The following is a 57,671-nucleotide window of genomic DNA, read 5'->3' as shown; positions in this document are numbered from 1 at the left end:
TACGGCAGTCAGCCAAGAGCGGATAACCACGCCAGGCAGGTGTTGAACTTGTACAGCCCACTGCATTTGGTAGGCGCCCACTATCCGCCCCCCGGAAAAAAGGAGCTCTCTTATGCAACAACCCGATACCCTGGTCCGTCACCCAATCGGCAACCCTGTCGTCGCCCGCGTCAGCGTGAAGGCCGATGCACGCAGTGTGTGGAATGTGGTCGGCGATTTCGCCGGTTTCGCGAAGTTTATTCCCGCCTTGTCCCATATCGAGATGACCGGCGAGGGCGTGCGTTCGGTACGCAAGAAACTGTTCAAGGACGGCAATGTGGTGATTGAGCAACTCAACAGCCATGACGACCACGCCATGACCATGACCTGGTCACTGATTTACACCTCGCTGAACATCGGCAACCTGTGGGCGCTGATGGAGGTGGTGCCACAAGGCCCGAACCAGAGCCTGGCGACCTGGACCATCATTGGCCAGCCCTACACGGGCGGCAAGGAAGACGTACCGGCGTTCGAAGCCTTCCTGCAAGGCTTTGCCGATGACGCGATGAAGAACGTACAGGCACTCTTCAACGGACTGGCACGCTGAGAATCTGCCTATGTAAGAGCGAGCTTGCTCGCGAAAAACCTGAGGGCGCCGCGTACTCCAAGCATGCCAGCGTCATCGTTAACGTTCTTCGCGAGCAAGCTCGCTCCTACAGAGGGGTGGGCATTACCCTTTAGTTGATGGCCTGATCAATCCCCGCCTGCAAGGCCTGGCTCTCACTGTGCCCACCCGCGCGCAGCGGGCCCAGGTTGAAGGCTTGGTCCTTGCGCGTGGCGTCGTCGTGTTTCTGGGTCAGTTCGTCCTTGGCACCCAGGGCCAGGTTGACCGGTGACTTCGAAACGTTCAGCCCGACATCGGCGCGGTAGTCGCTGCCGGCCAATGTGGTTGCGGTGACCTTGGAGCCACCCAGCTCAACCTTGCCATTGGGCGCACTGATCCGCGCGCCCGTGAGCTGCGTATCACCCTTGACCTGCAGGTTGACGCCGTGGCTTGCGCGAATGCCTGACGCCTGGGCGACGCTGTCCTTGACCACATGGCTGACATCCAGATACAGAGTCGGGGTGTAGCTGGTGTTGCCGCTCTTGTCGCCGAACAACACGCTTTCGGCGGTATTGGCCACCTTGCTGCCGGTGGTGTCTTTGCCACTGACGGTGTAGCTGTCGCTGGTTTTTGGCCAGACCTTATCCTTGAAGCCAGACAGGCGCGTGCCCAGGGCGTCGGTCTTGTCTGCCAGGTAAGCCTTGGCCTTGTCCACGCGAGTACCGAAGGCGCCACGGGGTTGCGGGTTCACGTCGTAGCTGCCACTGCGGGTGAGTTTTTCGCCCAGGCGTTCCTTGGCATTAACCACGCTGTTGACCACGCTGTCCTTGGCCGAGGCCAGGTGCCCGGTGCCTTTGTCGACGACGTTCTCCAGTTTGTCGCGATGCTTGTCGAACACGCCTTCAGCCTTGGCTTGTACCTTGTCCTTCAGTGGGCCGGTGGTTTTGGCCAGCTTATCCACCACCCCCGGCTGGTTTTTTTCGACATCCAGCCTGGCGTCGACATTTACCTGGGTGCTGTTGACGTGGTCCTTGCGGCTTTCGACGACGAGGTCGCCGCCCACCGTGCCGTGCACCTTGTCGGCGTCGATACGCGCTCCGGCCAGATGGGTATCGCCGGCACTGTTGAGGGTGGCGTCACCTGCCGTGATCACGCTGTTGTGCTGCGTGGTGCCTTGCAAGTGATCCACATCGACCTTGGCCCGCGCATTGATGCCGCGCTGGGTCTTGGGTGTCTCATGTTCACCGGCGTCGGCCAAGGTGGTTTTGCCGACGCTGCCCCCTGCACCCAGGGTCACGCCCCAGTTGCCATGGGCCTGGGTCGATTGCGCAGACTCTTGCAGGATGCCGCCGTTTTGCGCATCCAGGCTAACGCTGGCTGCGCTGACCTGAGTGCCCTGCAAGTGGATGGCATCGGTTGCATCAGCGCCGCTGGCGAGGCTGACCTTGCCGCTGCTGTGCAACTGCCCGACGACGGCGCTCTGGTCGTTCTCCGCCACCTTACTGATGTTGAAATTGGCGCTGAGGCTGCCGGTCTTGCTGCTGCTTTCGGTGCTGCTGGTCTTACCGGCGCCGAGTGTCAGGCCACCGCCCAGGTTGCTGCCGTTGCTGACGTGGCTGTCGGTGGCGGCTTGCAGGTCCAGCTTGCCGCCGGCATTGAGGCTAATATCGCCAGCCTTCGCGCCCGTGCTGCCGATCTGCGTGCCTTGCAGGGTCATGTCAGCACCGCTGCTGAGCTGGATGGGGCCGCTGCCTTGAAGGGTCGCGACCTGGGCCTGGCTGTCCTGGGTGTCCAGGCGCTTGTTATCCAACTGCACGCCGGCACCGAGGTTGATGTTGCTGCCATTGGCGCCGGGCGCGGTACCCACCGTCAGTGAGCCGTTGCCGCGCAGCGTGCTGCTGTTTTTGCTCTGGGTGTCGGTGGCCTGGTTGAGCGCCAGCTCACCGCCGGTCTTGAGGTTGACCCCGGCCTGGCCGCCGTCGAACTGGCTGCCTTCATAACGGGCATCGCCCTTGGCCTCGATGCTCACGCCTTGGCTGGCCACATAGCTGCCGACCACTGCTGTGCTGGTGGATTCGCGCACATCGCTGCTGCCACCCAGGCCGCTGCCGCGCACATTCACGTCTTCGCCGGTGGTGGTATAGACACGTACGCCAGCCTTGGCGTCCACGCCTTGCTCGCTGCTGCTGTGGGTGTTGGCCGCTGCCGTGGCAAGGTGCTCGCCCGCCTTGATGTTCAGCCCGCCGTCGGTGGCGCGGTACTGGGTGCCCTCATCCTGCAACGTGCCGGCTGCATTGACCTGCACCGTGGCGCCACTGAACTGGCTGACCACGGCGGTGCTGTCCTGCGTTGTGCCGGATTTGTTCGTGTGCCCGACTTCCACATCCAGGCCGACATTGGGTTGCTCGAACGCGTCCAGCAAACCGGGCTGATGGAACTTGGCCTGGGCCACGCCCTCGACAGCTTTTTCGATCGGGCGGGTAATGCCTTTGTATTCCACATTGGCGCCAACATCGGCGGTCCAGCCGTTTTCCTTATGGGGGCTGGTCTCGGTGGGATGGGGGGCCCGGTTGTCGATCTGGCCAGCGGTGACCAGCAGCTCGGCGCCGGCCTTGGCCTGTGCACCCTCGCTGGTGAAGGTGTTGCCAGCGTTGATGGTCAGCTTGCCGGCCGCGGCCACGGTGCTGGTTTGCGCGGTGGTTTTTTCAGCGGTGTCTTGGCTGCTTTGGTGGCTGAACTGAGCGCCATTGCCAGCCCGATCAATGCCGCCGGTGTAGTAGAAACTGCCGCCGGTGGTGGTTTTGTCGACGGCTTCGGTGCGCTTGTCGTGGGCGGCCAACAGCTCGACGTTTTTGCCGCTCAGGGTGGCATCGCCTGCGGTTGCCTTGAGGTCCGAACCCTGGATGCTCACATCGCCACCGGCCTTTACCACGACACTGCCGCCCTTGAGGCTGGAACCTTGCTGCTGGGTGGTGTCGGTCTTGCGGGTTTGCTGCTGGTCTTCATAGCTCAACCCCGCACGGTACTGGCGGCTGACACCCTCGGTTTCTTTGGCGTAGCCATCGAAGCCACGGGTATGGGTGCCGGTGGTGTCGTGAGTGGTGTTCTCGGCGGACACGACTTGGATATCGCCTTTGGCATCGGCCTGCAGTTCGCCGCCAGCCGACACCTGTGAGCCGCTGACGCGGATGTCCTGGGCGCTTTGCAACTTGAGGTTGCTGTCCGAGCGCAGGTCGCTGGCAACCACGGTGCTGTCCTTGAGGTTCTTGCGGCTTTCGTCCTTGGAGATACCGAAGAACTTGCTGTCATTGCTGTAGCGGTTGTCGTGGGAGGTGTCCTGGACGCCGTCGATCACCAGCGAGCCTTTGTCGCTGATGACGCTGGCCTGCTTGCCGCCACGGGCCTGGCTGCCGCTGATGCGCACGTCGTCGGCCTTGACGATCAGCTTGCCGTCGGCGTTGACCTTGCTGCCGGTGTTCAAGGTCTTGCCCTGGTTACCGTCGCCTTGCTTGCCGAAGAAGCTGCCACCGGTGAGGTCGCCGGAGTAGGCATTGTCGCGGCTGCTCTGGGTGCGGCTGGCGCTGGTGATTTCCACGTGCCGGGCGGCCAGTTGAATATTGCCTGGGGTTTTCAGCTCGGCGCCTTGCAATTGCAGCTTCTGTTGGCTGGTCAGCTCCAGTGTCTGGCCGGCCTTGAGGCTGCTGGTGATGCTGCGTTGTTCGCTGCTGGATTTATCCCAATTGGCTTTCCACAGGTGCTTGCGATGGTTGCCCTGGTCGCGGGTTTCATGGGTTTCGGTGGCGGCGTTCACCTGAAGGTCTGCGCCGCTGTTGACGCGCAGGGTGTTGCCTGCTTCCACATGGCTGGCTTTGATCTCGGTGTTGGCGCCGGAAGACAGCGCCGCATCCTGTTGCGCCACGACCTTGTTGCCGTGCTGGCGCGAGTCTTTGTCGGTGGTGGTGCGGTCGTAGGTTTCGTAGGTGAACAGGAAGTTGCTGTTGTTCCACTGCTCACGCTTTTCCTGGAGCTTGCGGCTTTCCAGGCTGCTGAGGGTCAGGTTGCGGCTGGCGTCGAGTTTGACGTTGCGCCCGCTGACGTCGGTGGCGGCCAGGTTCAGGTCCTTGGCACTGTGCAAGTCGATATCGCCCTGGCGGCTGTGCACGCCAGCGCGGGTGGCGTCGAGGCTGTCGGCACGCACCTGGCCGCTGATGTCGAGGTCGCCGGCCGAACTGATCTTTACTCCGTCAGTGCCTTGCACCTGCACGCCGCCTACACGCACACCGGCGCCGTCGGCGGTGCTGATGATGTTGATGCGCCCGGCCTGCATTGCGCCGAACAGGCGCGCGTCGATGCGTTGGTCCTGGGTCTTGCTGGCCGGGTCGACCTGGCGTACTTGCCCGCTGGCGAAGTCGACCTGATTGCGGCCCACCGTGAGGTTCAGTTGATCGCGGGCGCTGAGGCGACCTTCGCTGTCGATGCGCGGCGCGATCAGGTTGATGGAGCCTTCGCGGTTGTGCAGGCCCTGGCCTTGCACTGTCAGTTGGCCGTTGGCATCGCGGGTGCTCAAGGCTTGCAATTTACCGTCGTTGAGTTCAGGGCGGCCGACCACCAGGTTGGCATTGGGCGTGTTGATGAAGCTGCCGCCATTCACCGAAATGCCGTTAGGGTTGGCCAGCACGTAATCGGCCGCCTGGCCGAAAATCTCTTGGGCACCGTTGAGGGTCGAGGCATTGCGGCTGATCACTTCGTTGAGGATCACGCTCGCCGCCTGGCCCTGGAACTGCGGGTTGGCCGCCAGCTGCCCGGCGAGTTGGGACTGGCCGGCCTGCAAGGCGTTGTTCAACACCAGGCCCTGGCGGTCGACGTTGTAGTCCAAAAACTGGTTATGGGACAGGCCACCGGCGTTCGGCGCGACGATGTTGACGATGGGGACACCGCCCTGGTTTTGCAGTTGTGGCGTGCCGCCAGGGCCTTCGACGACGGTCAAGCCTGCGGCGAGCGCGAGCTGCGGCAGCAGGAACAGGCTGGCGATGGCCCAGCGCAGTTTGCCCTGGGGTGAAAGGTGGAAGCTGTGTGGAGTAGTCGGCATAAATAATCTCGCTCTGTGTTGGCTGATCCACGACGCGCGTTGTTCGTTGCAACGCTGCTGGAGTGGCCAGGTACGGCGGTGACTCAGGCTAAAAATGGGTGTGGGCTCATATCTGCACACTAAGGCGCGTCAGCCAGACCTCCGGCTCCTGGCGAAAGCCTGTGGGGGTGTTGAGGTTGCGTTGGTAGTCGACGTCGAGCTGCACGTTCTTCCAGCTCAGGTTGAGCCCCGCGCTGGCGCCGCTCAGGCGTTGGCTCTGGGCACCGTGTTCGTGCTTGACCCAGCCGTTGTCCAGGCCCAGGCGCGGGGTGAGCTTCACCGGCAAGTCAGTGTTGAGCGGCAGGCGCAAGGTGTTGCGCCATACCGCGCCAATGGCACCGGAAGTACTGTTTTCGCGGTAGCCGCGCACGGCTGAGTCGTCGGTGATCAGCAGCTGTTCGATGGCGGGCAATGCATCCGGGCTGTACTGCACCGACAACTGGCTTTGCCACTGCCACGGCTGCGCTGCCCATTGGCCGTTGCGCCATTGGGTGAGGTTGGCGCGATACTTTTGAAACTGCGCCTTGGGCCGGTTTTTCTGCACCTGGCTGGCATCGCGATCGGCGCCGAACCAGGTCAGGCCCTGGGCGTAGTTGACGTCCAGGTTCCACACCGCGCTGTTGAGCCAGAACAGGTTCAGGCCCGCTTCGGCTACGGTCAGCGTGGGGCTCTGGATGTCCAGGTGTACCTTCTGTAGGTAGCTGTCGACGTCTTTGTAGGCCAGTTGCAGGTTGGCGCTCAGTTGGTGGCCCTGGTCGCGCCACAACACACGGTCGCTACGCAGGCTGACCTGATCGGTGCGGCCACTGTTGTAAAACGTGGTGCGGCTGAGCTTGAACGGCGAGCGGTATTCGGCATGGCTGGCGAACAGGCTGTAGGTCCAGTAACCGTAGGGGATCGAGTAGAACAGGCTGTGGCTGCGGCTGTAGCGCGGCCCATGGTTGAGCGTGTCGCTGAAGCTCAGGTTGAGCGAGTCGTTGATTTGCAGCGGGCTGTCCAGGCTCAAGTTGATCGCATTGCGATCACGCCCGGTGCCGGCGCTGCCAAGGTTATCCACCCCCAGGCCCAGGGCCCAGCGCGAGGCACTGCTGCGCGTGCGCAGGATGATGCGCGAGGCGCCCGCTGTGCTGCCTGGGGCGATGTCGGCGGTGAGGTCGACCGAGCGCAGGCGGTTGAGCTGGTCCAGGCCCTGTTCCAGGTCTCGCAGGTTCAGTGGTTTGCCGAGCATTCCGGGGAATGCCCCGCCCAATGACACCGGCCGGCTCTGGTCGGCCAGTTCGATGGCCTCCAGGTAGCCTTCTTCGACGTGAATATCCAGCGGCTGCCCGGCGGCGGGCGCACTGATCAGGTAGGGGCGGCTGGCGATGTAACCGGCCTCGACATACAGCCGGGTGATTTCGGCCAGCAGGCGGTTGATCTGGGTGACGCCCATGCAAGGCGCCACGTAGGGTTCGATGTGTTTGTCCAACTCGGCACGGCTGAACAGCGTGACCCCGGCCAGGCGCGTACCGCTCAAGGGCCAGCAGCGTTCGTCCTTGGCGATGTCTGTTGGCAAGGCCGGTGTGGCCGCTGGCGTACCGAAACTGCCGCGTTGCATCTGGCGTTGGCGCTGCTCCAGGTGTAACTGCTGCAGGTCGCGTTGCTGTTGCTGCTGCAAGCGCAGGGCTTCCTGGCCTGGCTGCGGCGCCTCGGCGCCAGCCACGGGCAGGGCCCACAGGCAGAGCAGGGCAATGCCCAGGTTACGGGTACAACACAAGTGTCCGGTTGAGAGCTGATTTGGCACTCGACATCCTTAACGTAGAAATACACACGATCCATACCGTCTGAGCCAGCGTTGAACTCAGCGGTAGTTGCCCTACTTGAGTGAGTGGTCGACGGTTTGTTACATCGCTGTAGGATTTATTACACAAGACGTAAGAAAAATCGCGTAATTCAGTGCTCATGTGCACAAAATTAGTGCGCGACAGGGTGTGGGGGCCTGATATTTCTGGTTTTTAAGGAGGGTGAGAGGGGAAAGGGCGGTTTTGATTGTTGTGCGGGCGTCGCCTAATTGGCGTGTCCCGGCCAGGGATTGGGTACTTGCCGGGTCACCAGATTAGGCTTTTGAATCCATTGGATATTCTGTAGCCTTGCGCAGCTTTAAGCTTTACCCGTGCTTGATGAACAAAAACACTTCGTCCGGCGGCGCCCGAAGGGCTCCGGAGCCGGTGGTACACTCGACTTTCGCGCTACTGCGCCTGCAGGTCTTGCGAACATGACGCACATTTCCGAACGCCTATTGGTTCAAGCCCACCTCGACGCCAAGCAGCCCAAAGTGCTCAGCGCTGCCGAAGAGGCGAGCCTGCGAACCGCCATTGCCGCCGAGCTCAAGGCTCAGGACGCGGTGCTGGTTGCCCACTTTTATTGCGACCCGGTGATTCAGGCCCTGGCCGAAGAAACCGGTGGCTGTGTTTCCGACTCCCTGGAAATGGCCCGTTTCGGCGCCGCCCACCCCGCCAAGACCGTACTGGTGGCTGGCGTGCGTTTCATGGGGGAGACCGCCAAGATCCTCACCCCGGAAAAACGCATCCTGATGCCGACCCTGGAAGCCACCTGCTCCCTGGACCTGGGGTGCCCGGTGGATGAGTTTTCTGCGTTCTGCGATCAACACCCCGAGCGCACCGTGGTGGTGTACGCCAACACCTCGGCAGCGGTCAAAGCCCGGGCGGACTGGGTGGTGACTTCCAGCTGCGCGCTGGAAATCGTCGAGAGCCTGATGGACAACGGCGAGACCATTATCTGGGGCCCGGACAAACACCTGGGCACCTACATCCAGCGCCAGACCGGTGCCGACATGCTGCTGTGGGACGGTGCCTGCATCGTCCACGAAGAGTTCAAGTCCAAACAGCTTGAAGACATGAAGGCGCTGTACCCGGATGCGGCGATCCTGGTGCACCCGGAGTCACCGACTTCGGTGATCGAACTGGCGGACGCGGTGGGCTCCACCAGCCAACTGATCGCTGCGGCGCAACGCTTGCCGAACAAGACCTTTATCGTGGCGACTGATCGCGGCATCTTCTACAAGATGCAGCAGTTGTGCCCGGACAAAGTCTTCATCGAAGCGCCTACCGCCGGTAACGGGGCCGCGTGCCGCAGTTGCGCGCACTGCCCGTGGATGGCGATGAATACGCTGGAGCGTACGTTGCAATGCCTGCGCGAGGGCAGCAATGAGATCTTCGTGGAACCGGCGGTGATTCCGCAGGCAGTGCGGCCACTCAAGCGCATGCTCGACTTTACCCAGGCTGCACGCCTCAAACTCGCTGGCAACGCCTGATCAGAGGTGTACGCGGAAAAAAATGTGGGAGCGGGCTTGCTCGCGAAAGCGGTGGATCAGTATCAAAAGTGCTGATTGACACTACGCCTTCGCGGGCAAGCCCGCTCCCACATTTGGATCTGCGCTATTTAGCGATTACTTCTTTTGCTTCGGGATCCGCACCAGCTGCGTATCCGAATAGATGTCATGCCAGCTGCGTTTGTGTTTATCGAACAACGACCAGATAAACCCCAACCCCACACACAACCATGACGCAATCGACACCACAAAACGCAACAATGCCTGCCACAGGCTGATCCGCGAGCCGTCAGCGTTTTGCACGCGCACGCCCCACACCTGCATGCCCAGGGTTTGCCCCGAATGGGTCCAGAACTTGGCGAAGAACCCGAACAGCACAAACAACAGGATCGTCGACAGCAACGGGTCACCGTCCAGCGCGCCGGACTCGGTGAGCGTGCGCATCTTCGCTTCGCCCACGAAGGCGATCCATACCAGCTTGTAGATAAACGCCGTGACGATCAGCAGGGCGGTGCACAGCAGGAAATCGTAGAACATCGCTGCCAGGCGACGGCCCAGGCCAACGGCGGGGAATTCGCCCTGGGGGCTCAACAGGGGTTTGGACATGGCAGGGCTCTCTGGAGAAAGCACGCAGTTTACGCAATGGCGCCCATAAAAAAGCCCCTGATGTCATATCAGGGGCTTTTTGTCGCAGCAAGGATCAGCCTTCTGCTTGTACTTCGTCAGCCTGCAGGCCTTTTTGGCCTTGGACTGAAACGAAGGTGACCTTCTGGCCTTCCTTCAGGCTCTTGAAGCCGTTGCCCTGGATAGCGCGGAAATGCACGAACAGATCCGGCCCGCTTTCAGGCGTGATAAAACCAAACCCTTTCTCGTCGTTGAACCACTTGACGGTACCGCTCTGACGTTTGCTATCCGACATTTTCTTCTTTCCTTTGACGCTAAAAATTAATGACAGCCCCTTTCACACGAAAGAGTACTGGGCTGGGTTGCAGGAAAGTAAGAGACGTCGAACGGGTTGTAGCAAACTACTTGAGCTACTGCCCAGGTCCAGGTTCCAAGCGACCCATGCAAACACAGTGGGCAAACTCTACGCCAACTAATATGAAAAAAACAAGCCCTTGGGCAGGCCTTGATTTTACTGCCTCTCATGACACTTTGTTGAATGTTCTGATGCCGGCTTATTCGATAGAGTTATTCACTTGTTATAGGACGTCAGCTATAAAAAAGCCTATCGTGAGTGCACTGTTTTATGGCGGTTGCGTTACAGTTTAGTGCACATTAACGCAACCGCGTTACTTATAGAAACAGTCAATCAGCCACGGTAGTAACGTTGCGGAACGAATGGCATTTTACTTACACGCAGTGGCACCTTTTTCCCACGTACCATTGCGCTAAGTTCGGTATCCAGTGCGACAAATGCGCTGTCCAGGTAACCCATCGCCAGCGGGCCACCCAAGGTTGGGCCAAAGCCTCCGCTGCAGACGCTGCCGATAACCGTACCTTGTGCATCGACAATTTCAGCGCCTTCACGCACCGGGGTACGCTCCTGCGGCAGCAGGCCTACGCGTTTGCGCGCCACACCGGTTTGCTGTTGGGTGAAGATGCGGTCGGCGCCAGGGAAGCCGCCGGCCCGTGCGCCATCGGCACGCCGAGCCTTGGAAATCGCCCACAACAGGCTGGCTTCGATTGGCGTGGTGTCGGTGTTCATGTCGTGGCCGTACAGGCACAGGCCGGCTTCCAGTCGCAGGGAATCGCGGGCGCCCAGGCCGATGGCCTGTACTTCTGTTTCGGCCAGCAGGCTGCGGGCCAGGCTCTCGGCATTGGCCGCCGGCACGGAGATTTCAAAACCGTCTTCACCGGTGTAGCCGGAGCGGCTGACGTAGCAGTCCACGCCCAGCAAACGCAGGGTGGCGAATTGCATGAAGGTCATCTGGGTGACTTCAGGGGCCAGGCGCGCTAATACTTTCACTGCCGCCGGGCCTTGCAGGGCCAGCAGGGCGCGTTCTTCGAACAGCGGTTCGATGGTGCATTGGTCGCCGATATGTGTGCGCAGGTGCGCCAGGTCCTGGTCCTTGCAGGCGGCGTTGACCACCAGGAACAGTTCGTCGTTGCCCAGGTTGGCGACCATTAGGTCGTCGAGGATGCCGCCTTGCTCGTTGGTGAACATCGCATAGCGCTGCATACCCACCGGCAGGTCGATGATATCGACGGGCACCAGGGTTTCCAGGGCCTTGGCGGCATTCGCGCCGGTGAGGCGGATCTGGCCCATGTGGGACACGTCAAACAACCCGGCCTGTTCACGGGTATGCAGGTGTTCTTTCATCACGCCCAATGGGTACTGCACTGGCATGTCGTAGCCGGCGAAGGGCACCATGCGCGCGCCGAGTTCGAGGTGCAAGGCGTGCAGAGGAGTTTTCAACAGGGTTTCGGTGGACATATTCAGCTCCTGAAAAACGTGCCGACGCGCTTGTGGGCGTCAGCACTCGATAATGTTGACCGCCAAACCGCCACGGGCGGTTTCCTTGTATTTGCTTTTCATGTCGGCGCCGGTCTGGCGCATGGTGCGGATGACCTTGTCGAGGGACACAAAGTGCTGCCCGTCGCCACGCAGGGCCATGCGCACCGCATTGATCGCCTTCACCGAGCCCATGGCATTGCGCTCGATGCACGGCACCTGCACCAGCCCGCCAATCGGGTCGCAGGTCAGGCCGAGGTTATGTTCCATGCCAATCTCGGCGGCGTTCTCCACTTGGGAGACGCTGCCGCCCAGCACTTCGCAGAGCGCGCCTGCGGCCATGGAACAGGCCACGCCGACTTCGCCCTGGCAACCGACTTCGGCGCCTGAGATCGAAGCGTTTTCCTTGTACAAAATGCCGATGGCGGCCGCAGTGAGCAAAAAGCGCACCACGCCGTCTTCGTTCGCGCCGGGGATAAAACGCATGTAGTAATGCAGCACGGCGGGAATGATCCCAGCCGCGCCGTTGGTGGGCGCAGTGACCACGCGCCCGCCATTGGCGTTTTCTTCGTTGACTGCCAGCGCATACAGGTTGACCCAATCGAGCACCGACAGCGGGTCGCGCAGCGCCGACTCCGGGTTCTTGCACAACTGCCGGTGCAAGGCCGCTGCCCGGCGCTTGACCTTCAAGCCACCGGGCAAGATGCCTTCGTTGCGACAGCCGGCATCGACGCAGTCCTGCATGACCTGCCAGATTTTCAACAAACCACTGCGGGTTTCCGCTTCCGGGCGCCAGGCACTTTCATTGGTCAGCATCACCTGGCTGATAGACAGGCCATAGGTGGTGCAATGGCCGAGCAAGTCCTTGGCGTGTTTGAACGGGAAGGTCAGGGGTGTGGCGTCTTCGACGATACGGTCGGCGCCCGCCGCGTCTTCATCCACCACGAAACCGCCACCGACCGAGTAGTACTCGCGGCTGCGGGTCTGGATGCCGGCGGCGTCAAAGGCACGAAAGATCATGCCGTTGGGATGATAGGCAAGGGGCTTGCGGATCATCGCCAGGTGTTCTTTCTCGTTGAACGCAATGCTGTGTTCGCCGAGCAGGTTGAGGCGCCCGTCACTGCGCATCTGCGCCAGGCGTGCAGCCACGGTTTCGGTATTCACGGTGTCCGGGTGTTCGCCTTCCAGGCCCAGCAACACAGCCTTGTCGCTGCCGTGGCCTTTGCCGGTGGCGCCCAGCGATCCATAGAGTTCCACCTTGATGCTGGTGGTGGTGGCCAGCAGGTTGTCACGCTTGAGCCCCTCGACGAATCGAGCGGCGGCACGCATCGGGCCGACGGTGTGGGAACTGGAGGGGCCGATGCCAATCTTGAACAGGTCGAACACGCTAAGGGACATGGTTGTTCTCCGGTTTCTTATTATTTTCTGAGGTGGACTCGGTCAATGTGGGAGCCGGGCTTGCCCGCGATAGCGGTGGGTCAGGCAACATCGCTGTCGGCTGATACACCGCTATCGCAGGCAAGCCAGCTCCCACACTGGCCGCGTATCTCCAGTCAGATCAGGCGTAGCTCTCGATAGAAGGGCACGCGCAGACGAGGTTGCGATCACCAAACACGTTGTCGACCCGGCCAACCGGTGGCCAGTACTTGCCTTCGATCAACGACGCCACCGGGTACACCGCTTGTTCACGGCTGTAAGGGTGGCTCCATTCGCCCACCAGTTCCGCAGCCGTGTGCGGCGCGTTCTTGAGGGGGTTGTCGTCTTTGTCGAGGGTGCCGTTTTCCACTGCGCGAATTTCTTCGCGGATGGCGATCATGGCGTCGCAGAAGCGGTCCAGTTCTTCCTTGGATTCACTTTCGGTCGGCTCGATCATCAAGGTGCCGGCCACCGGGAACGACATGGTCGGTGCATGGAAACCAAAGTCGATCAGGCGCTTGGCCACGTCGTCCACGCTGATGCCGCTGCTGTCTTTCAACGGGCGCAGGTCCAGGATGCATTCGTGGGCCACCAGGCCATTGCTGCCGGTGTACAGCACCGGGTAATGCTCTTCCAGGCGGCGGGAAATGTAGTTGGCATTCAGGATCGCCAACTGCGACGCACGCTTGAGGCCGGCACCGCCCATCATGCTGATGTACATCCAGGTGATCGGCAAAATGCTCGCGCTGCCGAACGGTGCGGCGCATACCGCGCCTTCCTTGCGTTCCATGGCCGCGTGGCCGGGCAGGAACGGCGTGAGGTGCGACTTGACGCCAATCGGGCCAACGCCCGGGCCGCCACCGCCGTGAGGGATGCAGAAGGTTTTGTGCAGGTTCAGGTGGGACACGTCGCCGCCGAACTTGCCCGGTGCGCAAAGGCCGACCATGGCGTTCATGTTGGCGCCATCGATGTACACCTGGCCGCCGTTGTCATGAATGATCCCGCAGATTTCGCGGATACCTTCCTCGAACACGCCGTGGGTGGACGGGTAGGTGATCATCAGTGCGGCGAGGTGCTCGCGGTGTTCGATGGCCTTGGCGCGCAGGTCTTCGATGTCGACGTTGCCGCGTGCATCGCAAGCGGTCACCACGACGCGCATGCCGGCCATGTTGGCGGTCGCAGGGTTGGTGCCGTGGGCTGATGACGGGATCAGGCAGATGTCGCGACGTTCTTCGCCACGGCTCTGGTGATAGGCGCGGATGGCCAAGAGGCCGGCGTACTCACCTTGGGACCCGGCGTTGGGCTGCAGGGAGATCGCGTCGTAACCGGTCGCTGCACACAGCATGGCTTCCAGTTCGCTGGTCAGTTGCTGGTAGCCGGCGCTTTGCGCGGCGGGGGCGAACGGGTGCAGGGCACCGAATTCGGCCCAGGTCACCGGGATCATTTCGCTGGCGGCGTTGAGCTTCATGGTGCACGAGCCCAGCGGGATCATGGTGCGGTCCAGGGCCAGGTCTTTATCGGCCAGCTTGCGCAGGTAGCGCATCAGCTCGGTTTCCGAGTGGTAACGGTTGAACACCGGGTGGCTGAGGATCGGCGACTGGCGCAGCAACGCACTCGGCAGGGTGCTGTCGGTGGTGGTAAAGGCTGGCAGGGTTTTGCCGTCCGCGAAGATGGCCCACAAGGCCTCGATATCGGCCTGGGTGGTGGTTTCGTCGACCGACAGGCCAACGCGCTCGCCATCCACCACGCGCAGGTTGATGCGCTGGGCGCGGGCCTTGTCGTGCAGGGCTGCGGTGTGGGCGCCGGTGTTGAGGGTCAGGGTGTCGAAGAAGTGTGCCTGTTCCACGTTCTGGCCCAGGGCCGTCAAGCCCTTGGCCAGGATCGCGGTCAGCTGGTGAATGCGCTGGGCGATCTGGGTCAGGCCTTTGGGGCCGTGGTACACGGCGTACATGCTGGCGATGTTGGCCAGCAGCACTTGGGCGGTGCAGATGTTGCTGGTGGCTTTCTCGCGGCGGATATGTTGCTCGCGGGTCTGCATGGCCAGGCGCAGGGCCGGCTTGCCGAAGCGGTCGACGGAAACGCCGACCAGACGGCCTGGCATGTCGCGCTTGAACGCATCCTTGGTGGAGAAGTACGCCGCGTGCGGGCCACCGAAGCCCAGTGGCACGCCAAAGCGTTGTGCGCTGCCAATGGCGACGTCGGCGCCGAATTCACCCGGCGGCGTCAGCAGGGTCAGGGCCAGCAGGTCGGCGGCCACGGCGACCAGTGCGTTGGCGGCGTGGAAGCGTTCGGTCAGTTCGCGGTAGTCGAACACATCGCCGTTGCTGGCCGGGTATTGCAGCAGCGCACCGAAGAACGGGGTGACGTCGGTCAGTTCGCGCTCATCGCCCACTACCACATCAATGCCCAGTGGTTCGGCACGGGTGCGTAATACGTCGAGGGTTTGCGGGTGGCTGTGCACCGACGCGAAGAACGCGTGGCTGCCTTTGTTCTTGCTCAGGCGCTTGCAGAAGGTCATGGCTTCAGCGGCGGCGGTGGCTTCGTCAAGCAGGGAGGCGTTGGCGATCGGCAGGCCGGTGAGGTCGCTGATCAAGGTCTGGAAGTTCAGCAGGGCTTCCAGGCGGCCTTGGGAAATCTCGGGTTGATACGGCGTGTAGGCGGTGTACCAGGCCGGATTTTCCAGCAGGTTGCGCAGGATCGGCGACGGCGTGTGGCAGTTGTAGTAGCCCTGGCCGATGTAGGTCTTGAACAGTTGGTTCTGGCTGGCGATGGCCTTGATCTTGGCCAGGGCTTCGGCTTCGCTCAGGCCGTCTTCCAGGCCGAGCACGCTGGTGCCCTTGATGCTTTCCGGGATCACACTGGCGCTCAGGGCTTCGAGGGAATCAAACCCCAGGCTGGCGAGCATTTGCTGCTCATCTTCCTGGCGCGGGCCGATGTGGCGGGCGATGAATTCGTTGTCGGTGGTCAGATTAACGGTCATGGCGCGCTCCTCAAGCTTCTGCGTTGGCTTTGATCAGGCGGTCGTATGCATCCTGATCCAACAGCTTAGCCACTGCACTGGCATCGGCCGGTTTAAAGCGGAAGAACCAGCCTTCGCCCATCGGGTCTTCGTTGACCAGTTCCGGGCTGCCATCGAGCTTGTCGTTGACTTCGAGGACTTCACCGTCCAACGGCATATACACGCCGCTGGCGGCTTTGACCGATTCCACGGTGGAGGCTTCAGCGCCTTTGTCGTAAGCCTGCAACTCCGGCAGTTGCACGAAAACCACGTCACCCAGCGCGTTCTGCGCAAACGCGGTGATACCCACGGTGACGCTGCCATCGGCTTCGGCGCGCAGCCATTCGTGATCTTCAGTGAAACGCAACTCGCTCATGGAAACTCCTCAGGGCCAGAATCGTCTGGTGGACGGGATTGGAATAATGAGGAGTTGCTTAGCAATATCGCGGCCAACGTTATTAAGTCGTTATAGATCAATGACTTAATAAATTTAGCTACAAGCTTCATCGAATGCACTGTAGCGATTTCGCTACAGTCAGGTGCGTGAAAAAAAGCCTATGTGGATCAAAGCCTTGCATGGCGCGCAAAAAGCAGGGTTGTAGCGATATCGTTACGCTGTAGCGCTTTCAGTACACGGAATGTCGTTCTCAGACCAAATCTGGAATGCGCCCCATTGTAGGAGCGAGCTTGCTCGCGAAGATCGTCAACGATGACCCGGGAAGCCTGGATGAACGTAGCGCACTCGCGTTTTTCGCGAGCAAGCTCGCTCCTACAGTGGATGGAACATGGCTCAAGGCTTGTTGGGAATGCCGTATTTGCGCAGGCGATGGGCGATAGCCGTGTGAGAGGTTTGCAGCCGGCTGGCCAGTTGGCGGGTCGAGGGGTAGCGGCTGTAGAGGCTTTCCAGCAGGCTGCGCTCGAAGTCTTCCACGGCCTGTTCCAGGCTGTCGACTTCGCCATCGCTCTGGCGCGCTACAGAGGTGCCGGCGATGTCCAGGTCGCCGATGTCCACCAGGCTGCTTTCGCAGATGGCGGCAGCGCGGAAGATTACGTTTTGCAACTGCCGCACGTTGCCCGGCCAGTGGTTGCCCAGCAGGGCTGGATAGGTACCCGGCGCCAGACGGCAGACCGGGCGCTGGATCTGCGCGCAGGCTTGCTGCATGAAGTAGCGCGCCAGCAGCAGGATGTCCTGGCCGCGTTCACGCAAGGGCGGCACAGCGACGTTGAGCACGTTGAGGCGGTAAAACAGGTCTTCACGAAAGGTGCCTTCGCTGACCATCTTTTCCAGGTCGCGGTGGGTGGCGCTGAGGATGCGCACATTGACCTTCACCTCGCGGTCGCCACCCACGCGGCGAAAGCTGCCGTCGTTGAGAAAGCGCAGCAGTTTGGCTTGCAAGTACGGCGACATCTCACCGATCTCATCGAGAAATACCGTGCCCTGGTTGGCCAGCTCCATCAGCCCCGGTTTGCCACCGCGTTGCGCGCCGGTAAAGGCGCCAGGCGCATAGCCGAACAATTCACTTTCGGCGAGATTTTCCGGCAGTGCCGCGCAGTTCAATGCCAGAAACGGCGCACTGTGACGCGCACTGATGGCGTGGCAGGCGCGGGCCACCAGCTCTTTGCCGGTGCCGGTTTCACCCTGGATCAGCAGCGGTGCATCCAGCGCCGCCACCCGTTGCGCCCGTGCCTTGAGCGTGCGGATCGCCGGGGATTCGCCCAACAGCGCATCAAACCCTTCGGCATGGTCATGGTGCAGCGCCGACAGTTGCTCGCCGATGCGGTTGGGCTGGTAGAGGGTGAGCAGGGCGCCGGCGTCGGTGATCGGCGTGGCGCCCAGCAGCAGGGTCTGGCCGTTCACGCTGATCTCGCGTAGCGGCAAGCGAAAGCCCTGCTCCAGCAGGGTCTCCAGCAAGGCCGGGTCATCGAACAGTTCGGCGATGCTCTCACCGGCCGGTTCGCGCCCGTACAAGGCGATCAACGCCGGGTTGGCCAGCAGGATCTTGCCAGCGCTGTCCAAAGCCAGTACCGGGTCGGTCATGGCCGCCAGCAGGGCGTCGAGTTGCAAGTGGCGGCGCTGGCCCGGAAGGATGTCGACCACCTTCACCGCCTGCACGCCGTGCACGCTGAACAACGCGTCGCGCAGTTCTTCGAGCACTTCGGGGCTGAGGGTCGGCGCGTCGATATAGACGTTGGGCGGCACCATCTCCACCGCATCCAGATTGAGATTGCGCCCACCGAGCAAGGCCAGGACTTCCTGGGTAATGCCGACGCGGTCGATGAAGCTGACGTGGATACGCATGGGGCGGATCTTGATTCTGGAGTGCTGAGGGTGGCCAGTATGCCTTGGAGCCGGTGGAGATCAAAATGTGGGAGCTGGCTTGCCTGCGATGGCGGTGGGTCAGTAGCGAAAATATCGTCTGACAGGTCGCTATCGCAGGCAAGCCAGCTCCCACATTCGACTGGGGGGGCAGGTTATTCCAGGTGTTCGGGTTTGACCGGGTCGCCGGATTTCATATCCAACTGCTGGCGCACATTCTCAAACATCAGATCGTAATGCTTGTGCTGTGAACCGACGCTGCTATGGGTCTTGGGAATACCGTACTTTTCAACAATCTTGGTCACATTGCTGGCGAAGTTGTAGGCCTGGTCCTTGGGCAGGAAAAAGGTTTCTTTCATGTCCTTGCCCTGGATGCTGCCATGCAGGGTGAACTGCATGCCTTTGCCTTCGCGGTCATCCGTGACGACTTCATAGTCCAGGCACAGGTCGTAGCTGACATCGTCCTTGTTCAGCGCGTGTCGCTCGATATGCAGGTGACCGGGTTCAAAGATAGCCATAGGCGTTTCTCCTCAACTTCACAGGTAGGTGATGCCAGGTTTGGCCGTGCTGATGCGGGTGCCGGCGCTGCCCTGGACGATGGCTTCGATGTCCGAGAGTGAACCGATCACCGCGGTTTTGCCAGTCTGGCGGGCGAACTCGCAGGCGGCTTGTACCTTGGGGCCCATGGAGCCGGCGGCGAAGCCGAGTTTTTCCATGTCGTCCGGATGGGCCTGGCCGATGGCCTTCTGGGTGGGCTTGCCGAAGTCGATAAAGGCGGCGTTGACGTCGGTGGCGATCACCAGCAAATCGGCCTCCAGTTGCGTGGCCAGCAAGGAGGAACACAGGTCTTTGTCGATTACGGCTTCAATGCCGCGCAGCTTGCCATCTTCGCCATACAGGGTAGGGATGCCGCCGCCACCGGCGCAGATCACGATGGCGCTTTTTTCCAGCAGCCATTTGATCGGGCGAATTTCAAAGATGCGTTTGGGGCGCGGGCTGGCGACCACGCGGCGGTATTTGTCGCCGTCGGGCGCGATGGCCCAGCCTTTTTCAGCGGCGAGTTTTTCCGCTTCGGCCTTGGCATACACCGGGCCGATGGGCTTGGTGGGGTTCTGGAAGGCCGGGTCCTTGGCGTCCACTTCCACTTGGGTAAGCAGGGTGGCGAATGGCACTTCGAAGTCCAGCAGGTTGCCCAGTTCCTGTTCGATGATGTAGCCGATCATGCCCTCGGTCTCGGCGCCCAGCACGTCCAGCGGGTAAGGCGAGACGCTGGTGTAGGCCGCCGCCTGCAACGACAGCAGGCCCACTTGCGGGCCGTTGCCGTGGGCGATCACCAGCTCGTTGCCGGGGTGGATCTTGGCGATCTGTTCGGTGGCGATACGGATGTTGGCGCGTTGGTTGTCTGCGGTCATGGGTTCACCACGACGCAGGAGGGCGTTGCCGCCCAGGGCTACGACGATGCGCATAATGCAATCCTTCTAGAACTCGCAATCCTGTGTAGGAGCGAGCTTGCTCGCGAAGGTGGTCAACGATAACGCGCCCATTCTGGATGAACGCGGTGCCCTTGAGTTTTTCGCGAGCAAGCTCGCTCCTACAGCGGGATCGCAGCAGGGTTTAGATATCCGCCAACGCCGACACTAGAATCGCCTTGATGGTATGCATGCGGTTTTCCGCCTGCTCAAACGCGATGTTGGCCGGCGACTCGAAGACTTCCTCGGTCACTTCCACGCCATTGGCCAGGTGCGGATAGCGCGCAGCGATGTCCTTGCCGACCTTGGTTTCGCTGTTATGGAACGCCGGCAAACAGTGCATGAATTTCACCCGAGGGTTGCCCGAGGCTTTCATCATCTTGGCGTTGACCTGGTACGGCAGCAGTTGCTCGATGCGCTCGTCCCACGCTTCCACCGGTTCGCCCATGGACACCCAGATATCGGTGTGGATGAAGTCCACACCCTTCACGGCTTCTTTCGGGTCTTCGGTGATGGTGATGCGTGCGCCGCTTTCCTCGGCAAAGGCCTGGCATTGCTTGATGAAATCCTCGTGCGGCCACAGCGCTTTCGGCGCGCCGATGCGCACGTCCATGCCGAGCTTGGCGCCGATCATCAGCAGCGAGTTGCCCATGTTGTAGCGGGCGTCCCCGAGGTAGGCGTAGCTGATGTCATGCAGCGGCTTGTCGCTGTGTTCGCGCATGGTCAGGGTGTCGGCGATCATTTGGGTCGGGTGGAATTCGGCAGTGAGGCCGTTGAACACCGGCACACCGGCGAACTTGGCCAGCTCTTCGACGATTTCCTGTTCAAAGCCACGGTACTCGATGGCATCGAACATCCGGCCCAGGACGCGGGCGGTGTCTTTCATGCTTTCTTTGTGGCCGATCTGCGACGACACCGGATCGATATAGGTGACGTGGGCGCCCTGGTCATGGGCTGCGACCTCGAAGGCGCAACGGGTGCGGGTCGAGGTTTTTTCGAAGATCAGCGCGATGTTCTTGCCTTGCAGGTGCGGACGTTCGGTGCCGGTGTATTTGGCGCGTTTGAGGTCGCGCGACAGGTCCAGCAGGTAATGCAGCTCGCGAGTGGTGTGGTGCATCAGCGACAGCAGGCTGCGGTTGCGCATATTGAAAGCCATGATGAAATCTCCTTAATAGTCGATAGGGTCGCGGATGATCGGGCAGGTCATGCAGTGGCCGCCGCCACGGCCTCGGCCGAGCTCACCGGCGCTGATGGTGATCACTTCTACACCGGCCTTGCGCAGCAGGGTGTTGGTGTAGGTGTTGCGGTCGTAGCCAATCACCACGCCCGGTTCCACGGCCACCACGTTGTTGCCGTCATCCCATTGCTCGCGTTCGGCGGCGAAGCTGTTGCCGCCGGTCTCGACCACGCGCAGGGCCTTGAGGTTGAGCGCTGCGGCCACGGTTTCGAGGAAGTTGGTTTTCTCACGTTGAATATCGATACCGTGGGGCTTGCTCTCGTCAGGGCGCAGGGTGAAAGGCACGATCTGGTTGACCACTTCAGGGAAGACGGTGACCAGGTCGCGGTCGCAGAAGCTGAACACGGTGTCCAGGTGCATCGCGGCGCGGGATTTAGGCAGGCCGGCAACGATGACACGCTCCACGGCTTTGTTCTTGAACAGGTTGCGCGCCAGTTGGCCGATGGCCTGGTGAGACGAGCGCTCGCCCATGCCGATCAACACCACGCCGTTGCCAATCGGCATCACGTCGCCGCCTTCCAGCGTGGCAGCGCCGTGCTCCTGGTCGGGGTCGCCGTACCAGATCTGGAAGTCCGCGTTGGTGAACTCAGGGTGGAATTTGTAAATGGCGCTGGTCAGCAGGGTTTCCTGGCGTCGCGCCGGCCAGTACATCGGGTTGAGCGTTACGCCGCCGTAGATCCAGCAGGTGGTGTCGCGGGTGAACTGGGTGTTGGGCAGCGGCGGCAGGATGAAGCTGGCGTGGCCGAGGAAGTCGCGGAACATCTCGATGGTCTTGCCACCAAAGCTGCTCGGCAGGTCATCGGCCGACACGCCGCCAATCAGGAACTCGCTGATCTTGCGCGGCTCCAGGCTACGCAGCCACGAGCCGACTTCATCGACCAGGCCCAGGCCGACGGTGTTGGCGGTGATCTTGCGTTCCAGAATCCAGTCCAACGCTTCGGGGTTGGCGACGATGTCGGTGAGCAGGTTGTGCATTTCCAGCACATCAATGTCCCGCTCGCGCATCTTGGTGACGAAGTCGAAGTGGTCGCGCTTGGCCTGGGCCACCCACAGCACATCATCGAACAGCAGTTCGTCGCAGTTGTTGGGGGTCAGCCGCTGGTGGGCCAAACCTGGGGAGCACACCATGACTTTGCGCAGTTTGCCGGCTTCGGAATGTACGCCGTACTTCACTTTTTCCGTGGTCATTACAGATCCTCCAGTGAACAACAATTACAGGGTCAGGAAGCCGTCGTAGAGCCCATAGGCCGCCACCAGGGCGCCAATGACCACTGCGGCGAAAATCAGCTTCTCGACGGGGGTGAAAATCGGTTTGCCCAGTTCACGCTTGGCCTTGGCGAACAGGATCGCGCCGGGTGCGTAGAGCAGGGCGGAGAGCAGCAAGTATTTGGTGCCGCCGGCATACAGCAGCCAGATCGCATAGATCAGGGCGATGGCGCCGATGAACAGGTCTTTCTTGCGCTCTTTGAGGGCGTTTTCGTAGGTCTCGCCGCGCACCGCCAGCAGCAGGGCATAGGCCGCCGACCACAGGTAAGGCACCAGGATCATCGAGGTGGCGAGGTAGATCAGTGACAGGTAGGTGCTGGCGGAAAACAGCGTGATCACCAGGAATATCTGCACCATTGCGTTGGTCAGCCACAGTGCGTTGACCGGCACATGGTTGGCGTTTTCCTTGCGCAGGAACGCCGGCATGGTGTGGTCTTTGGCGGCGGCGAACATGATCTCCGCACACAGCAGCACCCAGGACAGCAGCGCGCCGAGCAGCGAGATAATCAAGCCGACGCTGATCAGCACCGCGCCCCAGTGGCCCACCACATGCTCCAGCACGGCGGCCATCGACGGGTTCTGCAGCTTGGCCAGTTCCGGCTGGGTCATGATCCCCAGGGACAGCACGTTCACCAGCATCAGGAACAGCAGCACAGTGATAAAGCCGATCACGGTGGCCTTGCCCACGTCACTGCGTTTCTCGGCACGGGACGAGAAGATGCTCGCGCCTTCGATGCCGATAAACACCCATACGGTGACCAGCATCATGTTGCGCACCTGGTTCATCACACTGCCCAGGTCCGGGTTTTTTACGCCCCAGATGTCTGCGGTGAAGATGTCCAGCTTGAACGCGAACAGCGCGATGAGCACGAACAGCAGCAGCGGCACCACCTTGGCGACGGTGGTCACCAGGTTGATGAACGCCGCTTCCTTGATCCCGCGCAGCACCAGGAAATGCACGGCCCATAACAGCACTGACGCAGCGATCACCGCCGTCGGGGTATTGCCCTCGCCAAAGACCGGGAAGAAGTAGCCCAGGGTGCTGAACAGCAAGACGAAGTAGCCGACGTTGCCCAGCCACGCGCTGATCCAATAACCCCAGGCGGATGAAAAGCCCATGTAGTCGCCGAAACCGGCCTTGGCGTAGGCGTATACCCCGCCGTCGAGGTCAGGCTTGCGGTTGGCGAGGGTCTGGAACACGAATGCGAGGGTCAACATGCCGATGGCGGTAATCACCCAGCCGATCAACACTGCACCGACATCGGCGCTGGCGGCCATGTTTTGTGGCAATGAAAAGATGCCGCCGCCAATCATCGAGCCGACGACAAGTGCGACCAGGGCGCCTAATCGAAGTTTTCCGGGAGTTTCAGACATTGCATGACTCCAATGCAGGAGAAGAGAGACCACAGAATAATTCCGTGCGCTAATCAAACAGCTGACTCAGATCACTTCATTGGCACATTCCATTGTGAATTAACGACTTAGGGTGAGGTTTTGCGGGCGTAAAAAACCCGCAAAGACGCCGAGTAGAGCGCTCTCTGCTTTATGGTTAATCATTTGGTCGGGGCATGGGTGTTGACGCTAGTTCGTATTTTCGAATGTGCAAATTTTTTGTACGCTGTTTGACGAACACTTCATAATTGACGTATTTAAATTCTAAATAAGCCTAAACTTTGTGCCTTTACATATCCTTATGTTATGACACCTTCATTCATTTGAATTACTTGTGTGCGCAGTTGTCGCCCCATCGTTTATTCCGAGGAACCTGCATGTCCCAACCCGCCCAGAAACTTCGGCTCAGTGCCCTTATTGCCCTGGTGGTGGGCTCGATGATTGGCGGCGGCATCTTTTCATTGCCGCAGAACATGGCTGCGCGTGCCGAAGTGGGGGCCATCTTGATCGGCTGGGCAATCACCGCCATCGGCATGCTGACGTTAGCCTTTGTGTTCCAGACGTTGGCGAACCGTAAGCCCGAACTGGATTCCGGGGTGTATGCCTACGCCAAGGCGGGTTTCGGTGACTACATGGGCTTTTCATCCGCCTGGGGTTACTGGATCAGTGCGTGGATGGGCAACGTCGGTTATTTCGTCTTGCTGTTCAGCACCCTCGGCTACTTTTTTCCGGCGTTCGGCCAGGGCAATACACCGCTCGCCATCGGCTGCGCGTCTCTGTTGCTGTGGGCCGTGCATTTTCTGGTGATGCGCGGGATCAAAGAGGCAGCGTTCATCAACCAAGTGACGACGGTGGCGAAGATCGTGCCGCTGCTGATGTTTATCGTGATCGCCGCCGTTGCGTTCAAGGCGGATATCTTCACTCGCGATATCTGGGGCCTGGGCAACCCGCAGATGGGCAGCGTGGTCGAGCAGGTGCGCCATATGATGTTGGTCACGGTGTTCGTATTTATCGGGATCGAAGGCGCCAGTGTGTATTCGGCGCGGGCGCAGAAGCGCTCGGACGTGGGGCGCGCCACGGTGATTGGTTTCGTGGGCGTGCTGGCCTTGTTGGTGTTGGTGAATGTGCTGTCCCTGGGCATCATGAGCCAGCCGGAGCTGGCGCAATTGCAGAACCCGTCCCTGGCCGGTGTGTTGGAGCATATCGTCGGGCCTTGGGGTGCGGTATTGATCAGTATCGGCCTGGCGGTTTCGCTGCTCGGCGCGTTGCTCTCCTGGGCGCTGCTGTGCGCGGAAATCCTCTATGCCACCGCTCAGGACAAGACCATGCCGGCGTTCCTGAAGAAGGAAAACGCCAATCAGGTGCCGGTCAATGCCTTATGGCTGACCAACGTGATGATCCAGGCATTCCTGGTGATCACGCTGTTTTCAGCCAGCACCTACACCACCCTGATCTACCTGGCGTCCTCGATGATCCTGGTGCCTTACCTGTGGTCGGCGGCCTATGCGGTGCTGTTGAGCGCGCGCGGCGAAACCTATGCAGGCTGGCAGCACCGGCGCATGAAAGATCTGCTGGTGGGGCTGGTTGCCCTCGGCTACGCGATCTGGCTGCTGTATGCGGGGGGCTTGAAGTACTTGCTGCTGTCGGCGTTGCTGTACGCACCGGGTGTGATCCTGTTTGCCCTGGCCAAGCGCGAGCAGGGCCAACCCTTGTTTACCACCGTGGAAAAAGGCATTTTCAGCGGCGTGGTCGCGGGCGCCGGGTTAGCCGCGTATGGGTTGTACAGCGGGGTATTGTCACTGTGAGATTGGCGTATCAACCGCCCTACGACTGGGCGGCGATGCTGGGGTTCCTATCGGCGCGGGCGATTACCGGGTTGGAAACTGTGGTCGCCGGGGTGTATCGACGCAGTATCAGTGTGGCTGGGCGACATGGCTGGGTCAGCGTCGAACCGGGAGCGGGGGATTGGCTGGAGGTGACGGTCGACTTTCCTGAGCCTGCCGTTATGCCTGAGATCGAGCGGCGCTTGCGCAGGATGTTTGATCTGGATGCGGTGCCTGAGGTGATCAACGCGCAATTGTCGCAAGATCCCCTAATGGCGCAACTGGTTGCGGCCCGCCCTGGCCTGCGGTTGCCTGGCACCTGGGATGGGTTGGAATTGGCGATTCGTGCGGTGCTGGGCCAGCAGATCACCGTGGTGGCGGCGATTCGCCTGGCGGGCAAGCTGGTGGCGCAGTATGGCCAGACCCTGCAAACCCCGCACGCCGGTATTACCCACTTGTTCCCGACACCTGAAGTGCTGGCGGCCGCAGACCTGGCCACCCTGGGCATGCCCAGGGCGCGAGGCCGTACCTTGTCTGGTGTGGCCCAGGCGCTGTGGGATGATCCTCAGCTTTTCGAACCCAAGGCCAGCCTCAAGGACGGCGTTGCACAGTTGGTGGCGTTGCCGGGGATTGGAGAGTGGACCGCGCAGTACATCGCCATGCGCCAGTTGCGCGAGGTGGATGCGTTTGCGTCGGGGGATATCGGGTTGATCAATGCTTTGGCGGCCTTGGAGGGTGGGCCGGTGTCGGCGCGGCAGTTATTGGCGCGGGCCGAGGCGTGGCGGCCGTTGAGGGCGTATGCGGCGCAGCATTTGTGGACTTCGTTGAACCGCGGGGATTGATAGCGACGGTGATGGCCCCATCGCGGGCAAGCCCGGCTCCCACAGTGGACCGCGTTGTCTGATCCTGTGGGAGCTGGCTTGCCTGCGATAGCGGTGCCCAGGTCACCACTGAGGTCTATGTGACCCTAACTCCACCGCCGGCAAATCCCACTGCAACGGCGTGCCACTGATGCTCAGCGGCGCGAGCAGCCGATGGGCCTGGCCCCAGGCTGTCTGCTCCACGACCAGGCCTTGGTCATTTATGTCTTCTTCGCGCAATGCCGCTTGCTGTGGCACTTGCCCGGCCTCCACCAGCAACTTCGCCGTACGCGCCAACGACAAGCGCGCCGAACCGCCGCGTCCGGAGTCCAGGCGCTCGGCCAACGCCCGGATCGCACTGGCGGCCATCAAATAGCCGGTGGCGTGGTCCAGCGCCTGCACCGGCAGCGGCAGCGGTTTATCCGTCTGTTTCCAGGCCATGCCGGCCTCGGCAATCCCGCTGCTCATCTGCACTAGGCTGTCAAAGCCACGACGATTACGCCATGGGCCGCTCCAGCCGTAGGCGTTGAGGCTGACGTCGATCAGGCCGGGGGCGAGGTGCTGCCGTTCGCCAAGGGTATAACCCAGTTGCTCAAGGGCATCGGCGCGGTAACCGTGAAACAGAATGTCGGCGTCCTTGAGCAACGCTTCAAACACCTGCCGGTCGTCGTGGCGCTTTAGATCAAGGCGAGCGCAGCGTTTACCCAGGGTCATTTCCGGGACGACGCCAGGTTCGTTCCAGGTGGGTGAGTCGATGCGCAGTACGTCGGCACCTAAGCCTGCGAGGAACCGACTGGCCACCGGGCCGGCCAGCACCCGGGTCAAATCCAGCACCTTGATGCCAGCCAGTGGGCGAGCGGCTGAGCCGAGCCAGGGTTTGTCGATGCCGGGTTCGAAGACCTGGCGCTGGATCAACGCCTCGGCGTTTACCGCCAAGCCTTGGGGGTGCTGCTGCCAGGCTTGCCAGCTACGCATCTGAGCCGCACAACCGCCTGCATCGACAATCGCCTGTTCCAGTTCGGCGGCTTTCCAGGTCGCGACTCTACTCGCCATGGCGGCGCGATCAGCGGCGGGCCCCAATACCCGCTCAGCCGCTGCACGATGATGGGGCGCGTTGGTGTGCAGGCGGATCCAGCCATCGACGCTGGCGTAATCACCCGCTACCGGGTCCCACAAAGGCGGCACTTGCCACCCCACGGGGCGAATCGACGAGGAGAACCACAACGAGGCCAACCGCCGATCCACGCTGACGCTGGGCAGGCGCCCGGTTTGTTGCTCAATCAACTGGGCGATAGCCTGGCCCGCGGCGCCGATGCTGGCGGCCGCCAGGTCAGTGACGGCGAAGGTCGAGGGCAGGGCACCGGCCTGGGCCTGGGGCAGTGGGGCGTGCGGTAAAGCGAGTGCGGCTTGGATGGGAGTCAGCAGGTCAGTCATCAAAGGCCCTCCGTAAGAGAAGGGCCACTATAGAAGATCATCCCACCGGTGTGGCAACCCCAGGGATCAAGGGCAGTTCGATGCTGGCGATAAAGCCGCCATCGGGATGGTTGGCCAGGATCAGGTTGCCGCCATGGCGCTCGGCGGCGCGACGGGCAATGGCCAGGCCCAGGCCATGGCCTTGCGCGGTCTGGCCCGGCGCCCGGTAGAACGGCTCGCCCAATTGGCTCAGGTGCTCGGCTTCAACGCCGGGGCCGTGGTCGCGTACGCTGATCAAAATGCGCCCGCCCTGATGCTGGGCCTGCAATTCAATCGGTTCGCCCGCCGGGTTGAAGCGTTGGGCGTTGCGCAGCAGGTTGTCCACGGCGCGTTCGATCATGGTCGGCCAGCCTTTAAGCTGCAAATCATTGGCAGTCGTCAGTTGCACCACTTGCTCGGGGGCACTGAGTTGGGCGTCCTTTTGCAGCGTTTTAAGCAACGGGGTGAGGTCGATGTCTTCGGCGCTGGCGTTGTCGGCGTCGACCCGTGCCAATACCAAAATTTCGCTGATCAAGGCTTCCAGGCGATCGCATTCGCGGGTCAGGCGCGGCCAGAGTTTTTCCCGTTCTTCGGGGCTGGCGCGCTCGGCCAGGGCCAGGGCGATACGCAAGCGCGCCAATGGCGAGCGCAGTTCGTGGGAGACGTCGCGCAGCAACTGGCGCTGGCTGCCGATCAGGCTTTGCAGGCGCGCGCCCATGCGGTTGAAGTCGTTGGCCAGCACGCCGAATTCATCGCGCCTGTTGGCCAGTTGCGCCAGGCTGTTCTGCTGATAGGTGGTTTGCCCCAGGTCATGCACCGCGCCGCGCAGACGGCTGAGCGGGCGGGTGATGGACAAGGTCACCAGCAGGCTGAACAGGGTCAGCACCACCAGGGTAATCGCCAATGCACTGAGCGGCCACAGCAGGCTGCTGCGGTGCCAGGCGTCCAGCTCCGGGTGAGGAATACGGTAGATCAGCAGATAGGTATCGCCGGTTTTGTCGCTGGTGTATTCGGCGGTCAGGCGGCGCCACGGCAGGTGGCCGTCCTGGCTGTCGTTCTGCCGGGCTTCGAACGCGGCGGCGCGGCGCGGGAAGGTGCCGCGCACCACTGGCTCGCCGCTTTCGTTAAGCACTTGCACGTCAATGTGGTACTGGCGTTTGCGTTGTTGCAGCAAGTCCTGGGCGGCGTCTTCGCCCTGGCTTTCGTAGAGCTGCGTCCACTCTTGGGCCAGGTTGTTGAGGCCAGGGTGGCGGCTGAGAATCCAGGCGTCCTGGTTGAGCATGTGCCCAAGCAGGATCGACAAACCGGCAACCAGGGCGATGGCCAGCCAGAAACTCGCCAGGATACGCCAGAACAATGAACGCACAGGAAACCCTCAAACAGGAAAAGCCCAGCGGCGCGAACCACTGGGCTGGGGTGAAGCTAGGCCATTATTGCGCTTTTTGCGCTTGCTGGGCTTTCCAGGCCTGGAACTCTTTCCATTCGGCGCGGCGCTCGGCTTGCTTCTTGACGATCTCGTCGTACTTCTTCTGTTGGTCGGGCTTGAGCACGGCACGGATATCGGCCTGGGTTTTCTGCTTGCCGGCGGCGATTTCGTCCTGCATGGCTTTCTGGTCAGCGGCTGGCAGTTTGTCCAGGTACTTTTGGGTCAGGTCTTTGCGGGCGTGCCATTGGTCACCCATCAGCTTGCGGATCTGCTCGCGCTGCTCCTTGCTCAAGTCCAGTTGGCTGAACGGGCCGCCTTTGCCACGCGGGCCGTGTTCACCGTGGCCTGGGCCACCCATCATTCGGCTTTCAGGTCCACCCATGGGGCCTGGACCTTCCGGCATTGCCATGGCAACGGTGGGCAGGGCGGTGGCGAACATCAAAGCGATAAGGGTCTTGCGCATGGTGATTCTCCTGTCTCTATTCCGGTGAGTCCGGATGTGAGTAGGTTACGCAGAGCAAGGTCAGCGGCGGTCAGGGGAGGGGAAAGCTTCGGGAAAGACGGGGTTGATAGGAACTGACAAAACCCTTGAAGGTGATGAAATCAATGGTGGGAGCTGGCTTGCCTGCGATAGCGGTGGGCCAGTTAGCATAACGGTGGACTGACACACCGCTATCGCAGGCAAGCCAGCTCCCACAGGGTTAAGCGTGGTGTTTAGAGGCTGTAGTAATAGCCACGACTGCGCAACGCCACGATCCGTGGCCGGCCATCGGGGTGTGGGCCGATCTTTTTGCGCAGGTTGCTGACGTGCATGTCCAGGCTGCGGTCATACAGGGTCAGCTTGCGGCCCAGGGCGATCTGCGCCAGTTCCTGTTTGTCCAGGGGCTCGCCGGGTTGACGCAGCAAGGCTTCGAGCAGACGGCTTTCGGAGACGGTCAGGGCGAACTCCTGTTCATCGATGCTGACCACGCCGCGCACCGGGCTGAAGCACAGGTCGCCCAGTTCCAGCTGCGTCGATACCGCGGCCGGGTGGCTGCGGCGTAACACGGCGCGCAGGCGCGCCGTCAGTTCGCGCGGATCGCAAGGCTTGGCCAGGTAGTCATCGGCGCCCAGTTCCAGGCCGAGGATGCGGTCCAGGGGCTCGCCCCGGGCCGAGAGCATCAGCACCGGCAGCTCCGGGTGGTCGTTGCGCAATTGCTTGAGCAGTTCCAGGCCGCTGCCGTCGGGCAGCATCACATCCAGTACGACGGCCGCCGGCGCACTGTCGGCCAAGGCTTTCCGGGCGCTCAAGCCGTCGTGGCAGGCGCGCACCTGGAAACCCTCCTGGCTCAACCAACTGGTCAGCAGCTCACAGAGCTCCTGGTCATCATCTATCAGTAACAGCTCGCTCATGACTCACTCAATTTAGCCATTGTCGGCGGCGAAGGCCCCACCGGTGACCCCGTGAGCCATTAGGAGTACGCCGAAACGATTAGGTTCGACGCAGCCGGGCTCAAGGCAAGACTTGCTTGAACGGCTTGATCACCACATCGGCATAGACGCCTGCTGCAACGTAAGGGTCTGCCTTGGCCCAGGCCTCGGCGTCGGCCAGGGAGGCGAACTCGGCCACGATCAGGCTGCCGGTGAAACCGGCGTCGCCCGGGTCATTGCTGTCGACGGCCGGGTGCGGGCCAGCCAGTACGATGCGGCCTTCGGCTTGCAGCTGTTTGAGGCGCTCGACGTGGGCCGGGCGTACGCTCAGGCGTTTTTCCAGCGAGTTGGCAACGTCGGTGGCAATGATGGCGTAGAGCATGTCAGTCCTCGGTTTTCGGTGTGGTAGCTGCGGTGTCATGCAGGTGGCGCGACAGGTAGATACCCTGGCCGATCAAAAACAATACGGTCATGCCCAGGCTGCCGAACACTTTGAAGTCGACCCAGTAGTCCTGGAAGGTGAAGGCCACGAACAGGTTGGCGGCACCGCAGAACAGGAAAAATACGATCCAGGCCACGTTCAGGCGCACCCACACCGGCTCCGGCAAGGTCAGCGCATGGCCCATGATCCGCTTGATCAGCAGGCGGTCACCAATGAAGTGACTGCCGATGAACACCAGGGCAAACAGCCAGTTCACCACCGGGGCTTTCCATTTAAGGAAGGTTTCGCTGTGGAAGGCCAGTGTCAGGCCACCGAATACCAGGCAGGCGATAAGGGTGAGCCACTGGCTTTTTTCCAGCTTGCGCTGGGAGATGAAGATGGCGCCGTAGACCAGGATGGAGCTGACGATCAGTACGGCCGTGGCGCTGTAGATGCCCCCGAACGACAGCTGCTGGCCGGCGATTTCGATGACCCTGGGGTCGAGTTTGGTAACGATGAAAAACAGCAACAGCGGGATGAAGTCGATGAATTGTTTCACAGTAAGAGCCAGAAGCTGGATGTGGCGGCATAATAACAAACATCCTTGGTTGCGATAGCGCCAGCTGACTTGAGGTTACACACTCCCGTGAATGTTGATTTGCACTGCCACAGCACGGCCTCCGACGGCGCCCTGGCGCCCGCGGTACTGGTTGCGCGTGCGTTTGAAAAAGGCGTGCGAGTTTTGGCATTGACCGACCACGACACCCTCGAGGGTCTCGATGAAGCCCGCCAGGCCGCGCATTCCCTGGGCATGCAGCTGGTCAACGGCGTGGAATTGTCCTGCACCTGGGGCGGCGCCACCATTCATGTACTTGGCTACGGTTTCGATCAGAATGCCCCGCCGTTGGTTGCGGCGATTGCCCAATTGCACGATGGCCGCTGGCTGCGGTCCGAAGAAATAAGCCGCAAGCTCAGCCTTAAAGGCATGCCAGGTGCCCTCGACGGCGCCCGTGCCATCCAGCAAGAGCTGGGCGACAGCGGCAACGCACCGGCCCGTCCGCACTTTGCCGACTGGATGGTACGTGAAGGGTATGTAAAGGATCGCGCCGAAGCCTTTCGCAAATGGCTGGGCGCCGGCAAGTTGGGCGATGTGAAGCTGCATTGGCCGACCCTGGAAGACACCGTCCAGACCCTGCGGGACTCCGGGGCCTGGGTCAGCCTGGCGCATCCCTGGCATTACGATTTCACCCGCAGCAAGCGCCGCAAGCTGATCAGCGACTATATTGGTGCGGGTGGCCACGCGATCGAGGTGGTCAACGGGCATCAACCGGCGGAACAGGTCGGCAGCCTGGCGATCCTTGCCCGCGAATTTGGTCTGCTGGTCAGTGCCGGCAGTGATTTTCATGGCCCAGGCGGCTGGTCCGAAATTGGTGAGTATCGCCAGGTTCCGGAAGATTTGCCGCTGTTGTGGGGGCGATTCAAGCATGACCCCATTATTGCCACCGTCTGAACAGGTAGAGCACGTGAGTCAATTCTTCCAGATTCATCCGGAAAACCCTCAGGCGCGCCTGATTAAACAGGCCGTGGAGATCATCCGCGCCGGTGGTGTAGTCATCTACCCGACGGATTCGTCTTACGCCATTGGCTGCCAGATCGGCGACAAGGGCGCGGTCGAGCGGGTAAGACGCCTGCGCCAGCTGGACGACAAGCACAACTTTGCGCTGATCTGCAGCGACCTGTCCCAGCTCGGGCTGTTCGCCAAGGTCGACACCGGCACGTTCCGTCTGCTCAAGGCCCACACGCCGGGGCCCTACACCTTTATCCTCAACGCCACCCGCGAAGTGCCGCGCCTGTTGCTGCACCCGAAAAAGCGCACCATCGGCCTGCGCGTGCCGGAACACCCGATCGCCCTGGCGCTGCTGGCCGAGCTGGGCGAACCGCTGATGAGCGTGTCGTTGATCCTGCCGGGTGAAACCGAACCGTTGTACGACCCTTACGAAATGCGCCGTTTGCTGGAGAAACACGTCGATCTGATCATCGACGGCGGCTACGGCGGCAACAAGGCCTCCACGGTGATCAACCTGGCCGACGGCGAGCCAGAAGTGGTGCGTGTGGGTTGTGGCGACCCGGCTCCGTTCATGGTCGAGGCCTGAATGTCGGCCGTGGAAACCGCTGATCCCCAGGCCGGCGCCCAGCAGGAACTGCCGTTTGCCATGGTGTACGGCCAGGCGGTCATGGAAATGCCCCTGGACCTGTACATCCCGCCGGACGCCCTGGAGGTGTTCCTTGAAGCCTTCGAAGGCCCGCTGGACTTGCTGCTGTACCTGATCCGCAAGCAGAACATCAACATCCTCGACATCCCGGTGGCAGAAATCACCCGCCAGTACATGGGCTATGTCGAGCTGATGCAGTCGGTGCGCCTGGAACTGGCCGCCGAGTACCTGGTGATGGCGGCCATGCTTGCCGAGATCAAGTCGCGCATGCTGTTGCCGCGTTCGGAGACGGTGGAGGCCGAAGAGGATGACCCGCGCGCCGAGCTGATCCGCCGCCTGCAGGAGTACGAGCGCTTCAAGGCTGCCGCCGAAGGCATCGACGGCCTGAGCCGTGTGGGCCGTGATGTGGTGGTGCCCAAGCTCGACGCCCCCGAGGCGCGCGCGCGCAAGTTGCTGCCAGACGTGAGCCTGGAAGAATTGCTGATGTCCATGGCCGAAGTACTGCGCCGTGGCGATATGTTTGAGAGCCACCAGGTCAGCCGTGAAGCGCTGTCCACCCGTGAGCGCATGAGCGATGTGCTGGAACGTCTCAAGGGCGGTGGGTTTGTGCCCTTTGTCGAGTTGTTCACCGCCGAAGAAGGGCGCCTGGGCGTGGTGGTGACCTTTATGGCGATCCTGGAGCTGGTCAAGGAGTCCTTGGTCGAGCTGGTGCAGAATGAGCCTTTTGCGGCTATCCACGTGCGGGCGCGAGCCGAATAACGAGCTGAATCGATGAATCTGACTGAACCCCGCGAACTGGCCCCTTTGCTGGAGGCCTTTCTCCTGGCCTCGGGCAAACCGCAATCTTTGGAGCGCCTGTTCGAGCTCTTTGAAGAAGCCGAACGCCCGGAGCCGCCGGTCTTCAAGAAGGCCTTGGAGATCCTGCGCAAGTCCTGCGAGGGCCGTGCCTTTGAACTGCGCGAAGTGGCGTCGGGTTACCGCCTGCAGATCCGTGAGAAGTTTTCGCCGTGGGTCGGGCGTTTGTGGGAGGAACGCCCGCAGCGCTACTCCCGGGCGATGCTGGAGACCATGGCGCTGATCGCCTATCGCCAGCCCATCACTCGGGGCGAGATCGAAGACGTGCGTGGTGTGGCGGTCAACAGCCATATCGTCAAGACCCTGCTGGAGCGTGAGTGGATTCGCATCGTCGGCTACCGTGATGTGCCCGGTAAGCCGGCGATGTTCGCCACCACCAAGGTGTTCCTCGACCATTTCAACCTGAAAAACCTCGACGATTTGCCGCCCCTGGCCGAGCTGCGCGAAATGGAGGCCGAGCCAGTGCTCGACTTCGACGACGCGCCGGTGCCGCAAAGCCTGCAGGAACTGGCCGACGCCAGCGCCGAGCCGGAGGAGCCCAAGGACGAGACCAGTTTCCATACGTTGTTGCTGGAACTGGACGACATGGAGCAGGGCATCAAGACTGATTTCGACGATTTGCTGCGTGATGGTGCGGCGCAGCCGCAAACCCAGGTGAACGTTGAATCCGAGCCTGAGGTCGAAGCCGAAGACGATGTGCTTGGCGTGGCCCAGGCCCGGGAAAAGCTCCTGGCCGCCGTCGCCGCCCTCGAACAGCCGCCCCTGAGTGACGAAGAAGACGAAGCCCGGGCGCTGGCCGAGGCCATCGAAAACGAGCGCCGCCAACTCGAAGACTGACCCGTTCTGACTTTGACCGCGCAACCCATGTGGGAGCTGGCTTGCCTGCGATGCGGACCCCTCGGTCTCTCAGATGCAAGGAGGTGATGCCATCGCAGGCAAGCCAGCTCCCACAGAGGATCGACCATGAGTGCTATGAAAGACCCGTGTATCAGCGTCTGCAAATTCAGCGACGACATCTGCGTCGGCTGTGGCCGCAGCAAGCGTGAAATCCGTGCCTGGAAGAAACTCGACAAAACCGACAAACGCACGGTTCTGGCCGAAGCCCAGCTGCGATTGCTGGCCCTGGGCGCCACCGGTCGGCGGAAAAGCAAATGACTTGGGCGTTATCGACTAGTCTGTGATGCGCAACACGCGCCATGCGCGTATGATTCGCGACCCCTTGCCGACCTATTCGGCCAAGGCCCCGCTTTCAATACCCCTCAGGCCACGCCTGAATCGACCCACCGGGAGGTGCTTACGATGAATGACCAAGACCAGAAAGACCAGGAAATCGGCCCAGCAGGCGAAAAACTGCAAAAGGTGCTGGCGCGTATCGGCGTGGGCTCGCGCCGCGACGTCGAAGCCTGGATCACCCAGAAGCGCATCAAGGTCAACGGTGTCGAGGCCACCCTTGGCCAGCGCGTCGACCTGCACGATGCAATCACCATTGATGGCAAGGTCATCAAGCGTGAAGAGGCCGCCGAATCGGTGCGCCGCGTGATCATGTACAACAAGCCCGACGGCGAGATCTGCACCCGTGACGACCCGGAAGGCCGTCCGACCGTGTTCGACAAGATGCCCAAGCCTAAAGAAGGCCGCTGGATCAATATCGGCCGCCTGGACATCAACACCACCGGCTTGCTGATGTTCACCACCGACGGTGAGTTGGCCAACCGCCTGATGCACCCGTCCTACGAGATGGACCGTGAATACGCCGTGCGTGTCCGTGGTGAAGTCGATGATGAGATGATCGAACGTCTCAAGGCGGGCGTGGTGCTCGAAGACGGCCCGGCCAAGTTCACCGACATCAAGCAGGCGCCGGGTGGCGAAGGTTTCAACCACTGGTACCACTGCGTGGTGATGGAAGGCCGTAACCGTGAAGTGCGCCGCCTGTGGGAGTCCCAGGGCCTGGTGGTCAGCCGCCTTAAGCGCGTGCGTTTTGGTCCGGTGTTCCTGAACTCCGACCTGCCGATGGGCCGCTGGCGCGAAATGAGCCAGTACGAAGTCGATATCCTCAGCGCCGAAGTGGGCCTGACGCCCGTCGCTATGCCGCAGATGAACGCCAAGAGCAAAGACAAGCTTGAGCGTATGCAGCGTAAATCGTCGCGCCCGGTGCCACGTACCGAACGTGTTGCCCGCACCGTGCGCCCTGCGCTGGATGCACCGGCCACCGGCGGTCGTATCTCGCGTCAGCCGCACATTGAAGGCGAGCGCCGCCCCACCGCGCCATCGCGTCAAGAAGGCGAGCGTGCGCCACGTACGCCGCGTCCTGCCCCTGCAGGTGGTCGCAGCAACCGTGGTGAGGATCGCCCGGCCGACAACGCCAGCACCAAGCGTCCAGCCAAGCCAGCGGCGAACAAGCGCCCTGGCCCGAAACTGGTCGCGGATGAGCCGTCGGGCAAGCGCCGTGGCGCACCGGCCGGTTCCGGCCAGCGCCCTGGTTTTGGTCGCAAGAAGCCGCAGTGATGCGTTAAGCGCTGCACAAAAACGCCAACCCTAGGGTTGGCGTTTTTTTTACGATCTACATTTGAAATGCAACCAACTGTGGGAGCTGTACACGTCTGACGGTCTTTCAAAAGGCAAAGGCGCCATCAAACACCGGCTTGTCATCCAGCGCCAACACCCCACTGGCAAAGATCAAGTCCAGGTGATGACTGCCTTTCTGCCCGCCACCCAAGCCCAGGTGCAGCCCGCAGTGACGCTCTTCAAACCCGGCATTGCGCGCATACAGGTCCTTGACCCCTTCATTGGTGCCAATCCCCAACTCCTCCACGCGACGGTTGGACGGGTTGGCATTCAGGTACTTGTTGAAGTCATCCGCCAGCCCTGGCACTTCGCTGGCCACGCTGCAAACGGTGGAGTTCTCGATCCATAGCTCCAGCGGCGATTGCAGCACGCCGTATTTGCGTGCAAAGGGGATAGTACCTAGGAAGGTGCCGACAAACCGCACCTGGCCGTTGATGGCTTCGCTGTGGGTGGCGATTTCGCCAGGCGCCAGGTCGTGGTTGCCGACGCCGTTGATATTGGTCCACTTCTTGATGCTGCTCATCGGCGCTTCCAGGCGCGAACCGTGTTTGTCGGTAAAGCTCAGCACGTTGGCCTGGGCCATGCGCCGGATCAGGGTGGCGTTGAGGTCGGCGATGCGTTGGGGCTCGACGCTGAAGGTGTCGTAGAAATAGTCGCCGTAATCCTTGAACAGCAGGGATTTTTTCCAATGCTCGGCCATCACGCCTTGCAGGGCGCGGATAAAGTCCGGGCCTTCGGCGCGTGGGTTGGGCAGCGTGGAGGAATCGTAGAGAAACAGGTACAGGTCGCAGCTTTGAATGGCCTGGGCCAGGGTGTCGCTGGGCGCCAGGTCCAGGCGTTGCAGTTGGAAGTTGAAGCGGGCGGCGCTGCCTTGGGTGATGGCCTGCGCGATGGCGTCGTAGCGCTCGGTATGCCCCAGCAACACGGTGGGGCGATTCAGGCCGCTGAGGGCGGGGTGGTGCGCAAGGTAGTAGAGAAAGTGTTCGACAGCGCGGGCCTTGTCCATGACGGGTGTCCTTCTGTGCCTTGGGTAAGGGGGCAGGCGCCGTGCACAGCGCCTGCCGGATGCCTGCCGGGTATTAGAAAGGCCACATCGCGGTGCCAAAAGGCACAACGGCATCGGCTTGCATCATTTCAACGGCGGCCTCATGGGTCGGCGCTTCAAACCAATCGTCGAGTTGCAGTTCGGTTTCCAGGTCGTTTTCCAGTGCTTGCATGGTGTATCTCCTAGAGGACGTTGATTGAGAACGGCTCACCCACGGGCTTCGCGGGCAAGTGGAAAGAACCTAGAAGAGAGTGTTTCGAAATGCAAAAAATTTATTGACACGGTTTCATTTGGATTTTTTCTTCTGTTTTTTGGTGGGTTTTTTTATTCAGGTAAAACAGTGAATTGGCTGAAGCGATTCTTCAGACATTGCCTACCGACAGAATTCCGTTGAGGGCTGCCAAAGTCTGGCTGTAACGCAGGTTTTCCGGCGTGTAACGATAAGTTTACGCAACTGCCCTGGCTTTGTTGGGGGGCGCGCCGATGTAAGCATTAGCTGACAGAATCGCCTGTGCACTTTCCCGGTGCGTGCCGAAGCTGTCGAGCGGTGTACAATGCGCCGCGTTTTACTGTGACCCCCCTTGCGTACCCACGCAAAAGGCCAAGACCTCAGGGTTTGATCCCCCTGATCACTCCGCCTGGCCACGAGCCGGACGGGTTCGATTTCGTCACAGATAAAAACAAACAGGTGACGCATGACCATTAGAAAGACGCTGTACTCCTGGTGCCTGCGCTGGGGTTTGAGCGGCGCTGCTTGAGTCGGTAATTCAAGGCAGCAACCTGCATTCAACTCTTCAAACCTTGCGTGAGACCCTTTTCATGAGTGGACCCCATTCTTCTTCAGGCGAGCTGAAACGCGGCCTGAAAAACCGGCATATCCAGTTGATCGCCCTTGGTGGCGCCATCGGCACCGGCCTGTTCCTGGGCTCGGCCGGGGTGCTCAAATCCGCCGGCCCTTCGATGATCCTGGGCTATGCCATCTGCGGCTTTATCGCCTTCATGATCATGCGCCAGCTTGGCGAAATGATTGTCGAGGAGCCGGTTGCCGGCTCTTTCAGCCACTTCGCCCACAAGTACTGGGGTGGTTTCGCCGGCTTCTTGTCGGGCTGGAACTGCTGGATCCTGTACATCCTGGTGGGCATGTCGGAGCTGACGGCCGTCGGCAAGTACGTGCACTACTGGTGGCCGGAAATCCCGACCTGGGTCTCGGCGGCAGCGTTTTTCGTGCTGATCAACGCGATCAACCTGGCCAACGTCAAAGTCTTCGGTGAAGCCGAGTTCTGGTTCGCCATCATCAAGGTGGTGGCGATCGTCGGCATGATTGCCCTGGGCAGCTACCTGCTGGTCAGCGGCAGCGGCGGCCCGCAAGCCTCGGTCAGCAACCTGTGGGAGCATGGTGGTTTCTTCCCCCATGGCGTCGGCGGCTTGGTGATGGCCATGGCGATCATCATGTTCTCCTTCGGCGGCTTGGAAATGCTCGGTTTTACCGCCGCTGAAGCCGATCAACCACGCACCGTGATCCCCAAGGCGATCAATCAGGTGATCTACCGCATCCTGATTTTCTATATCGGCGCCCTGGTGGTGCTGCTGTCGCTCACCCCGTGGGACAGCCTCTTGGCGACCCTCAACGCCTCCGGCGATGCCTACAGCGGCAGCCCGTTCGTGCAGGTGTTCTCGATGCTGGGCAGTAACACCGCCGCGCATATCCTCAACTTTGTGGTGCTGACGGCCGCGTTGTCGGTGTACAACAGCGGTACTTACTGCAACAGCCGCATGCTCTTGGGCATGGCCGAGCAGGGCGACGCGCCCAAGGCCCTGGCGAAAATCGACAAGCGCGGCGTGCCGGTGCGTTCGATCCTGGCCTCGGCGGCGATCACCCTGGTGGCGGTGCTGATGAACTACCTGATGCCCCATGACGCGCTGGAACTGCTGATGTCGCTGGTGGTGGCCACATTGGTGATCAACTGGGCGATGATCAGCTTCTCCCACTTCAAGTTCCGCCAGCACATGAACCGCATTGGCCAGGTGCCGCTGTTCAAGGCGTTGTGGTACCCGTATGGCAACATTATCTGCGTAGCGTTCGTGGTGTTTATCCTGGGCACCATGTTGATGATTCCAGGCATTGACCGCTCGGTGTACGCGATCCCGGTGTGGGTGGCGTTCATGGGCGTTTGTTACTGGGTCAAGAACAAGCGGGCGCAGCAGTCGGAGGCGGCGGGCGCCTTGACGGCGGAGTAAGGCCCTATACTGCCTCAAATGTGGGAGTTGGGGTGTGTGGGAGCTGGCTTGCCTGCGATGCAGGCACCGAGGTGTAACAGGTACACCGCGGTGATGCTATCGCAGGCAAGCCAGCTCCCACACAAGCCCGACTCCCACACACGCCAACTCCCACATTTTTTGACCGCGTGCGGCTTGCAGCGCGTATCTTTAAGCCCTTCTACCAAGGCTCGCGCTTTCCATGCTGGTGATTTCCAACAACGTACAGTTGCCCGATGCCGAGATTGAGCTGACCGCCATTCGCGCCCAGGGTGCCGGTGGGCAGAACGTCAATAAAGTGTCGAGTGCGGTGCACCTGCGGTTTGATATTCCGGCGTCGTCGTTGCCGGAGTTCTACAAGGAGCGCCTGCTGGCGCTGCGTGACAGCCGGATCACCAGCGAAGGCGTGCTGGTGCTCAAGGCCCAGCAATATCGCACCCAGGAGCAAAACCGCGCCGATGCGCTGGAGCGCCTGGTGGAGTTGATCCAGAGCGCCACCAAGGTCGAGAAAAAGCGCCGTCCGACCAAGCCCACCCTGGGTTCGAAGAAACGCCGCCTGGAGTCCAAGACCAAGCGCGGCAGCATCAAGGCCGGGCGCGGCAAGGTCGACTTCTAGGCGTCGCGTGTTTCGCGGGCCTTAGGCGCCTGGCGGGACAGGTAGAAGCTCAGCAGTAAACCGGCGAAAGCCGCGGGGGCGGCGAACAGGAAGATCGAGGCAAAGCCAAAACCTGCCGCCACGGCGCCCGCCAGCGGCCCGGTGATGCCCAGGGACAAGTCGATAAACAGCGAATAGGCGCCCACCGCCGAGCCACGGCTGGAAGCCGGCACCAGGTTGACCGCCTCTACCCCCAGCGCGGGGAACACCAGGGAAAAGCCGAAACCGCTCAACGCCGCACCCGCCAACGCCAGTTGGGCATCCGGCGCCAGCCACAGTAACAGCAGGCCGAGCACTTCCACCGACAGGCAGGCGATTGCGACGCGAAAACCGCCAATGCGGTTGATCAAATTGCCAAACAGCAAGCGTGCGCCGATAAAACTGGCACCGAACAGGCTCAAGGCCCACACCGCGTTATCCCAGTGCTGGGTGCTGTAATACAACGTGATAAAAGTGGCGATGGTGCCAAAGCCGATGGAGCCCAGCGCCAGCGCGCAACCATGGGGCAGCACGCGGCCCAGCACATTCATGAACGGCAAACGTACGCCTGGCACAATCGGCGCCGCTTGTTTTTTCCAGGCCAGCAGCACACCCAACACGGCCAACAGAATGATGCTGACGCCCATGCTCCACAGTCCTAAATGGCTGACCAGCAGCCCCCCTAACGGCGCGCCGACCGCCAGCGCGCCGTAGCTGGCGATGCCGTTCCAGGAAATAACCTTGGCCGTGTTCGCCGCGCCGACACGGCCAATGCCCCAGCCAATCGCGCCCGAACCCACCAGGCTTTCAGCGCTGCCCAGCACCAGCCGACCGATCAGCAGGCAGCCAAGGCTGAAGGCCGGCAGGCTGGAAAACCACGCCGCAAACAACATGAACACGCCACTCAAACCGCAGCCCACCAGGCCAATCAGCACGGCGCGCTTGCTGCCCAGGTTATCGATGATCTTTCCGGCATAGGGGCGGCTCAGCAGCGTTGCCAGGTATTGCACGCTGATCACCAGCCCGGCAATGACGGCGCCATAGCCCAGCTGGCTATGCACATAACCCGGCAATACGGCCAGGGGGATGCCGATATTCAAGTAGCCGATGAAGGTAAACAGCACGATGGAAACGACTTGCAGCGTGACCGCCATGGGGCGCTGGGTATCTGGCATGGGAGAGATCCACTGTCGCAGCAGGTAAAGATAGGCTGCTAATGATACCGGCGCGCAGGCCGGGCAGGGCGGCAAAAATGTAAAACGTCAGATCTAAAGAAGATCAAGCTTGCGCGGGGGCCAGCAATTGGGTGGTCACCAGAGCCGCCAGGGCGTTTTCCTGGGTGCCGAAGCGCTTGAGCAGTGCCGCTTGCTTGTCGGCACTGAGGCGGTTCCAGACTTCGACCATCTGCAAGGCAGCGTCGAGTACAGCGGCGTCCGGCGTGTCGGAAGGGGAAGTGGTCATAGTGAAGGTCTCGGATGATTCAGGCAGTGTGGAAAGCGCTCAAAGGTGCGCTTTCCACACGGTCTGGTACGGCGTCAGTCCCGGCTTTCGCGTTCGACTGGTTTTGCTTCTTTGGCCTCAGGCTGCTTGTCGCTGGCCTGCTGCGGTGTTGGCTGCTCAGTTGGGTGCAGGCTTGGGAAGGGGAGATTAGGTATCTCGTGCATCGTGGTCGCTCCTCGCAAGGTCTGTTTTTTCAATCGCAGGTGATTCCGCGCTCTCAAAAAGCCTTGGCAGGATACAGCACCGTAAATGACAAAAAGACTTTTATCTCGACGTATGCACAATTTTTAATGGTTCAGGCGCCAGTGACATGAGGTCACACCCCTAGAACGGCACCTTGCCCAGGATCATGTCGCGGTACATCACAAAATCCCCCAACAAGCTGTAGAACGGGTGTTGAAAGGTGGCTGGGCGGTTCTTTTCGAAGAAGAAGTGGCCAATCCAGGCAAAGCTGTAGCCCGCCAGGGGCAACGCCAGCAGCAGGACCAATGAGCCTCTGCCGATGGCGTACGCGAGAATGCCTATTACCAAGGTGGTGCCGATAAAGTGCAGGCGTCGGCAGGTGCTGTTGCCATGTTCGCTCAGGTAGTACGGGTAGAACTCGGCAAAACTGTTGAATTTCTTGATGTTTTCCACGGTCACCGGCCCTCTGGTTGTTGTGCCGCCAACGGGTGCGCGGCGGGGAGCTTATTTGAGTCTAGAGTGATCAGTGCTAACAGCCAGTGACAATAGATGCCACTTTAGTATCCTTGGCTTCCTGGCTGCCGTTTGAGCCTGCTTTCAATAAGAAGACGCCATGAGCGAACGAACAACTTCTGCAAGCTGGGCGATGGGCATCGTCAAGGCGCTGGAAATGGATGGCCTGGATTGCCGTGCCTTGTTCAAGCAACTGGGCCTGGACTACGCCGCTCTCAGTGACCCCGATGCGCGCTTCCCGCAAGACGCCATGACCCGCCTGTGGCAACGCGCGGTGGAGTTGTCGGGCAACCCGGCGATTGGCCTGAACATGGGCAAGGTGGTACGCCCGGCCTCGTTTCACGTTGCCGGTTATGCGTTGATGTCCAGCAACACCCTGGCCGAAGGTTTTATGCGCTTGGTGCGCTACCAGCGCATCATCGCCGAAAGCGCTGACTTGAGTTTTCGGCTTTTACCCGAAGGCTATGCGCTGATTCTGACGGTGCATGGCGATCACTTGCCGCCCACCCGTCAAAGCGCCGAAGCCTCGCTGGCCAGCGCCCTGGCCCTGTGCGGCTGGCTCACCGGGCGCACACTGCAACCGCGCAAAGTGCTGCTGCAGGGCGACCAGCCAGCGGACCTGGCGCCCTACCAGCGCGCCTTCCATGCGCCTTTGCAATTTAATGCGCCCTATGACGCGCTGATTTTCGAACAGGTCGACATGGAGGCGCCGCTGCCCACGGCCAATGAAGCCATGGCGCTGTTGCATGATCGCTTTGCCGGTGAATACCTGGCGCGTTTTTCCGAAAGCCGCGTGACCCACAAGGCGCGTCAGGTGCTGTGCCGCCTGCTGCCCCAGGGCGAACCCAAGCGTGAAGCGGTGGCCAAGACGTTGCACCTGTCCCAGCGCACCTTGCAGCGGCGTTTGCAGGAGGAGGGCACCAGCTTCCAGGCCTTGCTCGATGACACCCGTCGCGAACTGGCCGAGCAGTACCTGGCACAACCCAGCATGACCTTGCTGGAAATCGCCTACCTGTTGGGGTTTGCCGACCCGAGCAACTTTTTCCGCGCGTTTCGCCGCTGGTTCGATGCCACGCCCGGCGAATACCGGGCGCGGTTGCAGCAAATGTCCAGCATCAGTGGCGCCAGAACGCCGGAATGCACAACACAAACACGGTAATAATCTCCAAGCGGCCCAGCAACATGCCCAGGGACAGGATCCACTTGGCGGCATCCGGCAGGGTGGCAAAGTTGCCGGCCGGACCGATGGTTTCGCCCAGGCCCGGGCCCACACCGGAAACGGTACTGGCGGCGCCGGTCAACGCGGTCATCCAGTCCACGCCCAGCAGTGACAGGGCCAGGGCGATCATGCAGATGGTGATGGCGAAGAAAAACGAAAAAGTCAGAATCGAGCGCACGATCTCCTCATCGAGACGATGGCCGTTGTACTTCTGCTTGATCACCGCGCGGGGATGGATCAACTGATTCAAGTTGGCTTTGAGCAGGATGTAGGCCACCTGGAAACGGAAGATCTTGATACCGCCTGCGGTGGAGCCTGAGCAGCCGCCGATAAAGCCCAGGTAGAAGAACAGCATCAGTGAGAAGTTGCCCCACAGGCTGTAGTCCCCCAGTGCAAAGCCGGTGGTGGTCACCACCGACGTCACGTTCAGCGCCACATGGCGCAAGGCATCGAGCCAATGCAGGTTGGTGGTCCACCAGTACCAGGTGCCGAGTACCAGCCAAGTCACCAGCAACAAGCCGAGCAAGCCTTGCACTTGCTGGTCCTTGATCAGCGCCCGACGGTTGCCGCGCAAGGTGGCCACGTACAGGGCGAACGGCAAGCTGCCAAGGATCATCACCACCACCGCGACCCAATGCACCGCCGGTTGTTTCCAATGGGCCAGGGACTCGTCCGAGGTGGAAAACCCACCGGTGGAGATCGCCGACATTGCATGGTTGATCGCATCGAACACGCCCATCCCGGCCCACCAGAAGGCCAGGCTGCCGAAGATGGTGATGCCCACATAGGCGGCCACGATCAAGCGCGCCACCATGTGTGAGCGAGGCATGACCTTTTCCGAGCGGTCCGAGGATTCGGTCTGGAACAGGCGCATGCCACCAATGCGCAGCAGCGGCAGGATCGCCACCGCCATGCCGATAAAGCCGAAACCGCCGAGCCAGTGCAGCAGCGAACGCCACATCAAAATGCCCGGCGACATGCTGTCCAGGCCGCTCAACACGGTGGAGCCGGTGGCGGTGATGCCGGACATGCTTTCAAAGAACGAGTCGGTGTAGCTGATGTGCTGGGTCAGCAAAAAGGGCAGGGCGGCGAAGATGCACACCACCACCCAACTGCTGACCGTCAGCAGGTACATGTCCCTGGGGCGCAGGTGCACGTGCTCGGGGCGACCAGGGATGACCAGCGCCAACCCGGCGATAAAGGTGATCAGGCTGGCCCACAGGAACGAGGGCAGGTCGCTGGTGCGTTCGAAGATCACCAGGGTCGCCATCGGGATTACCATGGCGACCGCAAGGGTGATCAGGAAGATGCCGATGATGAAACCGATGATGCGCAGGGTCGGCAACGCCATGAAGTTCGCTCGGGTGATTGGGCAGAGGCGCCATTCTACCTGCGGTGCAGGTCTTGTAAACCAAGGGCTGCCGGTTGATGGAGAACCCCTGTGTGTGGCTTGGTGTTTACACAACTTCGCAGCGACGCTGAAGCTGTGGCGAGGGAGCTTGCTCCCGTGACAACCTATCAACCGACGCAGATTTCCCTGACACACCACGATCCAAATGTGGGAGCTGGCTTGCCTGCGAAGACGGCCTGCCAGCCGCCCCATATCTACCTGACACCCCGTGGTCAAAACTGTGGGAGCGGGCTTGCTCGCGAAGGCGGCCTGGCAGTCAACACAGTTGGACCGTGTACATATCCATTGCTGCGGTAACGGCTACTTAGGGTTCCGCCTGACGGCGGCTCACTTTCGAAAAGCCGGAATGCCGGCCCAGGCGAAATTAAGCAAAGCGCTCTTGCCCCACCACTCGGTACCTCGCCTGGGCTCGGTGTGCCCGTAATCCGCCAGTGATTTGGGGGGCCGCCGCCACGCGCCATCCATGGCGCGGGGCGGCTAAACCGGCATCCCTGCCGGTTTACCCCCCAAATCCCTGTCGAATTCCGGCCAGCGTGGTTTGACGGGGCGCCTAAGATCAAGATCACAAGCAGATCAAGATCAAGAGCGGCTCGCTTCGCATCGTAGTTACCGTTGGCGGGTACAGCCTACACATGCTGCGATGGCGGTGTATCAGTGGCAATTAGTCGACTGGCCCACCGCCATCGCAGGCAAGCCAGCCCCCACAGAGAGAGGTGCCGCAATTATTGCGTGCATAAAAAAGGCGACCCGCAGGTCGCCTCTTTCAACTGCGCTTGATCAGAACTCGTGATCAGCGCTGTCCGGGTTCAGGTCGCTGATGCCCAGCTTGCCGGCAGCAGCCTCGATCGAGCCGGTCTGCTTGACCAGGGCGGCAATCGAGTCACGCACGATCTGGTTGCCCTTTTCATTGTCAGCGGCGATCAACTGGTCGTAGTGCTCGCCGTTGTTGGCGTGGTCAACCATCACCTGGATCTTCGCTTCGGTGGCTGCCAGGTCAGCCTTGAGGGCCGCGTCGGCTGCCGGGTCGGCCTTGGCCACCAGGGACGACAGGCTGGCGCCGGTCAGCTTGGTGCCGTCAACACGGGTGTATTCGCCCAGGTAGACGTTACGGATGCCCTTGGCGTCGTAGAAGTGCGAGTAATGGGTGTTGTCGCTGAAGCAGTCTTGCTCGTCTTCCGGCGAGTTGGCTTCCAGGGACACCTTCATGCGCTCCCCAGCGAGTTCGCCCAGGGACAGGCTGCCCATGCCAAACAGCATTTTACGCAGGCCATCGGTGCCTGGTTCCGATTCCAGGGTGGCGCGGTAGTTGTCTTCGACGTTGGGTTTCCAGTTGCCGACCATTTCCTGCAGGTCGCTGACCAGCAGTTGGGTGACGGCACGCAGGTAAGTGCGGCGACGCTCGTTGTGGCCGCCGGTTGCACCGTCACCGGTCATGTAGTCCGACGCCGGACGGTTACCCGCGCCTGGGCCGGTGCCGTTGAGGTCCTGGCCCCACAGCAGGAATTCGATGGCGTGGTAGCCGGTGGCGACGTTCGCTTCGGAACCGCCCAGCTCATTGAGGCTGGCGAGTTTTTCCGGGGTGATCTCCTTGACGTCGACCTTGTCTTCGCCCACCTGGATCTCGTTGTTGGCGATGATATTGGCGTTGGCACCTGGGTTGCCCAGCGCGTGCTCGTAGGACTTGTCGACGTAGTCGATCAGGCCTTCGTCCAGGGGCCAGGCGTTCACCTGGCCTTCCCAGTCGTCGATGATGGTGTTGCCGAAGCGGAATACTTCACTCTGCAGGTAGGGTACGCGCGCGGCGATCCAGGCGGTACGGGCCGCTTTCAGGGTTTCGTCGTTCGGGTTGGCGAGGAAGGTATCGATTGCGGTCTGCAGGGTTTTTGCGGTGGATTCGGCATCGCTGTACACCGCAAACACCATGTCTGCGTAGTGCGCGACCACGGCCTTGGCGGCCGCTTCGTCGACCTGGCCAGCCGGGGCAGCCGCCGGTGCGGTAGTGCTGGCGGCAGCGGGTGCCTGGGGCGCGGCGGCCTTGTCTTTACCTTCGCCGCAACCGGCGAGAGAAATGGCAATGGCCAGCAGACTGGCGGTGGCCAGGGGCATACGAATCATGGCGAACATCCTGCTTCGGTTGTTGAAAGGGCGCGCGGGGAGCGCAAACGCTGCGACATAATGCGAAAGATTTGCATTTTGTGTAAAGGCTTATACGCGGGAAATATTGAGTATCGAAGTGTAAATTCAAAGACTCACGGCGTTATTGCGCTCGGACTGCTTCAGATAAGCCGTCAACTCCCGGGCCTGCAGCGGTTTGCTGTAGTGATAACCCTGCCCTTCATGGCACCCCTCGGAGATGATGTAGGCCTCCTGTTCGGCGGTCTCCACCCCTTCGGCAATCACCTGCATGCCCAGGCTTTTGCCCAGTTGGATAATGGCGCGCACGATGGTTGCGTCATCGTCGTCGTCCTGCAGGTCCTGGACGAAGCTCTTGTCGATCTTGATCTTGTCCAGTGGCAGGCTTTTGAGGTAACTCAGGGATGAGTAGCCGGTGCCGAAGTCATCAATGGCGATGAGCGCCCCGGAGCGGCGCAGGCTCAACAGATGCTGGGCGGCGGTGCTGATGTCTTCCATCAGGCCGGTCTCGGTGACTTCCAGCTCGAGGCTGCGCGGCGGTAGGCGATAGATCTGCATCAGGTTGTTGACCACCCGCGGCAACTCGGTGTGGTGCAGTTGCACAGTGGACAGGTTGACGGCCATGCGCAGCGCCGTGAAACCCTGGTCATGCCATTCGCGCAATTGCCGGCACGCCTGGTCCAGCACCCATTCGCCAATGGGAATGATGGTGCCGTTCTGTTCCGCCAGCGGGATAAACAAGTCCGGCGGTACCAGCCCATGTTCCGGGTGTTGCCAGCGCAGCAGGGCCTCCACGCCGACCACCTTATGGTCGCGATAGCTGATTTGCGGTTGGTACACCAGGTGGAACTGCTCGCGGCTCAGGGCATCGCGCAGGTCTTTCTCCAGTTCACGGCGCCGGCGCATTTCGCTGTCGACGCTGGCGATATAAAACTGATAGCGGTTGCGCGAGCGGCTCTTGGCCAGGGTCATGGTCTGCTCGGCTTTTTGCAGCAACTTCTCGGTGCTGTCACCATCTTCCGGAAACAGCGTGATGCCGATGGTGGCGCGTAGGCGGATCAGGTCATGATCGAGGGCGAATTCGGCCTCCAGGTCATCGAGGATGCTTTGTGCCAGTTCGGCGGCTTCGTAGGGCTGGTCGATATCGGCTTGCACCAGGGCGAACTGGTCGCCGCCCAGGCGGGCGAGCGTGCCCAGGCGGCCACTATGGGCGCGCAGGCGGTCGGCCAGGGCGAGCAAGAGTTTGTCGCCGGCCTGGTAGGGGAATTGCTCGTTGACACTCTTGAAGTCATCCAGCCCCACGCACAACACTGCGACACGACGTTGTCGGCGACCGGCATCCGTGAGGATTTTATCCAACTGCGTCTGCAACTTCTGGCGGTTAGGCAGGCCGGTCAGGAAGTCGTACTGGGCCATGCGCAACAGGCTCGATTCGGCCTCGTGGCGCAGGTGGGTATTGCGCTCAATGGATTCGAGCAATTGGTTGGCGGTGTTTATCCACTGCCCCAGTTCGTTGCGCTCGTGGCCTTTGAGCTGCGGGATCTTGTGCTGGCTGGGGCGGTCCGGGTTGATCGAGGTCAGGTGTTCGAGCATCCGCGACAGCGGTTTGGTCAGCATCCAGTGATACACCAGGTACAGCACCAGCCCCATGGCCAAGGCGCGCAATACGCCCGAGATAAAGATGATGACCGAGCTGACCAGGAAACTTCTGCCATAGATGGCGGTGTCGAGGGTGATGCTCAGGTCGCCGTAATATTCGCTGTAGGGGCCCTTGCCCACCAACGCGGTGGTAAAGGAGCGTTCCTGGCCAAGAATCAGGTCGGTCAGCCAGCGGCTGGGGGACAGCTGTAAAGGGCGGCTTTTTTCCGCCAGCATGGTCTCGTTGGGATGGCCGATAGAGGCCATGCGCACAGCGTCGTCCTGGAACAGACCTTCGATCACCTGCATGCCCATCTCGCGATCCAGGCTGTACACGGCCTGGGTCGAGGGGTCGCGAAACATGTCGAGGATGCGCTGGGCATCGCCCGCCACGGCCTGGCGTGTCTTGTAGGCATCAAAAACGATCTGCGCCACGCTCAGCGCCACACCCACGATCAAGGCCGACAGCAGCACAACCCGTAGCAACTTCACCGACAAGCTGTTCTTGAGTTCCAGCTTCAAAGGGGCATTCCTTGTCTCATGCGGGTGGCCGTCAATATGCCATGAGTATTGGCAATCTGGGGAGGGCAGTCAAAGGGACATTACTGTGGGAAGGGGGGTGGCGCTTTGCAGCGACGGTGGGCAGGAAAACGGCGGATGGAATCCGCCGTGAATGTTGCCTTGCGGGGGGCAAGTGGTTGCTTGATTAAAAATTAATCTGTGGTGGGGCAGATGACTGTGAATCCGCGCCCAGTTGGCCGCCTTGGGCTCCGTCCGTGACACTGTCCATCATGTCCTTGAGTATATCCATTCCCATCTCGGCCGCTTTTCCTGCAATGGGCAGTGCCACCGAGGCGGCGGCGCCGGCGGCGGCCATCATCGAAACTGGTTCCATAATTGACTCTCCTGCGTTGGACGAGAGGTGTATTCCTCTCTTCGACTACGTGGCCGGTACGTCTCAATGAGTTCCATTATTTCGGCCGATCCACAATCGTCGCCCAAAAAAAAGCCCGGCAATCGCCGGGCTTTTCCTACTGCAAGCATCGCTTAGGCAGTGAAGGCCTTGCCTTCGAACTGCTCAGCCACGAACTTCCAGTTGACCAGGTTCCAGAACGCTTCCACATACTTTGGACGCACGTTGCGGTAGTCGATGTAGTAGGCGTGTTCCCACACGTCGCAGGTCAGCAGCGGGGTGTCGCCGTTGGTCAGTGGGTTGCCGGCGCCGATGGTGCTGGCCAGGGCCAGGGAACCGTCAGCCTTTTTCACCAGCCAGCCCCAACCGGAACCGAAGGTGCCAACCGAAGTCTTGGTGAACTCTTCTTTGAACTTGTCGAACGAACCGAACGCAGCGTTGATGGCTTCAGCCAGCGCGCCGGTTGGTTGGCCACCGGCGTTTGGCGCCAGGCAGTTCCAGTAGAAGGTGTGGTTCCAGACCTGAGCGGCGTTGTTGAAGATGCCGCCCGAGGAAGACTTGACGATCTCTTCCAGGGTCTTGCCTTCGAACTCGGTGCCAGGCACCAGGTTGTTCAGGTTCACGACATAGGTGTTGTGGTGCTTGTCGTGGTGGTATTCCAAGGTTTCCTTGGAGATGTGCGGCTGCAGGGCATCGTGTGCGTAGGGCAGCGGCGGCAATTCGAAAGCCATGATGATTCTCCTAATCAGGTCAGTTGCGGTGAGCGCAAGGCCGATCACGGGCGGCCAAACATGCGCCGGGGAGTTTGTACTCTTTGCGGCGCAGGGGTCCGATCATAGCACCGGGGGTGCGGCATAACCACGCAACAACTGTGTGGGATAGAGGTTCCAGAGCGTTTTGGAATATTGCTCAGGCGCTGATCAGTTGATAGGCCACCGAGAACATCATCGCGGCCACTAGCAGGTCCAGCAGGCGCCAGGTGGCCGGGCGTGCCAGCCAGGGTGCCAGCCATGCCGCACCCAGGGCCAGGGTGGTGAACCACAGGAACGAGGCACTGGCTGCTCCGGCGACATAAGCACCCGGTTCGGTTTGTTGCGCGCCCAGGGAACCGATCAGCAGGACGGTGTCCAGGTAGACATGGGGGTTGAGCAAGGTGACCGCCAAGGCGCTCAGCAGCACGGCGCGCAATGAACGTGTCTTGAGGCTGTCGCTTTGGTCCAGGCTCTGTTTCGAGCAGGCTCTGCGCAGTGCGCATGCGCCGTACCAGAGCAAGAACGCTGCGCCGCCCCAACGTGCCACCGCCAGCAGTATCGGGCTCTGTGCCAGCACGGTGGCCAGCCCGAATACCCCAGCGGCCACTAGCAGTGCGTCGCAGATCACACACAACGCCGCCACGGGTAAGTGATGTTCGCGGCGCAGGCTTTGCGCGAGTACGAATGCATTTTGGCTGCCGATTGCCATGATCAGCCCGAGGGCCACCAGCAAGCCGTTCACATAGCTTTGCCACATAGAGGGAGATCCTTGTTGATACTCATACGATGCTGGCTATGGTGCGGCTCGAGGCTGTATAAGAAAAACCAATATTGCTGATCGCTCATTAGAGAAACTGATGTTCGACTATAAATTGCTTTCTGCCCTGGCGGCGGTGGTGGAACAAGCCGGCTTTGAGCGCGGTGCCCAGGTGCTGGGGCTGTCGCAGTCAGCCATCTCTCAACGCATCAAGCTATTGGAAGCGCGCATTGGCCAGCCGGTGTTGATACGCGCCTCGCCGCCGACGCCCACCGATATCGGCCGGCGCTTGCTCAACCATGTGCAACAGGTGCGCTTGCTGGAGCGTGACCTGCAAAGCCAGGTGCCGGCCCTGGACGAGGAGGGCATGCCCGAGCGCCTGCGCATTGCCCTGAATGCCGACAGCCTTGCCACGTGGTGGGCCGAGGCGATCAGCGACTTCTGCGCCGAACAGCATTTGCTGCTGGACCTGGTGGTCGAAGACCAGACCGTGGGCCTCAAGCGCATGCGCGCCGGTGAAGTGGCGGCCTGCATTTGCGCCAGCGAGCGTCCCGTGGCCGGTGCCCGCAGCCTGTTGCTGGGCGCCATGCGTTATCGGGCCCTGGCCAGCCCGGCCTTTCTGGCGCGGCATTTTCCTGGGGGCGTGCGGGCTGACCAATTGGCGCGCACGCCTGCGCTGGTGTTCGGCCCGGATGATTTCCTGCAGCACCGCTACCTGGCGTCCCTGGGGGTAGACGGTGGTTTCGAACACCATCTATGCCCGTCGTCCGAAGGTTTTATCCGCCTGACGGAAGCCGGTCTGGGCTGGGGCCTGGTGCCTGAATTACAGGTGCGTGACCAGTTGGAAACCGGCGTGCTGGTCGAGTTATTGCCAGATAAGCCCATCGACGTGCCGCTGTACTGGCATCATTGGCGCAGTGGTGGGCAACTGTTGGGCTTGTTGACTGACCATCTGGCCCAGGTGTGTGGCCAATGGTTGGTGCCCTATCAGCAGTGACAAGCGTCAAGCTGCAAGCTGCAAGTGAAGAGCTCGCAGATCGTTTTTAACTTGCAGCTTTAAGCTTGGCGCTTGCAGCTGCATCCGTAGGAGGCTTCATGAAAATTCTGGTCACCGGCGCAAGCGGCTTCATTGGCGGGCGCCTTGCGCGCTTCGCCCTTGAACAAGGCCTGGACGTGCGGGTCAACGGGCGGCGCGCCGAGGGTGTGGAGCACCTGGTACGGCGCGGTGCCGAGTTTATCCAGGGTGACTTGAATGACGCCGACCTGGTGCGCGACCTGTGCCGCGATGTCGAAGCCGTGGTGCATTGCGCCGGCGCCGTCGGGCTGTGGGGTAAGTACCAGGACTTCCATCAGAACAACGTGCTGGTCACCGAAAACGTCGTCGAAGCCTGCCTGAAACAGCGCGTCGGGCGCCTGGTGCACCTGTCGTCGCCGTCGATCTACTTTGACGGTCGCGACCATCTGGGGCTCACCGAAGAACAAGTGCCCAAGCGTTTCAAGCATCCCTATGCCGCTACCAAGTACCTGGCTGAGCAGAAGGTCTTTGGCGCTCAGGAGTTCGGCCTGGAAGTGATCGCCCTGCGCCCGCGCTTTGTCACCGGGGCCGGCGATATGAGCATCTTCCCGCGCCTGCTGAAAATGCAGCGCAAGAACCGCCTGGCGATCGTCGGCGACGGCTTGAACAAAGTCGACTTCACCAGCGTGCATAACCTTAACGAGGCGCTGCTCAGCAGTTTGCTCGCCACAGGCTCTGCGCTGGGCAAAGCCTACAACATCAGCAACGGCGCACCGGTGCCGATCTGGGATGTGGTGAACTACGTGATGCGGCAAATGGAGCTGCCCCAGGTGACCCGTTACCGCTCCTACGGTTTGTCTTACAGCGTGGCGGCCTTGAATGAAGCCTTCTGCGCGATGTGGCCGGGGCGGCCGGAACCGGCATTGTCGCGCCTGGGCATGCAGGTGATGAACAAAGATTTCACCCTCGACATCAGCCGCGCCAGGCATTATCTCGACTACGAGCCCAAGATCAGCCTGTGGGCCGCGCTCGACGAGTTCTGCAGCTGGTGGAAAGCCCAGGACCCGGGCCGCCAATAAGCTTATAAGCAGCAACACTTCGGGAACCCAATTCCAGGTTCCGAGTCGATCCATGCGCCGGGAGTGCGGTTTATACTCCTGCCGCTCGGCTTTGCAGCCAGCCATCTCATTGATTCAGGGTAGATTCATGCGTAACGATGCTAAAGACGACTTCGACAACGTTCCCAGCCTGCGGGCCGATCTCGGGGATGACGATGATTTCGTGCCGACCCCCGCGACGTCGGTGCGTTCGCGAACGACGCCCGTGGTCAAGGTCAAGAGCGCCAGCACTGGCCCGTTGTGGGCACTGGTCGGCGCGCTGTTGATTGCCTTTGCGGGCCTGGCCTGGTGGAGCTTCCAGCAGATCTCCCTGATGGGCCAGCAGTTGGTTGCCACCCAGGAAAGCTTTGCCCGCATCAGCGAGGAAGCGGCGGGACGCCTGCAGGCGATTTCCGGCAAGGTCGTGGCCAGCGAAGCCAATGTGAACAACGGCAGCGAAGCCTTGAAGCTGCAGATCAAGCAGCTGGAAGCCCAGTTGCAGGAACAGGGTAAGCAACAGTTGGGCGTCGCGGGTCAAGCCACCGAACTGGACAACCGCCTGGCCCAGATGAGTGCCAGCACCACCGAACTGACAGCGGCCAATACCAAGCTGCAAGGCCAGGTGCAGGCCCTCACTGACGCGGTCGCCAGCCTCACGGCAGCACAGGCCGAGAGCAAGGGCCTGGCCACCGATGTGGCGGCCTTGAAGAAACAAGGCAACCCAAGCGCGGCCATCGCCCGTCTCGAGCAGGACGTGCTGGTGCTCAAGAGCGCCCAGGAAAACCAGCCGGCCAATATCGACGCGCCGACCAACAAGGAATTCGACGTGTTCCGCATCCAGACCACGCGCAATATCACCACCTTGCAGAGCCAGGTGCAGAACTTGAATCAGCGCCTCAATGCGCCTGCTGCGGCCATACCACTGGGTCAATGAACGCAAAATCGCCCTCTGTAGGAGCGAGCTTGCTCGCGAAAAACGTTAACGATAACGGGTACTTGCTGAATGAACGCGGTGCCTGTGAGTTTTTCGCGAGCAAGCTCGCTCCTACATTAGGGGGTTGATTGTCACCGCTCGGTGACATTTCTTCTCCCCTTCGTTACTTGCCCATCCCACGCCCTTGTTTAGACTCCGGTCATCCCAAAAAAACAATAAGGGCCACCCATGACCACCCACCCACTGCCTGCCAGCAGTTGGCTGAATGCACCAGCCCATCACGCTTGGCTCGCCGCCGAAGGCCAGCGCCTGCTGGCGTTCGCCAAGGCGTCGCGCCTGCCGGACGGTTTCGGCAACCTTGACGATAAAGGCCACTTGCCGGCCAATGCTCGAGCCGAAACCATGAACACTGCGCGCATGACCCACAGCTTTGCCATGGCCCATGCCATGGGGTTGCCGGGTTATGCCGAGCTGGTAGCGCACGGTGTGGCAGCGCTCAGCGGCCCGCTGCGCGACAGTGAGCACGGTGGCTGGTTCGCCGCGCCCCAGGCGGCTGATGGCAACACCGGCAAGGCCGCCTACGTGCACGCCTTCGTGGCCCTCGCCGCCAGCTCTGCCGTGGTGGCCGGCGCGCCGGGTGCGCGCACATTAATGAACGACGCCGTCCATATCATCGACCAGTTCTTCTGGAGCGAAGAGGAGGGCGTCATGCTCGAATCCTTTGCCCGGGACTGGAGCGGCGTCGAAGCCTATCGTGGCGCCAACAGCAACATGCACGCCACCGAAGCCTTCCTGGCGTTGGCCGATGTCAGCGGTGATACACGTTGGCTGGACCGTGCGCTGCGCATCGTCGAGCGGGTGATCCACACCCACGCCGCTGGCACCCAGTTCATGGTCATCGAGCATTTCGATGCGCAGTGGAAGCCGTTGCTCGGTTACAACCAAGACAACCCCGCCGATGGCTTTCGCCCTTACGGCATCACCCCAGGCCATGGTTTTGAATGGGCGCGGTTGCTGCTGCACCTGGAAGCTGCGCGCCTTGAGGCCAAGCTGGCCACGCCCGACTGGCTGGTGAGCGACGCCAAAGGCCTGTTCGCCAGTGCCTGCGAGTACGCCTGGGCGGTGGATGGTGCGCCGGGCCTTGTCTACACTTTGGATTGGAACCAGCGCCCGGTGGTACGCGAGCGCCTGCACTGGACCCATGCCGAAGCCAGCGCCGCTGCTCAGGCGCTGCTCAAACGTACCGGTGAGCTGCATTACGAAACCTGGTACCGACGTTTCTGGGAGTTTTGCGAAACCCACTTCATCGACCGGCTCCAGGGCAGTTGGCACCACGAACTCAGCCCGCACAACCAACCCAGCAGTAAAATCTGGGGCGGCAAACCTGACCTGTACCATGCCTGGCAAGCGGTCGTGCTGCCTGCGCTGCCCTTGGTACCCAGCTTGGCCAGTGCATTGGGCAGTGGGTGTTATGTCACCAAGTGGTGACATTTGTACGTCCCTTTGTTACCTGCACTCTGAAAATCCATGTTTAAACTCCGTGCAGCGCAAGCTCTAGACTTGCATGCATAACAACAAGAAAAGGTACTCAGATGAACGCGATTAATCGCCTCGCCGTCGCTATTTCCATTGCCTCGTTGTTCCCCCTCAGTGCATTTGCCGCCGACTCCAAAGGTACGGTGGAAGTGGTGCATTGGTGGACCTCCGGCGGTGAAAAAGCGGCTGTGGATGTCCTGAAGGCCCAAGTTGAGAAAGACGGCTTCACCTGGAAAGACGGTGCTGTAGCAGGCGGCGGTGGCGCCACCGCCATGACCGTGCTGAAAAGCCGCGCGGTCGCTGGCAACCCGCCAGGCGTTGCCCAGATCAAAGGCCCCGACATCCAGGAATGGGCGTCTACTGGCCTGCTCGACACTGACGTGCTCAAAGACGTCGCCAAAGAAGAAAAATGGGATTCGCTGCTCGACAAGAAAGTCTCCGACACCGTGAAATACGACGGTGACTACGTGGCCGTGCCGGTGAATATCCACCGCGTGAACTGGCTGTGGATCAACCCGGAAGTCTTCAAGAAAGCCGGCATCACCAAGAACCCAACCACCCTCGAAGAATTCTACGCAGCGGGCGACAAGCTCAAGGCCGCAGGCTTCATTGCGCTCGCCCACGGCGGCCAGCCTTGGCAGGACAGCACCGTGTTCGAAGCGGTGGTGCTTTCGGTAATGGGCGCTGATGGTTACAAGAAAGCCCTGGTCGACCTGGATAACGGCGCATTGACCGGCCCGGAAATGGTCAAGGCCCTCACCGAGCTGAAGAAAGTCGCGACCTATATGGACGTCGACGGCAAGGGCCAGGACTGGAACCTGGAAGCTGGCAAGGTCATCAATGGCAAGGCCGGCATGCAGATCATGGGTGACTGGGCCAAGTCCGAATGGACCGCGGCCAAGAAAGTTGCCGGCAAGGATTATGAGTGCGTAGCGTTCCCGGGCACTGATAAGGCCTTCACCTACAACATCGACTCCCTGGCGGTGTTCAAGCAGAAAGACAAAGGCACTGCCGCGGGCCAGCAGGACATCGCCAAAGTCGTGCTGGGTGAAAACTTCCAGAAGGTGTTCAGCATCAACAAGGGCTCGATCCCTGTGCGTAACGACATGCTGACCAAGATGGAATCCTACGGCTTTGATTCCTGTGCCCAGACCGCCGCCAAGGACTTTTTGGCCGACGCCAAGACCGGGGGCCTGCAGCCAAGCATGGCCCACAACATGGCCACCACCCTGGCGGTGCAAGGTGCTTTCTTCGACGTGGTGACCAACTACATCAACGACCCGAAAGCCGACCCGGCCGATACCGCCAAGAAGCTGGGTGCTGCGATCAAGTCGGCCAAGTAACAGCTGTGGAGCGGGCTTGTGTGGGAGCGGGCTTGCTCGCGAAAGCGGGGTATTAGACAGCATGTTTGGTGACTGACCTGCCGCCTTCGCGAGCAAGCTCGCTCCTACACGGACCGCCGCCCACACCGGTACCCCTGTAGGTCTTTTTCCCCGTTCCGGGTTTTCTCATGAGGTT

50 protein-coding genes (1 of these 50 running past the window's edge) are annotated in these 57,671 nt (G+C 61.2%); 19 read left to right on the top strand and 31 right to left on the bottom strand.

From position 1 onward, the window contains the following. Both CER19_RS20280 and CER19_RS20275 read left to right on the top strand, forming a co-directional pair. Positions 1–26, top strand: the 3' end of a protein-coding gene (locus CER19_RS20280) for an MDR family MFS transporter (RefSeq protein ID WP_116667729.1). The gene continues 1,522 nt to the left of window position 1, outside the view; only the last 26 of its 1,548 coding nucleotides appear in the window; its start codon lies off the left edge, out of view; its stop codon occupies positions 24–26. Positions 27–112: 86 nt separating this feature from the next. After that, positions 113–586, top strand: a complete 474-nt coding sequence (locus CER19_RS20275; RefSeq protein WP_116667728.1) for an SRPBCC family protein — start codon at positions 113–115, stop codon at positions 584–586. 130 nt (positions 587–716) lie between these two features. On the opposite strand, the gene CER19_RS20270 is transcribed toward CER19_RS20275, so the two are convergent. Together CER19_RS20270 and CER19_RS20265 are read right to left on the bottom strand one after the other, a co-directional pair. Further along, positions 717–5,672, bottom strand: a complete 4,956-nt coding sequence (locus CER19_RS20270; RefSeq protein ID WP_116667727.1) for a hemagglutinin repeat-containing protein — start codon at positions 5,670–5,672, stop codon at positions 717–719. A 106-nt stretch (positions 5,673–5,778) separates the two neighbouring features. Continuing rightward, positions 5,779–7,494: a ShlB/FhaC/HecB family hemolysin secretion/activation protein gene (locus tag CER19_RS20265; protein ID WP_116667726.1), complete on the bottom strand. Its 1,716-nt coding sequence runs from the start codon at positions 7,492–7,494 to the stop codon at positions 5,779–5,781. A gap of 471 nt (positions 7,495–7,965) precedes the next feature. On the opposite strand from CER19_RS20265, the gene nadA reads away from it, so the two are divergent. Next, positions 7,966–9,024: a quinolinate synthase NadA gene (gene nadA, locus CER19_RS20260; protein ID WP_034134369.1), complete on the top strand. Its 1,059-nt coding sequence runs from the start codon at positions 7,966–7,968 to the stop codon at positions 9,022–9,024. Between the two features lie 135 nt (positions 9,025–9,159). On the opposite strand, the gene CER19_RS20255 is transcribed toward nadA, so the two are convergent. The 12 genes from CER19_RS20255 to arcD (CER19_RS20200) all read right to left on the bottom strand — a co-directional run bounded on the left by CER19_RS20255 (position 9,160) and on the right by arcD (CER19_RS20200) (position 23,574). Beyond that, positions 9,160–9,648, bottom strand: coding sequence for an RDD family protein (locus CER19_RS20255; protein ID WP_034128556.1), 489 nt, complete (start codon positions 9,646–9,648; stop codon positions 9,160–9,162). Between the two features lie 94 nt (positions 9,649–9,742). Further along, positions 9,743–9,961: a cold-shock protein gene (locus CER19_RS20250; protein WP_003193835.1), complete on the bottom strand. Its 219-nt coding sequence runs from the start codon at positions 9,959–9,961 to the stop codon at positions 9,743–9,745. A gap of 393 nt (positions 9,962–10,354) precedes the next feature. Further along, entirely contained in the window at positions 10,355–11,479 is a 1,125-nt protein-coding gene (gcvT, locus tag CER19_RS20245; RefSeq protein WP_116667725.1) for a glycine cleavage system aminomethyltransferase GcvT, read from the bottom strand. Between the two features lie 39 nt (positions 11,480–11,518). Next, the gene (locus CER19_RS20240) at positions 11,519–12,895 is read right to left on the bottom strand and encodes an L-serine ammonia-lyase (RefSeq protein WP_116667724.1); all 1,377 of its coding nucleotides are present in this window, start codon (positions 12,893–12,895) and stop codon (positions 11,519–11,521) included. A gap of 160 nt (positions 12,896–13,055) precedes the next feature. Beyond that, the gene (gene gcvP / locus CER19_RS20235; protein WP_116667723.1) at positions 13,056–15,893 is read right to left on the bottom strand and encodes an aminomethyl-transferring glycine dehydrogenase; all 2,838 of its coding nucleotides are present in this window, start codon (positions 15,891–15,893) and stop codon (positions 13,056–13,058) included. A 10-nt stretch (positions 15,894–15,903) separates the two neighbouring features. Next, the gene (gene gcvH / locus CER19_RS20230) at positions 15,904–16,287 is read right to left on the bottom strand and encodes a glycine cleavage system protein GcvH (RefSeq protein WP_015885597.1); all 384 of its coding nucleotides are present in this window, start codon (positions 16,285–16,287) and stop codon (positions 15,904–15,906) included. A 414-nt stretch (positions 16,288–16,701) separates the two neighbouring features. Further along, the gene (locus CER19_RS20225; RefSeq protein WP_116667722.1) at positions 16,702–18,210 is read right to left on the bottom strand and encodes a sigma-54-dependent transcriptional regulator; all 1,509 of its coding nucleotides are present in this window, start codon (positions 18,208–18,210) and stop codon (positions 16,702–16,704) included. Between the two features lie 173 nt (positions 18,211–18,383). After that, positions 18,384–18,746, bottom strand: coding sequence for a DUF5064 family protein (locus CER19_RS20220; RefSeq protein ID WP_116667721.1), 363 nt, complete (start codon positions 18,744–18,746; stop codon positions 18,384–18,386). Between the two features lie 18 nt (positions 18,747–18,764). Beyond that, a complete protein-coding gene (gene arcC / locus CER19_RS20215; protein WP_116667720.1) occupies positions 18,765–19,694 on the bottom strand; it encodes a carbamate kinase in 930 nt (309 codons plus the stop codon). A gap of 148 nt (positions 19,695–19,842) precedes the next feature. Next, positions 19,843–20,853 (bottom strand): ornithine carbamoyltransferase, encoded by a 1,011-nt coding sequence (locus CER19_RS20210; RefSeq protein ID WP_014719695.1) that lies wholly within the window; start codon positions 20,851–20,853, stop codon positions 19,843–19,845. Positions 20,854–20,865: 12 nt separating this feature from the next. Then, positions 20,866–22,122, bottom strand: coding sequence for an arginine deiminase (arcA, locus tag CER19_RS20205; RefSeq protein ID WP_116667719.1), 1,257 nt, complete (start codon positions 22,120–22,122; stop codon positions 20,866–20,868). A 24-nt stretch (positions 22,123–22,146) separates the two neighbouring features. Beyond that, on the bottom strand, positions 22,147–23,574 hold the full coding sequence (gene arcD / locus CER19_RS20200) for an arginine-ornithine antiporter (RefSeq protein WP_116667718.1): 1,428 nt from the start codon (positions 23,572–23,574) through the stop codon (positions 22,147–22,149). Positions 23,575–23,969: 395 nt separating this feature from the next. On the opposite strand from arcD (CER19_RS20200), the gene arcD (CER19_RS20195) reads away from it, so the two are divergent. Continuing rightward, positions 23,970–25,397: an arginine-ornithine antiporter gene (gene arcD, locus CER19_RS20195; RefSeq protein ID WP_116667717.1), complete on the top strand. Its 1,428-nt coding sequence runs from the start codon at positions 23,970–23,972 to the stop codon at positions 25,395–25,397. Continuing rightward, positions 25,394–26,257: a DNA-3-methyladenine glycosylase gene (locus tag CER19_RS20190; RefSeq protein WP_116667716.1), complete on the top strand. Its 864-nt coding sequence runs from the start codon at positions 25,394–25,396 to the stop codon at positions 26,255–26,257. Before arcD (CER19_RS20195) ends, CER19_RS20190 begins: the two co-directional genes overlap by 4 nt. Before the next feature lie 102 nt (positions 26,258–26,359). On the opposite strand, the gene CER19_RS20185 is transcribed toward CER19_RS20190, so the two are convergent. The 6 genes from CER19_RS20185 to CER19_RS20160 all read right to left on the bottom strand — a co-directional run bounded on the left by CER19_RS20185 (position 26,360) and on the right by CER19_RS20160 (position 31,543). Further along, the gene (locus CER19_RS20185; protein ID WP_116667715.1) at positions 26,360–27,709 is read right to left on the bottom strand and encodes a CoA transferase; all 1,350 of its coding nucleotides are present in this window, start codon (positions 27,707–27,709) and stop codon (positions 26,360–26,362) included. A gap of 37 nt (positions 27,710–27,746) precedes the next feature. Next, a complete protein-coding gene (locus tag CER19_RS20180; protein ID WP_116667714.1) occupies positions 27,747–29,093 on the bottom strand; it encodes a HAMP domain-containing sensor histidine kinase in 1,347 nt (448 codons plus the stop codon). Between the two features lie 64 nt (positions 29,094–29,157). Then, positions 29,158–29,616, bottom strand: coding sequence for an LTXXQ domain protein (locus tag CER19_RS20175; protein ID WP_003193804.1), 459 nt, complete (start codon positions 29,614–29,616; stop codon positions 29,158–29,160). A 251-nt stretch (positions 29,617–29,867) separates the two neighbouring features. Continuing rightward, positions 29,868–30,545 (bottom strand): response regulator transcription factor, encoded by a 678-nt coding sequence (locus CER19_RS20170; protein ID WP_003193803.1) that lies wholly within the window; start codon positions 30,543–30,545, stop codon positions 29,868–29,870. A gap of 100 nt (positions 30,546–30,645) precedes the next feature. Next, positions 30,646–30,945, bottom strand: a complete 300-nt coding sequence (locus tag CER19_RS20165; protein ID WP_032895552.1) for a YciI family protein — start codon at positions 30,943–30,945, stop codon at positions 30,646–30,648. 1 nt (position 30,946) lies between these two features. Further along, complete coding sequence (locus CER19_RS20160) at positions 30,947–31,543, bottom strand: septation protein A (protein WP_116667713.1); 597 nt, start codon at positions 31,541–31,543, stop codon at positions 30,947–30,949. Between the two features lie 87 nt (positions 31,544–31,630). On the opposite strand from CER19_RS20160, the gene CER19_RS20155 reads away from it, so the two are divergent. From CER19_RS20155 to rluB, 6 genes are all read left to right on the top strand, one after another. Further along, on the top strand, positions 31,631–32,494 hold the full coding sequence (locus CER19_RS20155) for a PHP domain-containing protein (protein WP_116667712.1): 864 nt from the start codon (positions 31,631–31,633) through the stop codon (positions 32,492–32,494). A gap of 13 nt (positions 32,495–32,507) precedes the next feature. Continuing rightward, entirely contained in the window at positions 32,508–33,137 is a 630-nt protein-coding gene (locus tag CER19_RS20150; RefSeq protein ID WP_003193796.1) for an L-threonylcarbamoyladenylate synthase, read from the top strand. Between the two features lie 120 nt (positions 33,138–33,257). Continuing rightward, the gene (locus tag CER19_RS20145; RefSeq protein ID WP_164365898.1) at positions 33,258–33,956 is read left to right on the top strand and encodes a ScpA family protein; all 699 of its coding nucleotides are present in this window, start codon (positions 33,258–33,260) and stop codon (positions 33,954–33,956) included. 12 nt (positions 33,957–33,968) lie between these two features. After that, on the top strand, positions 33,969–34,889 hold the full coding sequence (scpB, locus tag CER19_RS20140; protein ID WP_116667711.1) for an SMC-Scp complex subunit ScpB: 921 nt from the start codon (positions 33,969–33,971) through the stop codon (positions 34,887–34,889). A gap of 126 nt (positions 34,890–35,015) precedes the next feature. Next, a complete protein-coding gene (locus tag CER19_RS20135) occupies positions 35,016–35,207 on the top strand; it encodes a DUF1289 domain-containing protein (RefSeq protein WP_116667710.1) in 192 nt (63 codons plus the stop codon). A 144-nt stretch (positions 35,208–35,351) separates the two neighbouring features. Continuing rightward, on the top strand, positions 35,352–36,557 hold the full coding sequence (gene rluB / locus CER19_RS20130; protein ID WP_116667709.1) for a 23S rRNA pseudouridine(2605) synthase RluB: 1,206 nt from the start codon (positions 35,352–35,354) through the stop codon (positions 36,555–36,557). Positions 36,558–36,663: 106 nt separating this feature from the next. Here rluB and CER19_RS20125 read toward each other — a convergent pair whose 3' ends face one another. Next, positions 36,664–37,623, bottom strand: coding sequence for a leucyl aminopeptidase (locus CER19_RS20125; RefSeq protein WP_116667708.1), 960 nt, complete (start codon positions 37,621–37,623; stop codon positions 36,664–36,666). Between the two features lie 73 nt (positions 37,624–37,696). Next, positions 37,697–37,834, bottom strand: coding sequence for a hypothetical protein (locus CER19_RS28825; protein ID WP_003175756.1), 138 nt, complete (start codon positions 37,832–37,834; stop codon positions 37,697–37,699). 647 nt (positions 37,835–38,481) lie between these two features. Here CER19_RS28825 and CER19_RS20120 point away from each other — a divergent pair. Further along, positions 38,482–39,900, top strand: a complete 1,419-nt coding sequence (locus tag CER19_RS20120) for an amino acid permease (RefSeq protein ID WP_116667707.1) — start codon at positions 38,482–38,484, stop codon at positions 39,898–39,900. 220 nt (positions 39,901–40,120) lie between these two features. Then, positions 40,121–40,534: an alternative ribosome rescue aminoacyl-tRNA hydrolase ArfB gene (arfB, locus tag CER19_RS20110; protein ID WP_003193787.1), complete on the top strand. Its 414-nt coding sequence runs from the start codon at positions 40,121–40,123 to the stop codon at positions 40,532–40,534. Here arfB and CER19_RS20105 read toward each other — a convergent pair. The 3 genes from CER19_RS20105 to CER19_RS20095 all read right to left on the bottom strand — a co-directional run bounded on the left by CER19_RS20105 (position 40,531) and on the right by CER19_RS20095 (position 42,688). After that, positions 40,531–41,727, bottom strand: coding sequence for an MFS transporter (locus CER19_RS20105; RefSeq protein ID WP_116667705.1), 1,197 nt, complete (start codon positions 41,725–41,727; stop codon positions 40,531–40,533). The two genes, arfB and CER19_RS20105, sit on opposite strands and share 4 nt — an antisense overlap. Before the next feature lie 103 nt (positions 41,728–41,830). Further along, the gene (locus CER19_RS20100) at positions 41,831–42,013 is read right to left on the bottom strand and encodes a hypothetical protein (RefSeq protein ID WP_054918213.1); all 183 of its coding nucleotides are present in this window, start codon (positions 42,011–42,013) and stop codon (positions 41,831–41,833) included. Positions 42,014–42,376: 363 nt separating this feature from the next. After that, positions 42,377–42,688 carry a DUF962 domain-containing protein gene (locus CER19_RS20095; protein WP_034128574.1) on the bottom strand — a complete coding sequence of 104 codons (312 nt, stop codon included), beginning with the start codon at positions 42,686–42,688 and terminating at the stop codon, positions 42,377–42,379. 160 nt (positions 42,689–42,848) lie between these two features. Between CER19_RS20095 and CER19_RS20090 the strand changes: the two genes are divergently transcribed. Next, the gene (locus CER19_RS20090; RefSeq protein ID WP_116667704.1) at positions 42,849–43,907 is read left to right on the top strand and encodes an AraC family transcriptional regulator; all 1,059 of its coding nucleotides are present in this window, start codon (positions 42,849–42,851) and stop codon (positions 43,905–43,907) included. Here CER19_RS20090 and CER19_RS20085 read toward each other — a convergent pair. From CER19_RS20085 to CER19_RS20055, 6 genes are all read right to left on the bottom strand, one after another. Next, the gene (locus CER19_RS20085; RefSeq protein WP_116667703.1) at positions 43,864–45,318 is read right to left on the bottom strand and encodes a TrkH family potassium uptake protein; all 1,455 of its coding nucleotides are present in this window, start codon (positions 45,316–45,318) and stop codon (positions 43,864–43,866) included. The two genes, CER19_RS20090 and CER19_RS20085, sit on opposite strands and share 44 nt — an antisense overlap. Positions 45,319–46,155: 837 nt before the next feature. Beyond that, positions 46,156–47,493, bottom strand: a complete 1,338-nt coding sequence (locus tag CER19_RS20075) for an imelysin family protein (RefSeq protein ID WP_105228131.1) — start codon at positions 47,491–47,493, stop codon at positions 46,156–46,158. 126 nt (positions 47,494–47,619) lie between these two features. Continuing rightward, on the bottom strand, positions 47,620–49,671 hold the full coding sequence (locus CER19_RS20070) for a bifunctional diguanylate cyclase/phosphodiesterase (protein WP_116667702.1): 2,052 nt from the start codon (positions 49,669–49,671) through the stop codon (positions 47,620–47,622). Between the two features lie 184 nt (positions 49,672–49,855). Then, positions 49,856–50,044, bottom strand: coding sequence for a hypothetical protein (locus tag CER19_RS20065; protein WP_116667701.1), 189 nt, complete (start codon positions 50,042–50,044; stop codon positions 49,856–49,858). A gap of 152 nt (positions 50,045–50,196) precedes the next feature. Then, positions 50,197–50,793, bottom strand: a complete 597-nt coding sequence (locus CER19_RS20060; RefSeq protein ID WP_014719672.1) for a superoxide dismutase — start codon at positions 50,791–50,793, stop codon at positions 50,197–50,199. A 178-nt stretch (positions 50,794–50,971) separates the two neighbouring features. Then, positions 50,972–51,571, bottom strand: coding sequence for a LysE/ArgO family amino acid transporter (locus CER19_RS20055; protein ID WP_116667700.1), 600 nt, complete (start codon positions 51,569–51,571; stop codon positions 50,972–50,974). A 100-nt stretch (positions 51,572–51,671) separates the two neighbouring features. On the opposite strand from CER19_RS20055, the gene CER19_RS20050 reads away from it, so the two are divergent. The 5 genes from CER19_RS20050 to CER19_RS20030 all read left to right on the top strand — a co-directional run bounded on the left by CER19_RS20050 (position 51,672) and on the right by CER19_RS20030 (position 57,496). Next, positions 51,672–52,568, top strand: coding sequence for a LysR family transcriptional regulator ArgP (locus CER19_RS20050; RefSeq protein ID WP_116667699.1), 897 nt, complete (start codon positions 51,672–51,674; stop codon positions 52,566–52,568). Positions 52,569–52,666: 98 nt separating this feature from the next. Then, a complete protein-coding gene (locus CER19_RS20045) occupies positions 52,667–53,665 on the top strand; it encodes an NAD(P)-dependent oxidoreductase (protein WP_116667698.1) in 999 nt (332 codons plus the stop codon). A 127-nt stretch (positions 53,666–53,792) separates the two neighbouring features. Then, positions 53,793–54,617 (top strand): ATPase, encoded by an 825-nt coding sequence (locus tag CER19_RS20040; protein ID WP_116667697.1) that lies wholly within the window; start codon positions 53,793–53,795, stop codon positions 54,615–54,617. Between the two features lie 228 nt (positions 54,618–54,845). Beyond that, on the top strand, positions 54,846–56,105 hold the full coding sequence (locus CER19_RS20035; protein ID WP_116667696.1) for an AGE family epimerase/isomerase: 1,260 nt from the start codon (positions 54,846–54,848) through the stop codon (positions 56,103–56,105). 104 nt (positions 56,106–56,209) lie between these two features. Continuing rightward, entirely contained in the window at positions 56,210–57,496 is a 1,287-nt protein-coding gene (locus CER19_RS20030; RefSeq protein ID WP_116667695.1) for an ABC transporter substrate-binding protein, read from the top strand. Positions 57,497–57,671 lie beyond the last annotated feature (175 nt).

The organism is Pseudomonas sp. GL93 (assembly GCF_003408955.1).
Classification (GTDB): Bacteria; Pseudomonadota; Gammaproteobacteria; order Pseudomonadales; family Pseudomonadaceae; genus Aquipseudomonas; species Aquipseudomonas paracarnis.
The sequence above is the reverse complement of the archived record's forward strand: the minus strand, read 5'-3'. Positions and strand labels throughout refer to the sequence as shown.

Coding starts and splice junctions, on each gene's coding strand:
- CER19_RS20275 (WP_116667728.1), top strand. CDS start 113: ATGCAACAACCCGATACCCTGGTCCGTCACCCAATCGGCAACCCTGTC.
- CER19_RS20270 (WP_116667727.1), bottom strand. CDS start 5,672: ATGCCGACTACTCCACACAGCTTCCACCTTTCACCCCAGGGCAAACTG.
- nadA (WP_034134369.1), top strand. CDS start 7,966: ATGACGCACATTTCCGAACGCCTATTGGTTCAAGCCCACCTCGACGCC.
- CER19_RS20255 (WP_034128556.1), bottom strand. CDS start 9,648: ATGTCCAAACCCCTGTTGAGCCCCCAGGGCGAATTCCCCGCCGTTGGC.
- CER19_RS20250 (WP_003193835.1), bottom strand. CDS start 9,961: ATGTCGGATAGCAAACGTCAGAGCGGTACCGTCAAGTGGTTCAACGAC.
- gcvT (WP_116667725.1), bottom strand. CDS start 11,479: ATGTCCACCGAAACCCTGTTGAAAACTCCTCTGCACGCCTTGCACCTC.
- CER19_RS20240 (WP_116667724.1), bottom strand. CDS start 12,895: ATGTCCCTTAGCGTGTTCGACCTGTTCAAGATTGGCATCGGCCCCTCC.
- gcvP (WP_116667723.1), bottom strand. CDS start 15,893: ATGACCGTTAATCTGACCACCGACAACGAATTCATCGCCCGCCACATC.
- gcvH (WP_015885597.1), bottom strand. CDS start 16,287: ATGAGCGAGTTGCGTTTCACTGAAGATCACGAATGGCTGCGCGCCGAA.
- CER19_RS20225 (WP_116667722.1), bottom strand. CDS start 18,210: ATGCGTATCCACGTCAGCTTCATCGACCGCGTCGGCATTACCCAGGAA.
- CER19_RS20220 (WP_116667721.1), bottom strand. CDS start 18,746: ATGGCTATCTTTGAACCCGGTCACCTGCATATCGAGCGACACGCGCTG.
- arcC (WP_116667720.1), bottom strand. CDS start 19,694: ATGCGCATCGTCGTAGCCCTGGGCGGCAACGCCCTCCTGCGTCGTGGT.
- CER19_RS20210 (WP_014719695.1), bottom strand. CDS start 20,853: ATGGCTTTCAATATGCGCAACCGCAGCCTGCTGTCGCTGATGCACCAC.
- arcA (WP_116667719.1), bottom strand. CDS start 22,122: ATGACCACGGAAAAAGTGAAGTACGGCGTACATTCCGAAGCCGGCAAA.
- arcD (WP_116667718.1), bottom strand. CDS start 23,574: ATGTCTGAAACTCCCGGAAAACTTCGATTAGGCGCCCTGGTCGCACTT.
- arcD (WP_116667717.1), top strand. CDS start 23,970: ATGTCCCAACCCGCCCAGAAACTTCGGCTCAGTGCCCTTATTGCCCTG.
- CER19_RS20185 (WP_116667715.1), bottom strand. CDS start 27,709: ATGACTGACCTGCTGACTCCCATCCAAGCCGCACTCGCTTTACCGCAC.
- CER19_RS20175 (WP_003193804.1), bottom strand. CDS start 29,616: ATGCGCAAGACCCTTATCGCTTTGATGTTCGCCACCGCCCTGCCCACC.
- CER19_RS20170 (WP_003193803.1), bottom strand. CDS start 30,545: ATGAGCGAGCTGTTACTGATAGATGATGACCAGGAGCTCTGTGAGCTG.
- CER19_RS20165 (WP_032895552.1), bottom strand. CDS start 30,945: ATGCTCTACGCCATCATTGCCACCGACGTTGCCAACTCGCTGGAAAAA.
- scpB (WP_116667711.1), top strand. CDS start 33,969: ATGAATCTGACTGAACCCCGCGAACTGGCCCCTTTGCTGGAGGCCTTT.
- CER19_RS20135 (WP_116667710.1), top strand. CDS start 35,016: ATGAGTGCTATGAAAGACCCGTGTATCAGCGTCTGCAAATTCAGCGAC.
- rluB (WP_116667709.1), top strand. CDS start 35,352: ATGAATGACCAAGACCAGAAAGACCAGGAAATCGGCCCAGCAGGCGAA.
- CER19_RS20125 (WP_116667708.1), bottom strand. CDS start 37,623: ATGGACAAGGCCCGCGCTGTCGAACACTTTCTCTACTACCTTGCGCAC.
- CER19_RS28825 (WP_003175756.1), bottom strand. CDS start 37,834: ATGCAAGCACTGGAAAACGACCTGGAAACCGAACTGCAACTCGACGAT.
- CER19_RS20120 (WP_116667707.1), top strand. CDS start 38,482: ATGAGTGGACCCCATTCTTCTTCAGGCGAGCTGAAACGCGGCCTGAAA.
- arfB (WP_003193787.1), top strand. CDS start 40,121: ATGCTGGTGATTTCCAACAACGTACAGTTGCCCGATGCCGAGATTGAG.
- CER19_RS20105 (WP_116667705.1), bottom strand. CDS start 41,727: ATGCCAGATACCCAGCGCCCCATGGCGGTCACGCTGCAAGTCGTTTCC.
- CER19_RS20100 (WP_054918213.1), bottom strand. CDS start 42,013: ATGACCACTTCCCCTTCCGACACGCCGGACGCCGCTGTACTCGACGCT.
- CER19_RS20090 (WP_116667704.1), top strand. CDS start 42,849: ATGAGCGAACGAACAACTTCTGCAAGCTGGGCGATGGGCATCGTCAAG.
- CER19_RS20085 (WP_116667703.1), bottom strand. CDS start 45,318: ATGGCGTTGCCGACCCTGCGCATCATCGGTTTCATCATCGGCATCTTC.
- CER19_RS20075 (WP_105228131.1), bottom strand. CDS start 47,493: ATGATTCGTATGCCCCTGGCCACCGCCAGTCTGCTGGCCATTGCCATT.
- CER19_RS20065 (WP_116667701.1), bottom strand. CDS start 50,044: ATGGAACCAGTTTCGATGATGGCCGCCGCCGGCGCCGCCGCCTCGGTG.
- CER19_RS20060 (WP_014719672.1), bottom strand. CDS start 50,793: ATGGCTTTCGAATTGCCGCCGCTGCCCTACGCACACGATGCCCTGCAG.
- CER19_RS20055 (WP_116667700.1), bottom strand. CDS start 51,571: ATGTGGCAAAGCTATGTGAACGGCTTGCTGGTGGCCCTCGGGCTGATC.
- CER19_RS20050 (WP_116667699.1), top strand. CDS start 51,672: ATGTTCGACTATAAATTGCTTTCTGCCCTGGCGGCGGTGGTGGAACAA.
- CER19_RS20045 (WP_116667698.1), top strand. CDS start 52,667: ATGAAAATTCTGGTCACCGGCGCAAGCGGCTTCATTGGCGGGCGCCTT.
- CER19_RS20040 (WP_116667697.1), top strand. CDS start 53,793: ATGCGTAACGATGCTAAAGACGACTTCGACAACGTTCCCAGCCTGCGG.
- CER19_RS20035 (WP_116667696.1), top strand. CDS start 54,846: ATGACCACCCACCCACTGCCTGCCAGCAGTTGGCTGAATGCACCAGCC.
- CER19_RS20030 (WP_116667695.1), top strand. CDS start 56,210: ATGAACGCGATTAATCGCCTCGCCGTCGCTATTTCCATTGCCTCGTTG.